Source organism: Uliginosibacterium sp. 31-12 (assembly GCF_030548425.1).
Classification (GTDB): Bacteria; Pseudomonadota; Gammaproteobacteria; order Burkholderiales; family Rhodocyclaceae; genus Uliginosibacterium; species Uliginosibacterium aquaticum.
The window spans coordinates 110,224-165,485 of record NZ_JAUOOA010000008.1; the positions used below are offsets into that span (position 1 = coordinate 110,224).

At 64.1% G+C, this 55,262-nt stretch carries 52 protein-coding genes and 2 pseudogenes (2 of these 54 only partly in view); 30 read left to right on the forward strand and 24 right to left on the reverse strand.

The features are described from left to right. The 3 genes in view from ispE to Q3Y64_RS15220 are tightly spaced (at most 2 nt apart) and all read right to left on the reverse strand, a layout consistent with a single transcriptional unit that may run on beyond the window. Positions 1-264, reverse strand: the start of a protein-coding gene (gene ispE, locus Q3Y64_RS15210; protein ID WP_303563122.1) for a 4-(cytidine 5'-diphospho)-2-C-methyl-D-erythritol kinase. The gene continues 612 nt to the left of window position 1, outside the view; 264 of the gene's 876 nt are visible here — the first part of the coding sequence; the start codon lies at positions 262-264; its stop codon lies beyond the left edge, outside the window. Further along, positions 252-818 carry a lipoprotein insertase outer membrane protein LolB gene (gene lolB / locus Q3Y64_RS15215; protein WP_303563124.1) on the reverse strand — a complete coding sequence of 189 codons (567 nt, stop codon included), beginning with the start codon at positions 816-818 and terminating at the stop codon, positions 252-254. The genes ispE and lolB overlap by 13 nt, the downstream gene beginning before the upstream one ends. A gap of 2 nt (positions 819-820) precedes the next feature. Continuing rightward, on the reverse strand, positions 821-2,440 hold the full coding sequence (locus Q3Y64_RS15220; protein ID WP_303563126.1) for a tetratricopeptide repeat protein: 1,620 nt from the start codon (positions 2,438-2,440) through the stop codon (positions 821-823). Between the two features lie 104 nt (positions 2,441-2,544). On the opposite strand from Q3Y64_RS15220, the gene mutM reads away from it, so the two are divergent. Together mutM and Q3Y64_RS15230 are read left to right on the forward strand one after the other, a co-directional pair. After that, the gene (mutM, locus tag Q3Y64_RS15225) at positions 2,545-3,378 is read left to right on the forward strand and encodes a bifunctional DNA-formamidopyrimidine glycosylase/DNA-(apurinic or apyrimidinic site) lyase (RefSeq protein ID WP_303563128.1); all 834 of its coding nucleotides are present in this window, start codon (positions 2,545-2,547) and stop codon (positions 3,376-3,378) included. A 123-nt stretch (positions 3,379-3,501) separates the two neighbouring features. Beyond that, complete coding sequence (locus tag Q3Y64_RS15230) at positions 3,502-5,466, forward strand: dynamin family protein (RefSeq protein WP_101943320.1); 1,965 nt, start codon at positions 3,502-3,504, stop codon at positions 5,464-5,466. Positions 5,467-5,527: 61 nt separating this feature from the next. Here the strand turns inward: Q3Y64_RS15230 and Q3Y64_RS15235 are convergent. From Q3Y64_RS15235 to Q3Y64_RS15255, 5 genes and pseudogenes are all read right to left on the reverse strand, one after another. Continuing rightward, positions 5,528-5,827, reverse strand: a pseudogene (locus Q3Y64_RS15235) (YfhL family 4Fe-4S dicluster ferredoxin); the annotation flags it as partial. 15 nt (positions 5,828-5,842) lie between these two features. Then, the gene (gene coaD / locus Q3Y64_RS15240; protein ID WP_101943322.1) at positions 5,843-6,331 is read right to left on the reverse strand and encodes a pantetheine-phosphate adenylyltransferase; all 489 of its coding nucleotides are present in this window, start codon (positions 6,329-6,331) and stop codon (positions 5,843-5,845) included. Beyond that, the gene (gene rsmD / locus Q3Y64_RS15245) at positions 6,328-6,879 is read right to left on the reverse strand and encodes a 16S rRNA (guanine(966)-N(2))-methyltransferase RsmD (protein ID WP_303563132.1); all 552 of its coding nucleotides are present in this window, start codon (positions 6,877-6,879) and stop codon (positions 6,328-6,330) included. The genes coaD and rsmD overlap by 4 nt, the downstream gene beginning before the upstream one ends. 101 nt (positions 6,880-6,980) lie before the next feature. Beyond that, positions 6,981-8,294: a pitrilysin family protein gene (locus Q3Y64_RS15250; protein WP_303563133.1), complete on the reverse strand. Its 1,314-nt coding sequence runs from the start codon at positions 8,292-8,294 to the stop codon at positions 6,981-6,983. An 80-nt stretch (positions 8,295-8,374) separates the two neighbouring features. Further along, positions 8,375-9,739: a pitrilysin family protein gene (locus Q3Y64_RS15255; protein ID WP_303563135.1), complete on the reverse strand. Its 1,365-nt coding sequence runs from the start codon at positions 9,737-9,739 to the stop codon at positions 8,375-8,377. Positions 9,740-9,811: 72 nt separating this feature from the next. Here Q3Y64_RS15255 and ftsY point away from each other — a divergent pair, with 72 nt between their 5' ends. Continuing rightward, positions 9,812-10,804, forward strand: a complete 993-nt coding sequence (gene ftsY / locus Q3Y64_RS15260; protein WP_303563137.1) for a signal recognition particle-docking protein FtsY — start codon at positions 9,812-9,814, stop codon at positions 10,802-10,804. 28 nt (positions 10,805-10,832) lie between these two features. Next, positions 10,833-11,990 carry a dienelactone hydrolase family protein gene (locus Q3Y64_RS15265; RefSeq protein WP_303563139.1) on the forward strand — a complete coding sequence of 386 codons (1,158 nt, stop codon included), beginning with the start codon at positions 10,833-10,835 and terminating at the stop codon, positions 11,988-11,990. A 42-nt stretch (positions 11,991-12,032) separates the two neighbouring features. Here Q3Y64_RS15265 and Q3Y64_RS15270 read toward each other — a convergent pair whose 3' ends face one another. Further along, complete coding sequence (locus tag Q3Y64_RS15270; RefSeq protein ID WP_303563141.1) at positions 12,033-13,580, reverse strand: AAA family ATPase; 1,548 nt, start codon at positions 13,578-13,580, stop codon at positions 12,033-12,035. A 170-nt stretch (positions 13,581-13,750) separates the two neighbouring features. On the opposite strand from Q3Y64_RS15270, the gene Q3Y64_RS15275 reads away from it, so the two are divergent. From Q3Y64_RS15275 to Q3Y64_RS15295, 5 genes are all read left to right on the forward strand, one after another. Then, complete coding sequence (locus Q3Y64_RS15275; RefSeq protein ID WP_101943329.1) at positions 13,751-14,404, forward strand: cell division ATP-binding protein FtsE; 654 nt, start codon at positions 13,751-13,753, stop codon at positions 14,402-14,404. Beyond that, complete coding sequence (ftsX, locus tag Q3Y64_RS15280) at positions 14,401-15,309, forward strand: permease-like cell division protein FtsX (protein ID WP_101943330.1); 909 nt, start codon at positions 14,401-14,403, stop codon at positions 15,307-15,309. Before Q3Y64_RS15275 ends, ftsX begins: the two co-directional genes overlap by 4 nt. A 215-nt stretch (positions 15,310-15,524) precedes the next feature. After that, complete coding sequence (gene xylF, locus Q3Y64_RS15285; protein WP_101943331.1) at positions 15,525-16,541, forward strand: D-xylose ABC transporter substrate-binding protein; 1,017 nt, start codon at positions 15,525-15,527, stop codon at positions 16,539-16,541. 85 nt (positions 16,542-16,626) lie between these two features. After that, on the forward strand, positions 16,627-18,156 hold the full coding sequence (locus Q3Y64_RS15290; protein ID WP_101943332.1) for a xylose ABC transporter ATP-binding protein: 1,530 nt from the start codon (positions 16,627-16,629) through the stop codon (positions 18,154-18,156). Between the two features lie 80 nt (positions 18,157-18,236). After that, positions 18,237-19,382 (forward strand): sugar ABC transporter permease, encoded by a 1,146-nt coding sequence (locus Q3Y64_RS15295; protein ID WP_101943333.1) that lies wholly within the window; start codon positions 18,237-18,239, stop codon positions 19,380-19,382. A gap of 22 nt (positions 19,383-19,404) precedes the next feature. Here the strand turns inward: Q3Y64_RS15295 and Q3Y64_RS15300 are convergent, their stop codons facing one another. Next, positions 19,405-20,271 (reverse strand): metallophosphoesterase, encoded by an 867-nt coding sequence (locus Q3Y64_RS15300; RefSeq protein WP_303563148.1) that lies wholly within the window; start codon positions 20,269-20,271, stop codon positions 19,405-19,407. An 85-nt stretch (positions 20,272-20,356) separates the two neighbouring features. Here Q3Y64_RS15300 and Q3Y64_RS15305 point away from each other — a divergent pair, with 85 nt between their 5' ends. The 3 genes and pseudogenes from Q3Y64_RS15305 to recG form a co-directional block, all read left to right on the forward strand. Beyond that, positions 20,357-21,031, forward strand: a complete 675-nt coding sequence (locus Q3Y64_RS15305; RefSeq protein ID WP_101943335.1) for a MarC family protein — start codon at positions 20,357-20,359, stop codon at positions 21,029-21,031. Between the two features lie 52 nt (positions 21,032-21,083). Then, on the forward strand, positions 21,084-21,464 hold the full coding sequence (locus Q3Y64_RS15310) for a RidA family protein (protein WP_101943336.1): 381 nt from the start codon (positions 21,084-21,086) through the stop codon (positions 21,462-21,464). A 69-nt stretch (positions 21,465-21,533) separates the two neighbouring features. Further along, a pseudogene (recG, locus tag Q3Y64_RS15315) lies at positions 21,534-23,567 on the forward strand (ATP-dependent DNA helicase RecG); the annotation flags it as partial. A gap of 6 nt (positions 23,568-23,573) precedes the next feature. Here recG and Q3Y64_RS15320 read toward each other — a convergent pair. After that, on the reverse strand, positions 23,574-24,404 hold the full coding sequence (locus Q3Y64_RS15320; protein WP_101943338.1) for an HDOD domain-containing protein: 831 nt from the start codon (positions 24,402-24,404) through the stop codon (positions 23,574-23,576). A 119-nt stretch (positions 24,405-24,523) separates the two neighbouring features. Between Q3Y64_RS15320 and ubiA the strand changes: the two genes are divergently transcribed. The 4 genes from ubiA to Q3Y64_RS15340 are packed head-to-tail and all read left to right on the forward strand — an operon-like array spanning position 24,524 to position 27,775. Beyond that, positions 24,524-25,390: a 4-hydroxybenzoate octaprenyltransferase gene (gene ubiA, locus Q3Y64_RS15325; RefSeq protein ID WP_101943339.1), complete on the forward strand. Its 867-nt coding sequence runs from the start codon at positions 24,524-24,526 to the stop codon at positions 25,388-25,390. Next, the gene (locus Q3Y64_RS15330) at positions 25,390-25,845 is read left to right on the forward strand and encodes an MEKHLA domain-containing protein (RefSeq protein ID WP_303563150.1); all 456 of its coding nucleotides are present in this window, start codon (positions 25,390-25,392) and stop codon (positions 25,843-25,845) included. Before ubiA ends, Q3Y64_RS15330 begins: the two co-directional genes overlap by 1 nt. A gap of 2 nt (positions 25,846-25,847) precedes the next feature. Then, a complete protein-coding gene (ubiD, locus tag Q3Y64_RS15335) occupies positions 25,848-27,341 on the forward strand; it encodes a 4-hydroxy-3-polyprenylbenzoate decarboxylase (RefSeq protein ID WP_303563152.1) in 1,494 nt (497 codons plus the stop codon). Positions 27,342-27,352: 11 nt separating this feature from the next. Beyond that, on the forward strand, positions 27,353-27,775 hold the full coding sequence (locus tag Q3Y64_RS15340) for a hypothetical protein (protein WP_303563155.1): 423 nt from the start codon (positions 27,353-27,355) through the stop codon (positions 27,773-27,775). On the opposite strand, the gene Q3Y64_RS15345 is transcribed toward Q3Y64_RS15340, so the two are convergent. From Q3Y64_RS15345 to Q3Y64_RS15360, 4 genes are all read right to left on the reverse strand, one after another. Further along, positions 27,776-27,958, reverse strand: a complete 183-nt coding sequence (locus Q3Y64_RS15345; protein ID WP_101943342.1) for a DUF3079 domain-containing protein — start codon at positions 27,956-27,958, stop codon at positions 27,776-27,778. 85 nt (positions 27,959-28,043) lie between these two features. Further along, positions 28,044-29,048, reverse strand: coding sequence for a GTP-binding protein (locus tag Q3Y64_RS15350; protein ID WP_101943343.1), 1,005 nt, complete (start codon positions 29,046-29,048; stop codon positions 28,044-28,046). A 141-nt stretch (positions 29,049-29,189) separates the two neighbouring features. Beyond that, positions 29,190-29,384: a YbdD/YjiX family protein gene (locus Q3Y64_RS15355; protein ID WP_101943344.1), complete on the reverse strand. Its 195-nt coding sequence runs from the start codon at positions 29,382-29,384 to the stop codon at positions 29,190-29,192. A 104-nt stretch (positions 29,385-29,488) separates the two neighbouring features. Then, positions 29,489-31,549 (reverse strand): carbon starvation CstA family protein, encoded by a 2,061-nt coding sequence (locus Q3Y64_RS15360; protein WP_303563158.1) that lies wholly within the window; start codon positions 31,547-31,549, stop codon positions 29,489-29,491. Between the two features lie 276 nt (positions 31,550-31,825). On the opposite strand from Q3Y64_RS15360, the gene Q3Y64_RS15365 reads away from it, so the two are divergent. The 4 genes from Q3Y64_RS15365 to Q3Y64_RS15380 all read left to right on the forward strand — a co-directional run bounded on the left by Q3Y64_RS15365 (position 31,826) and on the right by Q3Y64_RS15380 (position 35,993). After that, positions 31,826-33,190 carry a cache domain-containing protein gene (locus Q3Y64_RS15365; RefSeq protein WP_303563160.1) on the forward strand — a complete coding sequence of 455 codons (1,365 nt, stop codon included), beginning with the start codon at positions 31,826-31,828 and terminating at the stop codon, positions 33,188-33,190. Positions 33,191-33,204: 14 nt separating this feature from the next. Continuing rightward, complete coding sequence (locus Q3Y64_RS15370) at positions 33,205-33,834, forward strand: response regulator transcription factor (RefSeq protein WP_303563162.1); 630 nt, start codon at positions 33,205-33,207, stop codon at positions 33,832-33,834. 128 nt (positions 33,835-33,962) lie between these two features. Then, the gene (locus Q3Y64_RS15375; RefSeq protein ID WP_303563164.1) at positions 33,963-34,976 is read left to right on the forward strand and encodes a hypothetical protein; all 1,014 of its coding nucleotides are present in this window, start codon (positions 33,963-33,965) and stop codon (positions 34,974-34,976) included. Positions 34,977-35,132: 156 nt separating this feature from the next. Next, the gene (locus tag Q3Y64_RS15380) at positions 35,133-35,993 is read left to right on the forward strand and encodes an NAD(P)-dependent oxidoreductase (RefSeq protein WP_303563166.1); all 861 of its coding nucleotides are present in this window, start codon (positions 35,133-35,135) and stop codon (positions 35,991-35,993) included. 76 nt (positions 35,994-36,069) lie between these two features. Here the strand turns inward: Q3Y64_RS15380 and bfr are convergent, their stop codons facing one another. Continuing rightward, entirely contained in the window at positions 36,070-36,549 is a 480-nt protein-coding gene (bfr, locus tag Q3Y64_RS15385) for a bacterioferritin (protein WP_101943350.1), read from the reverse strand. A gap of 174 nt (positions 36,550-36,723) precedes the next feature. Further along, positions 36,724-37,020, reverse strand: a complete 297-nt coding sequence (locus Q3Y64_RS15390; RefSeq protein ID WP_368506660.1) for a bacterioferritin-associated ferredoxin — start codon at positions 37,018-37,020, stop codon at positions 36,724-36,726. Between the two features lie 198 nt (positions 37,021-37,218). Between Q3Y64_RS15390 and Q3Y64_RS15395 the strand changes: the two genes are divergently transcribed. Further along, positions 37,219-38,358: a hypothetical protein gene (locus Q3Y64_RS15395; protein WP_303563169.1), complete on the forward strand. Its 1,140-nt coding sequence runs from the start codon at positions 37,219-37,221 to the stop codon at positions 38,356-38,358. Positions 38,359-38,389: 31 nt separating this feature from the next. Here Q3Y64_RS15395 and Q3Y64_RS15400 read toward each other — a convergent pair whose 3' ends face one another. From Q3Y64_RS15400 to add, 7 genes are all read right to left on the reverse strand, one after another. Then, complete coding sequence (locus Q3Y64_RS15400; RefSeq protein ID WP_303563171.1) at positions 38,390-39,793, reverse strand: ABC transporter ATP-binding protein; 1,404 nt, start codon at positions 39,791-39,793, stop codon at positions 38,390-38,392. Continuing rightward, positions 39,790-40,590, reverse strand: coding sequence for an ABC transporter permease (locus Q3Y64_RS15405; RefSeq protein WP_303563173.1), 801 nt, complete (start codon positions 40,588-40,590; stop codon positions 39,790-39,792). The genes Q3Y64_RS15400 and Q3Y64_RS15405 overlap by 4 nt, the downstream gene beginning before the upstream one ends. Then, positions 40,583-41,557: an ABC transporter permease gene (locus Q3Y64_RS15410; protein WP_101943354.1), complete on the reverse strand. Its 975-nt coding sequence runs from the start codon at positions 41,555-41,557 to the stop codon at positions 40,583-40,585. The genes Q3Y64_RS15405 and Q3Y64_RS15410 overlap by 8 nt, the downstream gene beginning before the upstream one ends. Further along, complete coding sequence (locus tag Q3Y64_RS15415) at positions 41,554-43,113, reverse strand: ABC transporter substrate-binding protein (RefSeq protein ID WP_303563174.1); 1,560 nt, start codon at positions 43,111-43,113, stop codon at positions 41,554-41,556. Before Q3Y64_RS15415 ends, Q3Y64_RS15410 begins: the two co-directional genes overlap by 4 nt. Positions 43,114-43,121: 8 nt before the next feature. Then, on the reverse strand, positions 43,122-45,257 hold the full coding sequence (locus tag Q3Y64_RS15420; protein WP_101943355.1) for a TonB-dependent siderophore receptor: 2,136 nt from the start codon (positions 45,255-45,257) through the stop codon (positions 43,122-43,124). Positions 45,258-45,340: 83 nt separating this feature from the next. Further along, positions 45,341-45,754, reverse strand: a complete 414-nt coding sequence (locus Q3Y64_RS15425) for a hypothetical protein (RefSeq protein ID WP_303563177.1) — start codon at positions 45,752-45,754, stop codon at positions 45,341-45,343. A gap of 343 nt (positions 45,755-46,097) precedes the next feature. Continuing rightward, complete coding sequence (gene add, locus Q3Y64_RS15430) at positions 46,098-47,144, reverse strand: adenosine deaminase (RefSeq protein WP_303563179.1); 1,047 nt, start codon at positions 47,142-47,144, stop codon at positions 46,098-46,100. Between the two features lie 187 nt (positions 47,145-47,331). On the opposite strand from add, the gene Q3Y64_RS15435 reads away from it, so the two are divergent. The 9 genes in view from Q3Y64_RS15435 to deoA are tightly spaced (at most 18 nt apart) and all read left to right on the forward strand, a layout consistent with a single transcriptional unit that may run on beyond the window. After that, positions 47,332-48,309 carry a BMP family protein gene (locus tag Q3Y64_RS15435; RefSeq protein ID WP_101943358.1) on the forward strand — a complete coding sequence of 326 codons (978 nt, stop codon included), beginning with the start codon at positions 47,332-47,334 and terminating at the stop codon, positions 48,307-48,309. Positions 48,310-48,327: 18 nt separating this feature from the next. Beyond that, a complete protein-coding gene (locus Q3Y64_RS15440; RefSeq protein ID WP_101943359.1) occupies positions 48,328-49,335 on the forward strand; it encodes a LacI family DNA-binding transcriptional regulator in 1,008 nt (335 codons plus the stop codon). Beyond that, positions 49,332-50,915 carry an ABC transporter ATP-binding protein gene (locus Q3Y64_RS15445; protein ID WP_303563182.1) on the forward strand — a complete coding sequence of 528 codons (1,584 nt, stop codon included), beginning with the start codon at positions 49,332-49,334 and terminating at the stop codon, positions 50,913-50,915. Before Q3Y64_RS15440 ends, Q3Y64_RS15445 begins: the two co-directional genes overlap by 4 nt. Beyond that, positions 50,912-52,066 carry an ABC transporter permease gene (locus Q3Y64_RS15450; RefSeq protein WP_170022623.1) on the forward strand — a complete coding sequence of 385 codons (1,155 nt, stop codon included), beginning with the start codon at positions 50,912-50,914 and terminating at the stop codon, positions 52,064-52,066. Before Q3Y64_RS15445 ends, Q3Y64_RS15450 begins: the two co-directional genes overlap by 4 nt. Next, positions 52,059-53,009, forward strand: coding sequence for an ABC transporter permease (locus tag Q3Y64_RS15455; RefSeq protein ID WP_101943362.1), 951 nt, complete (start codon positions 52,059-52,061; stop codon positions 53,007-53,009). Before Q3Y64_RS15450 ends, Q3Y64_RS15455 begins: the two co-directional genes overlap by 8 nt. A 2-nt stretch (positions 53,010-53,011) precedes the next feature. Next, entirely contained in the window at positions 53,012-53,440 is a 429-nt protein-coding gene (gene cdd / locus Q3Y64_RS15460; protein ID WP_101943363.1) for a cytidine deaminase, read from the forward strand. 1 nt (position 53,441) lies between these two features. Then, positions 53,442-54,233 (forward strand): purine-nucleoside phosphorylase, encoded by a 792-nt coding sequence (locus tag Q3Y64_RS15465; protein ID WP_303563189.1) that lies wholly within the window; start codon positions 53,442-53,444, stop codon positions 54,231-54,233. A gap of 17 nt (positions 54,234-54,250) precedes the next feature. Then, positions 54,251-55,030, forward strand: a complete 780-nt coding sequence (gene deoC, locus Q3Y64_RS15470; protein WP_303563191.1) for a deoxyribose-phosphate aldolase — start codon at positions 54,251-54,253, stop codon at positions 55,028-55,030. Positions 55,031-55,041: 11 nt separating this feature from the next. Next, positions 55,042-55,262: the start of a thymidine phosphorylase gene (gene deoA, locus Q3Y64_RS15475; protein WP_303563193.1), read on the forward strand. It continues 1,105 nt past the right edge of the window; only the first 221 of its 1,326 coding nucleotides appear in the window; it begins with the start codon at positions 55,042-55,044; its stop codon lies beyond the right edge, outside the window.

Consider the following 55,262-nt stretch of genomic DNA (forward strand, 5'->3'; position numbering starts at 1 on the left):
TCCCAGCCGACAGCCCGTGCGGGCTTGCAGCAGGCGTGCAGCACGGACGACGAGGTCCGCGTCCTCGGCTACGCCGGGAACCTCGCTCAGGCGCCGGATGGCGCCGTCCTCGCGGACGCGAAACCCCAGCGTGTCACCGTGATCGAGCATGCGGAATGCGGTCTGCAGCAGATGGTAACCATCGGCACGGCGGCCGGTGACATGCAGGAACAGATTGATCTTGGCAGGCGCCGGGCAGTACAGAAAGCCGTCTAGATGAACCATTCTTCGATCACGAGCTTGAGGCGCAGCCCCGGTTGTTCAACTTCCAGCGTGCGCGGCAGGGCGTTGGCCTGTTCGCTTTCATAGCCTGTGATGCGAACTGCCCAGCCCTGATCGAGGGCGTCGAGCAGGCGGCCTTGTGCATCGCGGCGGATTTCGCTGGCCTGGGCGCTGAGGCGGCCGAGTACCCATTGGCTGAGTGCGTCGAGGGGTACCGGGGTGTCGGTGAAGCGGGTCATCAGGCGATCTGCCGTACGGGCTTCGTAGAGTTCGCCGTCGGCACTGATCCAGCGTGCGCCTTTGGGGCTGCTCTGCAGCTCCGCCAGCATGTTACCCAGCGGCGAGGCAAAGCCGAGCGAGTCACTGTCGCGGTTGTGCTCCCACATGATGCGCACGTTGTTGGCGCTCTTCCCCTGGTCGATGGCGACTCGTCCGCTGAGGGCGAATTTCTGCACGCTGTCGCGTACCGGCCGGGGCGGAATCTCCTGCGGAGCGGGCGGAGTGCTGGCACAGGCTGTCAGCAACAGGGTGATGAGTGCAAGCAGAAAGCGCTTCATGGTCAGAGTCCCAGGCGTTTGCCGAGGCGGGTAAGGAGTTCGTTGGCCGGGTTGCGGGTTGTGTTTTCCTGCCAGAGCAGGCGCGCGTCGTCACGCTTGCCGGCAGACCACAACACTTCGATCAGATGACTGGCCACCTCTGGATCCGGAAAGAGTGCGTAAGCCTGACGCAGGAGAGGTTCGGCCAGATCGAAGCGCTTCTGGCGGAAGCGCAGCCAGCCCATGCTGTCGAGGATCGCTGCGTCCTGCGGGGCGAGCTGGAGGGCCTGGGTGAGCAGTTGCTCGGCTTCGTCAAGGTGTTGGTTCCGATCCGCGAAGGAGTAGCCCAGGGCGTTGAGGGCGTGGGCATGGTCCGGCTTGAGGTTCAGGATGCGCCGCAAGCGCTGCTCCATCAGCGCCGGTTTGCCAAGCTGTTCGGCGAGGAGGGCGGCGTCATACAGCACGTCGACATGATCGGGTTGGAGCTTCAGCTCTTCTTCCAATACGGCCAGTGCGCCGCGCTGATCTCCCTGTTCGCGCAGCAACTGGGCTTCCTGCAAGCCGATGGCGGCACGTTCTTCCGGCATGGCGCGGCGGGCGGCAGCCAGCCCGGCGCGGGCTTCTGGCAGTTGCTGGTTGCGAGCCAGCAGACGAGCTTTGTTGGCTTGAGCATTCACGTAGTGCGGGCCAGGGGCGACACCGTCGAAAGTCTGGATGGCTTTGGCGGTGTTGCCGCGTTCGGCTTCGATCTGGCCGAGGATCAGTTGCAGGCGGTCAGCTTCCCCCCAGTTCTGCTCGAGCAGCTTTTCGAGGAGACTTTCGGCGTTGGCCAGGTCATTGAATTCGAGGGCTACGCCGGCCAGTGCAAAGGCGACTTCGGGGCGTTCGGGCGGCGTCTGTATCAGGCGGAGATAGGTTTCACGTGCCTCGGCCTTTTGCTGGCCCTGAAGCATCAGGCGGATCTGAGCAATTCCTAGGTCGTGGGCGCGCGGATTGCGTTGCAGGTAGGTGGCCAATAGTGCGCTGACTTCCTCGCGCTGGGCGTCGCCCGCCAGATCGGCGAGCAGCAGTAGGGGGGGCTCCCAGTCCGGCTTGAGGCGATGCGCGCGTAGGGCTGCCGCGTAGCTGGCCGATGGGTCCTTGATGTCACGCTGGACAAGGGCTTCGCTGAAGTGTGCTTCGGCCATGCTCTGATAGGGCTGGAGCAGTTTCTGCACGGTGCGCAGGACGTAGGCCTTGTCACTATTGCGACCATAAAGACCGGGCAGCTGGAGGATCAGGCGCTCGCGCCCCGCCGGTTGTTCGGCCAGCAGTTTGCGCAGCGTTTCTTCTGCGTCGTCCGGATTCTGTTGCATGAGCAGCAGGAGGCGGGCGAGATCGATTTCATTGGCGCGCAGCTGGATGCGCGGGTCGCCCGAGCGGCGTGCCATGTCGTTGTAGCCGAAGGCGGCATCGTCGATCAGCCCGCGTGCCAGCGCGATTTCGCTCAGCAGCATCTGGGCCAGCAACTGGGCGCTGTTGAGCGGCACAGCGCTGTTTTTGCCCTGCGCTGGCTTGGTTTGGCGTGGTGCTTCGGCATGGAGGTTGCCGGCAAAGAGCAGGCCGAGGGCCAGCAGGCAGGGCTTCAGACGGGGAGAGGACATGAAGTATTCCGGCAATCAGGGGTGGCAGCGCCCGGCTCGGGCTTGAAGCCGATCTTAGCAGCAGTGTACTGTTTTGATCTTTGCCGCAGCCAGAAGGACAGCGCATGCCGGAGTTGCCGGAAGTTGAAGTAACCCGTCTGGGGATTGAGCCGCATCTGCTCGGGCAGGTCGTGAGTGGCGTGTCCATCCGCCAGCCGCGCTTGCGTTACCCGGTGCCGGACGATCTGGCCGGACGGCTGAGCGGGCTGCGGGTGGAGGCGGTGCGGCGGCGGGCCAAGTACCTGCTGATCGATTTTGCGGCCGGCAGCCTGCTGATCCATCTAGGGATGTCTGGCAGCTTGCGCATTCTTGCGGCGGATTCGCCAGCGGAAAAGCATGATCACTTTGACTTGGTGCTCGGCGCGACGATCCTGCGCCTGCGGGATCCGCGGCGTTTTGGCGCCGTGCTGTGGCTGCCGCATCCGGCCGAGGCGCATCCCTTGCTTGCCGGACTGGGCCTGGAGCCGCTAGGGGCCGGCTTTGACGGGGCGGCCTTGCAGAGCATGTGCGCTGGCCGCAAGACGCCGATCAAGCTGCTCATCATGGACGGTCATCTGCTGGTCGGGGTCGGCAATATTTATGCTTCCGAAAGCCTGTTCCGGGCGCGGATCCACCCGGCTACGCCGGCCGGACGCCTGTCGCGTGCGCGTTGCGATCGGCTGGCGCAGTGCATTCGCGATACCTTGCAGGACGCGCTGGCTGCTGGCGGCAGCACTTTGCGCGACTTCCTGCACAGCGATGGTTCGGCTGGTTATTTCCAGCAGCAATATTTTGCCTACGGGCGGGCGGGTGAGGCTTGTCGGGTGTGCGGCGGCAGGATCCACAAGCGTGTGATGGGGCAGCGTGCCACGTTCTTCTGCCCCCGCTGCCAGCGCCTGCCGTCGGGCGGGAAAGTCTGAGCGGGTCGCCGATAAATTGTCCAAACCCTTGATTAAAAGGGGGGTAAGGGCGCTATCCTACGCACAACTTGAGCGCCGCGATTCGTCCGCTGCGTACCGGATTTCAGACCTTGGAGCCTTGCAATGGCCCTGATTGACAGCTTTTCCGCCTATACCCGCTGGCGTGCCGATGTCGGCAACGCCGTGCAGCATCTGCGCTCCTGGCTGGCGCACAACGAGATCGGTGATGCCCAGACCGAGCTGCGCCTGAATTGCGTGCTGGATCGCCTGAAGGAAGACAAGCTCGTTGTGGCATTTGTCGCCGAGTTCTCGCGTGGCAAGTCCGAGCTGATCAATGCCATCTTCTTCTCGCACTATGGCAGCCGCATCCTGCCTTCCAGCGCTGGCCGCACCACCATGTGTCCGACCGAGCTGCAATGGGAGCCGGGGCAGACGCCAGGCGTACGTCTGTTGCCGATCGAGACGCGTAATCGCCAGGAAAGCGTGGCTGATCTGCGCCGCATCCCCTCGGAATGGGTGCTGGAGCCGATAGATCTGAACGATGCCGAGAGTCTGCAGCGTGCTTTTGCCCGCGTTGGCGAGACGCGCCTGGTGCCGCGTGACACCGCAGAGCAGCTGGGCTTTGCGGTGGACGACAGCGGCGTGGAAGGTACCCGGCCGAATGCGGAAGGCATGGTCGAGATTGCCTGCTGGCGTCACGCCATCGTGCAGTTCCCGCACCCCTTGCTGGAGCAGGGGCTGGTCATCGTCGACACCCCGGGGCTGAACGCCATCGGTTCGGAACCCGAGCTGACGCTTTCGCTGCTGCCCTCGGCGCATGCTGTGCTGTTCATCCTGGCGGCAGATACCGGCGTCACGCATAGCGACCTGCAGGTCTGGCAGAAGCATGTGAACGTTGGCCATACCCAGCGCCATGGCCGCATGGTGGTGCTCAACAAGATCGATGGTCTGTGGGATGGCCTGCGCTCCGAAGCCGAGATCGATGCCGAGATCGCCAAGCAACTGCGCACGGCTGCGGCCACTCTGGATGTGCCGGAGTCGCTGGTGTTCCCCGTGTCTGCCCAGAAGGCCTTGCTGGCCAAGGTGAGCCAGGATGGTGCGTTGCTCGAGCGCTCGCGTATTTCGGCGCTGGAAAGCGCGCTGTCGACCGAGCTGTTGCCGGCTCGGCAGGACATCATCCGTGAGAATGCCCTGCTCGAATGCGGCGAAATCATCCGCCGCGCGGGCGAGCTCTTGCATACGCGGCTGGTTGGCCTGCGTGAGCAGCTCAAGGAGATGGCGGATCTGCGCGGCAAGAATCAGAGCGTGATCGAGTACATGATGCGCAAGGTGCGCGCCGAGAAGGATGAATTCGATCAGGGCCTGCAGAAGTATCACGCGGTGCGCAGCGTGTTCACCAACCTGTCCAACAAGGTGTACTCGCACATCGGCATGGACGCGGTGCGTACCGAGACCCGCCGCACCCGTGAAGCCATGGGCACGGCTACTTTCTCGCGCGATCTGCGTCAGGCCATGCTGGAGTTCTTCGATGCACTGCGGGCCAAGCTGCGTGACTCCTCGGGCGAGATCAACGAGATCACCACCATGCTTGATGCGATGTACAAGCGCCTGGCCGTGGAGCATGGCCTCAAGCTCGCCTCGCCGAACACCTTCTCGACCCTGCGCTATGAGCGCGACATTGTGCGCCTGGAGCGTGCCTTCAACGAGGAGCTGAATACCCTGGCCTCAATGGTGACTCACACCAAGAGCACGCTGACCCAGCGTTTCTTCGAAACGGTTGCGCTGGAGGCTCGCAAGACCTTCGAAATGGCCAATCGCGATGTGGAGCAGTGGCTGCGCGTGGTGATGTCGCCGCTCGAAACCCAGGTGCGCGAGTATCAGCTGCAGTTGAAGCGGCGCCTGGAAAGCGTCAAGCGCGTGCATGAGGCGACCGGTACGCTTGAGGAACGCATCCGCGAACTGATGCAGGCCGAAGGTTCCTTGCTGCGTCAGATGAAGGAAATCGACGCGATGCGTTACGTGATCGAGAAGGCGCTGGGCGCCTCGATCGATTCGGTGCCGCGGCGCGAGGATGATCTGGCTGCCTGAGCGGGCCAATGCACAAAAAGAAACCGGGCCTTGGCCCGGTTTCTTTTTGTGCTGAGGAGGCTTACTTCTGGGTCAGCTTGATGAACTTGGCCATCAGTTGGTCCGGATTCTCGACCCGGTCCGGGTCGTGCGGGATGCAGTCGACCGGACAGACCTGCTGGCACTGCGGCTCATCGTAGTGGCCCACGCATTCGGTGCACTTGTCCGGATTGATCTCGTAGATTTCCTCGCCTTGCGAGATGGCGCCGTTGGGGCATTCAGGTTCGCAGACGTCGCAGTTGATGCAGTCGTCGGTGATGATCAGGGCCATTCGGGTCTTTCCTTTCGGTGTTGCAGTGGCTGCCCGGCGGACCGGGCTGGCTGGGTTATTCCGGGTTCAGCGGGCGGCGAGCTTGGCGCGGATGCGCGTGGTGACCGTGGGGTGCACGAACGTGCTGACGTCACCGCCAAGCAGGCCGATCTCTCGCACCATGGTTGCCGAGAGGAACATGTTTTCCTCGCCGGGGGTCAGGAATAGGGTTTCGACATCCGGATGCAGGCGGCGGTTCATGCCCGCCATCTGGAACTCGTATTCGAAGTCGGAGACAGCACGCAGGCCGCGCACGATTACGCCAGCGCGTTTCTCGCGCACAAAATCAATCAGCAGACCCGAAAAGCCCAACACTTCGATGTTGGGCAAGTCACCCAATACCTCCTGGGCGATTTCCACCCGCTCGGCCAGCGAGAAGAGCGGATTCTTGCCACTGCTGGCAGCGACGCCGAGGATGATGTGATCAAAGATACGGGCACTGCGGCGCAGCAGATCTTCGTGGCCGCGGGTGAGCGGATCGAAGGTGCCGGGGTAGACGGCGATGCGCGGATTCATGCGGATTCTCCTGCCGGGGGAAGGGCGAACAGTCGGTAGTGTACCTGACCCGCTTTGCCGGATTTGCGCAGTGCGAGGCCGGCGTAGGCGTCCACCGCCTCCTCGGCTTCAAGATAGACCCGTGCGCCGGGGGCGAGCACCTTGGCCAGGTGGGGCTCCAGGCGCTCCAGCCAGCCTTGGCGATAGGGCGGGTCGAGGAACACCAGATCGAAGCGCTCCGGTGTGCTCTGCAGGTATTTCAGCGCATCCCCCGTGACCAGCTTCAGGTTGCCGAACGCCAGCTTGGCCTGATTTTCACGCAGATGGCTGGCGACTTTCGGCGCGAGTTCCAGCAGCGTGACGCTGGCGGCTTCTCGCGAAGCCGCCTCGAAGCCCAGCGCTCCGCTACCAGCAAACAGGTCCAGGCAGTGGAGGCCGTCCAGCTCCTGCCCGAGCCAGTTGAAGAGGGTTTCACGCACGCGATCCGGCGTCGGCCGCAGGCCGATCGAGTCGGGCACTTCAATGAGGCGGGAGCGGTGCGTGCCGCCAATGATGCGAACCTTGCTCACGGGAGTTCGGGCGAATGGAAAGGCGCGCATTTTCGCATGGCTTGGGCTACACCGGCAGTCGGTGGCGATGTGCTACAGCCCCGCCGCCGGTTTGCAGGGGCTTATCTGCTTGGCGCGGGTTTGCCGCCCACGATCACGGTGACCAGATGTTCCGGTTTCACATGGCGCGCGAAAGCGGCGCGTACATCTTCCAGGGTGACGGCTTCGACGCGGGCGGCGTAGGTATCCAGCGCGTCGAGTGGGCGGCGGTAGAAGCCAAGGTCGGCGACCTGACCGAGCAGTTTGGCATTGCTGTCGAGGCGCAGCGCGAAACTGTTGATCAGGTTGGCTTTGGCGGCGGCCAGCTCCTCGGCTCTGGGGCCTTCGGCGAGAAATTTCGCCAGCGTGTCCTGCGCGACCTTGACGGCTTCTTCAGCCTGCTCTGCCTTGGTTTCGAGGCCGATGCGGAACAGGCCGTCGGCGGCCATCGGAGCGAAGTAGCTGTAGGCGCCGTAGGCGAGGCCGCGCGCGTCGCGGATTTCTTTCATCAGGCGGGCATTGAAGCCACCTCCGCCGAGCGTGTAGTTGCCCACGGTGAGGGCCATCAGGTCAGGATCGGCGCGCTTCAAGGCGGGCATGCCGATGGCGATGTGGGCTTGCACGGAGGGGTGCGGGATACGCTCGAGGCCGCCCTTGGGGAGACTGACGGCGGGGAGGGGCGGAGCTTCGTTGCCGGTCGGCAGCCCTGCGACCAAGGCGTTTGCGATGGCTTCGGCCTGGGCGCGGCTGAGATTGCCGACCAGCGAGATCTGGGCATTGCGGGTGACATAGAAGCGGCGGTGGAAGTCGATCAGGTCCTGGCGTGTCAGGCGCTTCAGATCCGCCTCGCTGAGGATCTTGCCGTAGGGGTGGTCGCCGTAGTTGAGCTGGCCGAAACGACGGGCGAGGACTGCGGCAGGCTGGGTCATGCCCTCTCTCAAGCCGGCAATGGCACGGGCGCGCTCGCGCTCCAGCACCGCAGGCGGAAAACTCGGTTCGGTGAGGATCTGGCGCAGCAGACCCAGTGCGGCCTCGCGCTCGCTGACGCTGCTGAGCACGCGCAGATGCAGGCTGGCACGGTCGGCATCGATGCCGCCGCCAAGTTGGGCACCGACATCGGCGAGGCGGTCGGCAATCGCGTTGTCATCCAGCGCACGCTTGCCCTGGCCAACGCCGGCGTCGAGCAGGCCCTGGGTCAGGGCGGCCGTGCCAGGCCGGGCGGGCGGATCAAAGGCCGAGCCGGCCGCGAAATCGATCTGCACGTCGAGCATGGGCAGGTTGTTGTTTTCGACGAAGAGCACCCGTGCCCCATTCGCTGTGTTCCAGCTTTCGATGGCGACGCCAGCGTGCGCAAAGCCGCTGAGCAGGGTGAGCAAGCTGGTGAGGATCAGTTTCATTGCAGGCATCCAGTTCTGTAGGGAGGGCTCGGGTCCGCCATCGGTGCTGATGCGCGGCTCAAGCCATCCCTAAGGGGGCGTCATTGCGGCGTGTGATTCGGCTTGGTGGGCAGGGGGATAAGCTCGGCAACGGTGAGCGTGTCGTCCCCCAGCAGCGTTTGTGCGGCGGCCTGAACTTCGGAGGGAGTGACGCTGCGCACGGCGTCGAGCAGGCGGTCTTCGTCACGCCAGGAAAAACCGCTCATTTCGAGGCCGGCGATCTGCATCGCCTGGCCCATGTTGGAATCCTGCGAAAAGACCTTGCCGGCGAGCAGTTGGGCCTTGATGCGGGTGAGTTCTGATTCCTTGACGCCCTCTTTGGCGATCCGGCTGATCTCGCCGCGCAATGCGGTTTCGAGCTGGGCCACGCTGACGCCCTTGCTGGGCACCCCTTCAAGGATGAACAGGCTCTGGCGGCCGCGCGAGATTGCATCGTAGCTGGCGCCGGCCGACACGGCCAGCTTGTGCTCGCGGACCAGACTGCGGTTGAGGCGTGCGCCGTCATAGCCATCCAGCACGGCGGCCAGCACCTGCAGGCTCAGTGCCGTGCGGGTGGTGGCCGCCTGCGTGTCGAGCGAAGTTAGGCTCGGCGCGCGCCAGGCCAGCATCAGGTAGGGCAGTTCGGCCGGGGCTTTCACTGCGATGCGGCGTGTGCCGCTCTGGGCAGGTTCGCTCAGTGCCTTGCGGGTAGGCAGGGGGCGTGCGGCGAGTGGGCCATAGATCTCCTGCGCCTGCTTGAAAACGGCCTCGTGATCCACGTCACCCACCACGATCAGCGTGGCGTTGTTCGGCCCATACCAGCGCGCATACCAGTCACGCACATCCTGTGCCGTCATGCTGTCCAGCTCCGGCATCCAGCCGATCACCGGGCGACCATAGGGGTGAGCCTGATACACCGCGGCCATCAGCGCCTCCTGGGCTTTCGAGCGCGGCTGGTCGTCGGTGCGCAGGCGGCGCTCCTCTTTGATGACTTCGATTTCCTTGGCGAAGAGTTCATCCTGAACGATCAGGTTGGCCATCCGGTCCGCCTCAAGCGCCATCATGGCGGCGAGGCGCTCTTTCGGGATGAGCTGGAAATAGGCTGTGTAGTCCTGCGAGGTGAAGGCGTTGTCGCGCCCACCGACGGCGGCTACGAGCTTGTTGAACTCGCCCGGGCCGTGTTGCCGGGTACCCTTGAACATCATGTGTTCCAGCGCGTGGGCCACGCCGGTAGTGCCGGTGATTTCGTCCATGGCGCCGACGCGGTACCAGACCATGTGGGTGACGGTCGGCGCGCGGCGGTCCTCCTTGACGATCACCTTCATGCCGTTGGCCAGCGTGGTTTCGAAGGGATTGGCGCTGGCCGCCAGACTGGTGGTCAGGACCAGGCCGAGCAGGGCAGGCTTGAGCAGGCGAAGCAGGGGCATCTGTTAGACTTCCTCATCGTTTTCATTGGCTGGCGCGCCCGCGCCGAGCCGGCATCGTAGACCAAAGATTCCATGTTCAGTTTCTTCAAGAAATCCGAAACCCCTGCAGAGACCGTGGCGACGCCTGCCGAAGCGCCCAAGGCTTCGTGGCTGTCGCGCCTGAAGGCAGGGCTCGCGCGCACCAGCTCTTCGCTTGGTAGCGTGTTCTCGCTGCGCAAGATCGACGAGGAACTCCTCGAAGATCTGGAAGCTACCCTGTTGATGGCTGATTGCGGCGTCGAGGCCACCCAGACCCTGCTGGCCGAGCTGCGTCGCCGTTGGAAACACGACAAGCTCGAAACCGGCGATCAGCTGCGTGCCGCGTTGGCCGAGCACCTAGTGAAGCTGCTGACGCCCTTGCAGCAGCCACTGGTGATCGACGGACAGCAGCCCTACATCATCATGCTCTCCGGCGTAAACGGGGCGGGCAAAACCACCTCCATCGGCAAGTTGGCACGCCACTTCCAGAGCCAGGGCAAGAGCGTGCTGCTGGCGGCGGGGGACACCTTCCGCGCCGCGGCACGTGAGCAGCTCGTCGAATGGGGCAATCGCAATAACGTCTCGGTGATCGCGCAGGACGGTGGCGATCCGGCCGCCGTGGCCTTTGATGCGATCAGCGCGGCCAAGGCGCGCGGGATCGATGTGGTAATGGTCGACACCGCCGGCCGCCTGCCCACCCAGCTGCACCTGATGGAAGAAATTGCCAAGGTGCGCCGGGTGATCCAGAAGGCCGAGCCGAGTGGCCCGCACGAGGTGCTGCTGGTGCTCGATGGCAATGTGGGCCAGAACGCGCTGGCCCAGCTCAAGGCTTTCGACAAGGCGGTGGGCATTACCGGGCTGATCATCACCAAGCTCGATGGCACCGCCAAAGGTGGCGTGATCGCAGCCATCGCCCGTACCCATCCCAAGCCCTTGCGCTTTATTGGCGTGGGCGAAGGCATCGAGGATTTGCAGCCCTTCATGGCAACGGAGTATGTTGACGCACTTTTGGCGACCGGTAACACGGGCGCTGCCGAGGCAGTCTGAGCATACTGACAATCATGAAGGAGACATCATGGGAGCATGCAGCAAGCTGGTGGCCGGGATCATGGCGATGAGCGCAATGGGAGCTGGCCTGGCGGCCAATCTGGAGTTCCAGAAGAGCGGCGTCACAAAGGACAACCTGCCGGTGATGACCGCGCAGATCAAGTCGCGCCTGAGCTTTCCGCTGGCATGGACGCCGCAGGTCACGGATCTCGCCGCCTGGCAGAAAGTCGGTCGCGCCAAACTGTGGGAAATGACCCTGCATGCACCGGACAAGACGCCTTTCGACATGCAGGTGCTCGACGAAGTGGATCGTGGTAGCTACGTGGCGCGCAAGGTGGTCTTCAATCTCACTGCCGACAGCCGCGTGATGGGCCTCCTGCTGGTGCCCAAGGGCAAGGGGCCGTTTCCAGCCGCGATCATGTATCACGACCACGGCTCCAAGTTCGACATTGGCAAGGAAAAGTGGATTGCCACCTGGAATGACGAGGCCCGTCTGGAGTCCTCCAAGGGCTGGTCCAAGCGTTTCTTCACCGATCGTTTCCCTGGTGACGAACTCGCCAAGCGTGGCTATGTGGTGTTTGCCCACGACGCGCTGGGCTGGGGCGACCGCGGCATGCTGACCTACGACATGCAGCAGGCGCTGGCCGCCAATTTCGCCAACATGGGCTCCTCGCTGGCCGGCCTGATGGCACAGGAAGATGCGCGTGGCGCCGAGTTTCTGGCCAGCCTGCCGGAGGTGAACAAAAAGCAGGTGGCGGCGGTCGGTTTCTCGATGGGCGCCTTCCGTGCCTGGCAGGCTGCTGCGCTGACCGATGCGGTCACGGCCACGGTGGCGGTCAACTGGATGGGCACGGCCGATGGCCTGATGGTGCCGGGCAACAACCAGCTGCGTGGCGGCTCGGCCTGGCAGATGACCCACCCGGGCCTGATGCGTTATCTCGATTACCCGGATGTGGCCAGCCTCGCCGCGCCCAAACCGATGCTGATCTATGCCGGCGAGAAGGACACGCTGTTCCCGCTCGATTCGGTGAATGCGGCCTTTGGCAAGATGAGCAAGGTGTGGGGCGCCTGGAAGGCGGCTGACAAGTTCGAATCCAAGGTCTGGGCTGGCGGTCATGTGTTCGAAGCCGAGCAGCAGGACTATGCCTATAACTGGCTCGATCGCCAGTTCGGAATCCGGCGCTGAGCAGTGTCCTGAATCTTGAAGGGCGCCCGCGGGCGCCCTTTTTCATGCCTGCACGGTGCGGGTCTGGGCCCAGCTGCGCAGCTCGCTCATGGACTCAGCCATTAACACCGAGAGGGGCCGGGTACGCGCCATCTCCGCCACGAGATGCGGCGTGGCCAATGTCTGGCGTGCGGCATGTGCCTCGAAGCTGGCGGCGATCACTGCCTGCTCGATCTCGGCGCCGGTGAAGCCTTCGCTGGCGCGTGCCAGCTGGTCGAGTTCAAAGCGTTCGGGCATGTGCTGGCGCCGGGTGAGGTGAATGCCCAGAATTTCGCGCCGTGTGGCCAGATCCGGCAGGTCGACAAAGAAGATCTCGTCGAAGCGCCCCTTGCGCATTAGTTCCGGTGGCAGGCTGCGGATTTCGTTGGCCGTGGCGGCAATGAAGACCCGTGAATCATGTTCGGCCATCCAGGTCAGCAGGCTGCCCAGCACGCGCCGGCCCACGCCGCCGTCACTGTCCGCCGAGCCTTGGGCGAGGGCCTTTTCGATCTCGTCGATCCACAGCACGCAGGGCGCGAGGGCCTCGGCGGCCGCCAAAGCCTTGCGCAGCTTGCGCTCGGTTTCGCCGTGGAATTTGTCGAACAGACTGCCCATATCCAGGCGGGCCAGCGGCACTTTCCAGGCACCGGCGATGGTGCGGGCGGCGAGACTCTTGCCGGCGCCCTGAACCCCCAACAGCAGGATGCCGCGCGGCCATGGCAGATCTGCCGCCTGACCCGCGAAGGCGGCCTGGCGCAGCGCCAGCCAGCGTTTGAGATTGGGCATGCCGCCGACCCGGGCGAGGTCCGTGACGGCGAACTCGATTTCCAGCGCAGAGTCTGCACACATTTCGCGTTTCACCTGCACGACCCGTGCCACGTCAGCATGGGTGATCGCCGCGTCATCGCGGATCGCCAGGCGCAGCAGGCGGCGTACGTCTTCTTCGCAGAGTCCCAGCAGATGCTGGACCAGCAGATCCGCTGCGGCCTGCTCGCCCTGCACCTTGCGCCCTTCGCGCGAGCGCGCGAACAGCTCGATTTCTTCGGCAAAGATGGCCTTGATCCGTGCGACATCCGGCAGGCTCAGGCTGTGGAACAGGGCGTGGCGGGCGATTTCGGGGGGCAGGCTGATGTCCGGCCCGATCAGCACCAGGGTGCGGGCACAGTCGGCATGAGTGAAGGCGATTTCGCGCAACAGGCGTTGCACGGCGGCTTGTTCAAGAAAGGGATGCACGTCACAGAGCAGGTAAAGGCCGGCCTTGCCCGCCTTGTCGATGTGATGCAGTGCCGCTTGCAGTTCCTGCGTGTTCTCGACGGCGCGTTGCTGTCCTTCCTGATCGTCGCGCTCAGGTTGCCAGCCCTCCACCGTCTGCCAGTTCTGACGGCGATCTCCGCCATACTGGAAATTGGCGTGACTCAAACCGTCGGCAATACTCCATTCGTAGAGTGCGCCGCCTGCTTCCGCTGAAATCTTGCGCAACAGCGCCCGCGCGCGGGGCTCTTCATGGGTTTCAATGCACAGGATCGGAAAGCGCGAGGCCAGCGCGTGGCGTAGGGCGTCAAGATCGTTCATGGCGTGCTTTTCGCGTGGGAGATGACGGGCGATTGTAATCGCAGCCTTCGTTTGCCTGCCGTGGCCAGCCTGGGCTGCGCAGGATCAGTGGCAATGCTGCCGGTTTGCACGGGCGCCTATGGGCCGCTTTGCGGGTAAACTTCTGGCTTTCCCTGCCGGCCTCATTTTCCATGATCCGTTTCGAACGAGTCACCAAACGCTACCCCGGCGGCCACGAGGCGCTGGCCGACGTGAGCTTCGAGATCCGCCACGGCGAGCTGGTGGTACTGGGCGGCCACTCGGGCGCCGGCAAGAGCACCCTGATCAAGCTGATCGCTTCGCTTGAGAAGCCCACGGCCGGCAAGGTGTGGGTCAGCGGGCAGGACGTGGGCAGCCTGCGTCCGAATCAGGTGCCGTACCTGCGTCGCAGCCTTGGCCTGGTGATGCAGGAGCATCGCCTCCTCACTGACCGCACGGTGTTTGACAACGTCATGCTGCCGCTGCTGGTGACCGGTTATCCGCCCAAGGATGCAGCCAAGCGCGTGAGCGTAGCGCTGGAGAAGGTCGGCATGGGCGAGTTCGAGCAGGCCATGCCGCTGACGCTTTCGGGCGGCGAGCAGCATCGCGTGGCGATTGCCCGCGCGATCGTCAATCGCCCTTCGGTGCTGATCGCTGACGAGCCGACCGCCCATCTCGACCCGGCCTATGCGCGCGAGATTGCGGCGCTGTTCCGCTCCTTCCATCAGGCCGGGGTCACCATCCTGCTCGCCACGCATGACGAGACCCTGTTCTCGCCTTACGGCTCACGCCGCATCGAACTCGACCATGGGAGGCTGGTGGCATGAGCATCGCCCTGTTTCCGCACCGCTTGGCCTTGCGCCAGGCGTTTGCTCGTCTCACCGCCAAGCCGCTGGCGACCTTCCTTTCCGCGCTGGTGGTGGCCATTGCCCTGTCCTTGCCGGCACTGGGCCTGGTGCTGATGGACAACCTTGGCGGTCTGGCGCGTGGCGTGTCCGGCAAACCCGAGATCAGCGCCTTCCTCAAACGCGAAGTGAGTGCCGAGCAGGCCCAGCGCGTGGAAAACCGCCTGCAGGCCGATAAGCGCATTGCCGCGCTGCGTTTCGTGCCGCGTGATCTGGCGCTCAAGCAGCTAGCCGCACGCGGCGGCTTTGCTGATGTGAGCGGCGCACTGGTCGAGAACCCTTTGCCGGACGCCTTCATCATCGAACCGACCGGTGAGAATCCCGCGGTGTTCGAAGCCATCCGCACGGCACTGGCCGCCATGCCCGAGGTGGCGCATGTGCAGCTCGACTCGGCCTGGGTTGAGCGGCTGCATGCCGCTGTTGAGCTCGGGCGCTGGTCCATGTTGCTGCTCGCCGGCTTGCTGGGTGCGGCGCTGGTGATCGTGACCTTCAACACCATTCGTCTGCAGATTCTCACCCAGCGCCACGAAATCACGGTGAGTCTACTGCTGGGCGCCACGCGCAACTTCGTGCGTCGCCCCTTCCTCTATTTCGGCCTGCTGCAAGGCCTGCTCGGCGGGTTGGTGGCCTGGGCCCTGGTCGAGGGTGTAATGGCGTTGATCGCCCCGCGCATCCAGGATCTCGCCCGCAGCTATAACATCGTGCTCGACTTGCATGGCCCGACGCCGCTGCAGGCTGCCGGCCTGCTGGCATTCGCCGCGCTGCTGGGCTGGTTGGGGGCAGGGCTGTCGGTTCGCCGCCACCTGCACGACGGGGCAGTCGATTGAATGAGGCAGAAGCGGGCTTGCTAGTCTGGCGCGGCAAACCTGTATTGCAAAAGTAGTGTGGTCGCACTAAGTTGGCTGCCTGCTGCATGCATGACCTGAAAACAAAAATATGTTCGTCTGATGTGCCGCTGGACCCTGCTGCCGGACATCCGGCTGCGGGCATCGAGAGAGGCTTCGGGACTCCCGGTCTCTCTGTGCAACCAAAGGAGACCCTGATGAGCCGTTTTACTACCCGTCGTACCGTTCTGGCCGTTCTGGCGGCTGTATCCACCCTTGCATCCCTGCCGGCCTTCGCTTCGAAGGACAAGCCGGTGATCGGCTTCTCGATTGACGATCTGCGCGTGGAGCGCTGGACGCGCGATCGTGACTATTTCGTTGAGGCGGCCAAGGGGCTGGGGGCCGAGGTCAATGTGCAGTCGGCCGATGCTAACGAGCAGCGCCAGATCTCGCAGATCGAGAATCTGATTGCCAAGAAGGTCGATGTAATCGTGATCGTGCCCTTCAACTCCAAGGTGCTTACCAACACCGTGAAGGAAGCCAAGAAAGCCGGCATCAAGGTCGTGTCCTACGACCGTCTGATCCTGAACGCTGATATCGATGCCTACATTTCCTTCGACAACGAGCGCGTCGGCGCGATGCAGGCGGAAGGCATCGTCAAGGCCGTCCCCAAGGGCTCTTACTACCTGCTGGGCGGCGCACCGACCGACAACAATGCCAAGCTCCTGCGTGCGGGCCAGATGTCGGTGCTCAAGCCTTACGTCGACAAGGGGGACATCAAGATTCTTGGCGACCAGTGGGTCAAGGACTGGAACCCTGAAGAGGCCCTGAAGATCATCGAGAACGTGCTGACCAAGAACGCCAACAAGGTGGATGCCATCATTGCCTCTAACGACGGTACTGCAGGCGGTGCGGTGCAGGCGCTGGCAGCCCAGAAGCTCGCCGGCAAGGTCGCAGTATCTGGTCAGGATGCTGAGTTGGCGGCGGTCAAGCGCGTGATTGCCGGTACCCAGGCCCTCACGGTTTACAAGCCGATCCGCGAAATCGCCGCAGGCGCAGCCAAGCTCGCCGTGCAACTGGTGAAGGGCGACAAGCCCGCCTTCAATGCCCAGCTCGACAATGGCGCGAAGAAGGTTGATTCGGTGCTGCTCTCGCCGACCACCATCACCAAGGCCAATGCCGACCTGCTGGTGGCTGACAAGTTCTTCACCAAGGAACAGTTGGGTCTGAAGTAAGAAGCGTCTGTCGCGTCAGCACTCCTGCCCGGTAGGGCGGAGTGCTGACGCGACGGCTTCTGTTCCAAGCCGGTCTGGAGGTTGCGTGGCTGAATACCTGTTGGAGATGCGTGGCATCGTCAAGGATTTCTCTGGCGTGAAGGCGCTGAATGGAATCGATCTGGCGGTGCGTGCCGGTGAGTGCGTAGGCCTGTGCGGCGAGAACGGCGCAGGCAAGTCCACCCTGATGAAGGTGCTCTCAGCGGTGTATCCGCATGGCAGCTGGACGGGCCAGATCCTGTGGAATGGCCGGGAGCTCAAGGCACGCGGCATTCGCGAAACCGAAGAGGCCGGCATCGTGATCATTCACCAGGAACTGATGCTGGTGCCGCATTTGTCGGTCACTGAAAACATCTTCCTTGGTAACGAAATCACCGGCTTTGCGGGCACGCTCGATTACGCCGCGATGCATCAGCGCGCGGCCGAGCTGATGCGTGACCTGAAGATGCCAGAGGTGAATGTGGCGCTGCCGGTGTCGCAGTACGGCGGTGGCCACCAGCAATTGATCGAGATCGCCAAGGCCTTGAACAAGAAGGCCCGCCTGCTGATTCTCGATGAGCCGACGTCCTCGCTGACTAAGGCCGAAACCGCGATCCTGCTCGACATCATTCTGGACCTGAAGAAGAAGGGTGTTGCGTGCGTGATGATCTCGCACAAGCTCGACGAGATCGCCGCCGTGTGCGACACGATCAGCGTGATCCGCGACGGCACCCATGTCGGCACTCGGCCGATGGGCGAGCTGTCGGTGGACCAGATCATCACCATGATGGTCGGGCGCGAGATCACCAACCTTTTCCCGCGTGAAGAGCATCCGATCGGTGAGGTGATCTTCGAGGCGCGCAATGTCACCTGTTTCGACGTCGACAATCCAGCGCGCAAGAAGGTGGATGACGTCTCTTTCCAGTTGCGCCGCGGCGAGGTGTTGGGTGTGGCCGGGCTGGTGGGTGCCGGGCGCACCGAACTGGCGATGGCGATCTTCGGCTGTTACCCGGGTAAGTCCGAAGCCACAGTGCTGCTCGATGGCAAGCCGGTGCACATCAATTCACCACAGACGGCCGTGAAGTCAGGCTTGTGCCTGGTGCCGGAGGACCGCAAACGTCACGGCATCGTGCCGTTGATGGGGGTGGGGCACAACATCACGCTGTCCGTGCCCGAGCAGTTCAGTCGCTTTGGCGTGATCGATCAGGCCGCCGAGATGCAGACCATCGAGAAGATGATCCGCCGCATGCGCATCAAGACGGCGACCCCCATGTTGCCGATCCAGGGCCTTTCCGGCGGGAATCAGCAAAAGGCCGTCTTCGCCAAGATGCTGCTGCCCTCGCCACGGGTGCTGATCCTGGACGAGCCGACGCGGGGTGTTGATGTCGGCGCCAAGTACGAGATCTACAAGCTGATGATGGAGCTGGTAAAAGAAGGCATGTCCATCATCATGATCAGCTCCGAGCTGCCGGAACTGCTGGGCATGAGCGATCGGGTGTTGGTGATCGGCGAGGGGCGCCTGCGGGGCGACTTCATCAACAGTGGCCTGAGCCAGGAAACCGTGATGGCCGCCGCCATCGGGCAGACAGAGACGTAGGTGCGACTTCAGTCGCATGTCACAAGCGGATGGCCGACTGAAGTCGGCCCTACAAGAAAAGAAATGGGCAGGGTATTGATATGACATTTTTCCGCAGTCTTCAGCAGGTTTTTTCGCGCTACAAGATCCTCGCCTTGCTGATCGCCATCGCGCTGATCTGGAGCTTCTTCACCTGGCAGAGTGAGGGCGCTTTCCTGACCGCGCGCAACCTTTCCAACCTGCTGCGCCAGATGGCGATCACTGCGATGCTCGCCTCCGGCATGGTGTTCGTGATCATCGCCGGTGAAATCGATCTTTCGGTGGGCTCGATGCTGGGCTTGCTCGGTGGTGTGGCGGCGGTGCTGGATGTGAGCTTCCATCTGCCCTTTGGCCTGAACCTTGCCATCGTGCTGACGCTGGGTCTCTTGCTGGGGCTTTTCAACGGCTACTGGGTGGCTTACCTGCGTGTGCCGTCCTTCATTGTGGGCCTGGCTGGCATGCTGGTGTTCCGCGGCATCCTGTTGGCGGTGACGGATGGCTCCACCATTGCGGTCGAATCCGAGACCTTCATTGGCTTCGGTCAGGCCTACCTGCCGATCAGCGTGGGCAATGTGCTGGCAGTCCTGCTGTTCGTGATGCTGGTGGTGCTGACCCTGCGCGCTCGCGCCAACCGTGTGCGCTACCAGCTGGCGGTGCCACCGTTGTGGCAGGAGCTTGGCAAGCTGGCGGCGATTGCCATCATCATCGCAGGCTTCGTCACGGTGCTGAACAGCTACGAGGGCATTCCGGTGCCGGTGCTGATCATGCTGATCATCCTGGGGGCTTTTTCCTTCATGGCGCGCAACACCGTGTTTGGCCGGCGTATCTACGCGGTGGGCTCCAATCTGGAGGCGACGCGCTTGTCCGGCGTGAATACACGGCTGGTGAAGATGGCCCTGTTTGGCCTGATGGGCCTGATGTGTGCGCTGGCCGGCCTGACTAACACCGCGCGGCTGGCCGCTGGTTCTCCCTCGGCCGGCAATATGGGCGAGCTCGATGCAATCGCCTCCTGCTTCATAGGCGGTACCTCGATGCGCGGCGGCTCCGGCACCATCCTTGGGGCGATTATCGGTGCGCTGATCATGGCGAGTCTGGACAACGGCATGTCCATGCTCAGCGTCGAGAGTTACTGGCAGATGATCGTGAAGGGCTCGATCCTGCTGCTGGCCGTATGGATAGACGTGGTGTCGGGTTCCAGCGAGCGCTGAGCCTGGCTGCAATAGGGCCAGCTCAGGGCTTGGCCCGGCAGTTATCCATGCCGGCGTCGAGTGGAGCTTGGTCGCCTACCGACATGAAGGCCCAGCGGTAGCTGGCAGGCTTGAGGCGCAACAGCAGCACGCCATGCTGTCCGTAGATGCGCGCCTCGCTGCCCGCCTGCTGGGTGCCCTCGGGATACAGACCCGCGCCGCCCGTACCCACCACGAAGTGACGGATCCCGCCGCGGCTGACGGGCCGGCCTTCGGTATCGAGGCGGGCGAAACGCTCGTAGTGATGATCGTGCCCGCTCAGCACCAGATCGGCGCCGGCTGCTTCGAGCAGCGGCAGGGCGGTCCGCATGCTGGCATCGTTGCCATGCGGGCCGGAGCTGAATACCGGGCGATGCCACAGGGCCAGCAGACAGCGACTCCGATTCGCGGCGAGATCCTGGCGCAGCCAGTTCAGCTGGGAGCGGGCTTCTTCGTCCTTGAGTTCGCTGTTGAGTGACACGATGTGCCAGCCACCCAGCTTGCGGCTGTAGTAGCCACGGCGTTGCGGCCCGGCAATCCTGCCGAAGTAGTCGAAGTAAGCGTCGGCCTTGCCGGTGCCGTAGTCGTGATTGCCAGGCGCGGGCAGGCTACGGCGGCGGAAGCGGCCCCAGGTCGGCTCGAAGCAATCGGCATACTCCTGGGCTGTGCCCAGCGGGTAAGTCAGATCGCCGGTCAGCGCTACCCAGGCTCCGGGAATGCGTGCTGCCAGTGCGGCTGTGCGGGCTGCGGCAGACTCCACTGCCGGTTTATTGTCGCATTGCGCAATGTCGCCGACCACGATCAGCGGTACTTCGGCGGCCACGCTGGTCAGAGGCAGCAGTAAGGTGATCAGCAGGCAGAGTGGGCGCATGAGGGCAGCGGGCAGGGCAGATGTGGCATGCTCGCACCCGGAGTGCTGCCGATCAAGCGCGGTGGCCCAGTTGAAGGGAAATTGAATGCAAGCCCTGATCGAATTTCTGCAGGCAACGCTGGTGGTTCCGCTGGCCTTGCTGCCTATCATCAATCCGCTCGGTGGTGCGGCGCTGTTCGCCAGCATCACGGGCGGTAGTGAGCGGTTGGCCAAGCCCATGGCGCGCCAGGTGGCGATCAACGTCTGGATCATCCTGATCGTGGCGATGCTGGTGGGTTCCTATGTGCTGGAGCTGTTCGGCATCTCTCTGCCCATCGTGCGGGTGGGCGGGGGGCTGTTGGTGGCCGTGACTGGCTGGCGCATGCTCAATGATGAGGGGAGCGATGCCGTGCGCGATGCGGTGGCGAACGAAACAGCCGAACTCTCATCGCAGGAGATTGCCAAGCGCAGCTTCTTTCCGATGAGCTTTCCGCTCACTTCCGGCCCGGGCTCCATCGCCACCTCCATCGCGCTGGGTACGCGCTTTCCGCATACGCCGACCAACTATGTGCTGGGCGTGATCGTGGCTGCGATTGGCGCCGCGCTTACCGCTGCAGTCGTGTTCTTCTGTTACCGCTATGCCGTGCGCCTGCAGAAAAAGCTGGGTGACATCGGTGTGATTGTGGTGGCACGCATGTCCGCCTTCATTCTGCTGTGCATTGGCATCGAGATGATGTGGGGCGGCTGGGTGGATCTGAACCGTGCCCTCCTTATCCACTGAAACTGTTTTGATCGGCTAGACTTTCCCGCTTCCCCCGTACCAGGAGTTCAGCATGTCCGCTCAGGTCATTTCCACTGCCGCAGCGCCTGCCGCCATAGGCCCCTACTCGCAGGCCGTGCGCGCCGGCAATACGGTCTATCTTTCGGGCCAGATCGGCCTCGATCCGGCCAGCGGCCAGCTGGCCGAAGGGTTTGAAGCCCAGGCCGTGCAGGTGTTTGCGAATCTCAAGGCGGTGATTGAAGCCTCCGGCGGCACGCTGGCGAATGCGGTGAAACTCACCATCTATCTGACCGATCTGGCCAACTTTGCGCGCGTCAATGAGTTGATGCAGCAGCATTTCGCAGCGCCTTATCCGGCGCGCGCCACGGTCGGTGTGAGTGCCCTGCCGCGCGGGGCGCTGGTCGAGATCGATGCGGTGCTGGTGCTCGACTGAAGCATCTTGAGCGACGCGCCCAAGCCCCGGAAAACGCGGGCGGCCCGGACTGACAGGCCGGCCGGTGAGGATGCACCCGCACGCAAGCCGGTCTCGGCTCTCACCGGCCGGCTGCACAAGCTCGGCATCTACAATGATGCCGACATGTTGCTGCATCTGCCGATGCGTTATGAGGACGAGACCCGAGTCGTCTCCATCCGCGAGGCCGCCCCTGGCCTGCCGGCTCAGATCGAGGCCGAGGTCGAGCATTCCGAGATCACCTTCAAGCCGCGGCGCCAGCTGGTTGCCAAATTGCGCGATGACAGCGGCGTGATCTATCTGCGCTTCCTGAACTTCTACCCGGCGATGCAGAAGCTGCTGGAGCCCGGGCGCCGCGTGCGCGCCTTTGGCGAGGTGCGCAGCGGTTTCTGGGGCGAGGAGATGATTCACCCGCGGGTTCTGGCGGTGACAGAAGGCGAGGCCTTGCCGCAATCGCTTACGCCGATCTACCCGGCCACCGCCGGCTTGGCCCAAGCCGCGCTACGCAAGCTGGTGCTGCGAGCTTTTGAGCGCTCCAGCCTGGTTGATTTTCTGCCTGAAGCCTTGCGCAAGAGCCTGCGCCTGGCTGGCTGGGAGCGCAGCCTGCGCTTCCTGCATCAGCCGCCGCCCGAAGCCAGCCAGGCCGCGCTGGAAGAGCGCAGCCATCCGGCCTGGCGGCGTGTGAAGTTCGACGAATTGCTGACCCAGCAGATCCAGTTGCGTCGTGCCTACATCGAGCGCCGCGCGCATGCTGCGGCGAGCCTGCCCGCGCAGGGGCGCCTGCCCGCCCAATTGATTGCCGCGCTGCCCTTTGCGCTAACGGGTGCGCAGGCGCGTGCGGTGGACGAAATCGCCCGCGATCTGGCTCAGGCGTATCCGATGCAGCGCCTGCTGCAGGGCGACGTGGGCAGTGGCAAGACCATTGTGGCTGCGCTGGCCATGCTGCAGGCGGCCGAGAATGGTCTGCAGGCGGCCCTGATGGCGCCGACCGAGATTCTCGCCGAACAGCATTACCGCAAGCTGGACCAGTGGCTCACGCCGCTCGGCATCGGCGTAGCCTGGCTCTCGGGCTCACAGAAAAAGAAGGAGCGCGCTGCGATGCTGGAGAAGATCGCCAGCGGCGAAGCGCTTCTGGCCGTGGGCACTCATGCGCTGATCGAGGATACGGTGGGGCTGGAGAAGCTGGGCCTGGCGGTGGTGGATGAGCAGCACCGCTTCGGCGTGCGTCAGCGCCTCGCGCTGCGCGAGAAAGTGGCCGGCCGCCTGCCGCACATGCTGATGATGAGCGCCACGCCAATCCCGCGCACGCTCGCCATGAGCTATATGGCGGATCTGGATGTGAGCGTACTCGATGAACTGCCGCCGGGCCGCACGCCGATCGTGACCAAGCTGGTGGCCGACTCGCGCCGCGAGGAAGTGATCGAGCGCGTGCGTGATGCCTGCCGCGAAGGGCGCCAGGCCTACTGGGTGTGCCCGCTCATCGAGGAGTCTGAAACGCTGCAGTTGCAGACCGCAGTCGAGACCTACGAGACCCTGGCTGCCGAGCTGGCTGAACTCAGGGTCGGGCTGGTGCATGGTCGCTTGAAGCCGGCTGAGAAGGCAGAGGTGATGGAGGCCTTCCTGCGCAACGAAACCCAGGTACTGGTGGCGACCACAGTGATCGAGGTCGGCGTGGATGTGCCCAACGCCAGCCTGATGGTGATCGAGCACGCCGAGCGTTTCGGTCTGGCGCAATTGCATCAGCTGCGCGGCCGAGTCGGGCGCGGTGCGGCGGCCTCCACCTGTGTGCTGGTGTATGCGCAGCCGCTGTCACAGAACGGCCGCGAACGCCTCAAGGCCATCTTCGAAACCACCGATGGCTTCGAGATCGCACGGCGCGACCTGCAGTTGCGCGGCCCGGGTGAATTCATCGGAGCACGCCAGAGCGGTGTGCCGCTGCTGCGTTACGCCGATCTGGAGGCTGACGTGGATCTGATCGAAGTGGCCAAGCAGGCCGCTGAAGAACTGCAGGCCCGCTATCCCGAAGCGGCAGATGCCTTGCTGCGCCGCTGGTACGGCGGGCGGGCGGAGCTCCTCAAGGCCTGATATTGCTCAGGAGTATTGCTCGGAGCCGGCGCCAGCCGCCTCGCGCATCTTCACCAGTTCGACCAGCCAGTCGACTTCTTCCAGCCCCAGGGTGCGCACGATGGCGTGGTTGACGCGCGAGAGGATCACTTCGTCCGGCAAATCCTGTTCGATACCGAAGGCCAGCGAGGCCGCTAGATGGACGACGCCCGCGTAGGGCGTTGCACCCTCGGCATCCGGCTTGATGTAATGCAGCAGCGCATCCTGAATCTCCAACGGGAAATGCCACTGCCTTGCCAGTTCGGCGCTGACTTCGGCATGGTTGAAAGACAGGTTCAGGCGCTCAAGCGCCGCCAGTTCGCCCACCGAGAGGTTGCGGCAATTTTTGGCCACCTGCTGCCCGATCTCCGGGAAGCTTAAATTGATCAGCAACTGTCCGATGCGGTGCATCAAGCCTGCCGCATAGGCATATTCTGGATTGATGCTGGCCAGCCTGGCGAGCGCCTTGGCAGTCTGCGCCGTGAGCTGCGAATGCTTCCAGAAGCGCGCCAGATCGATGCCTTCCACCCGGGCGATGGCGCCGGTGACGCCCGAGGCGATCACGATGGAGCGCAGCGAGTTCAGGCCAATCATGGCCACTGCGTCATCGATTCCGCCCACCGTCTTGCGTCCGCCGTAGTAGGGCGAGTTCGCCAGGCGCAGGACGCGCGCGGACAGCGACTGATCCTGCCGGACCTTGGCGATCAGGTCTGCGAGGTCTACATCGTCCCGGCCCAGCGAGGAGATCAGTTCCTGAACGATGGCGGGGATGGTCGGAAGCTGGGGCAGTTTCTGGAACAGGCGATCAACGGGGCGCATGGTGTCTCTCTGCTGGTGGTGGGCTTGTCGACCGGCTTACGGCTTGCCAGGAGTCGCCTTGAGTGCCCTTTGGGGGCGACGCGGGCTATCATCGGCCCATCTCACCCGGAACTGCCCTCATGACGCTACTGGAACGCCTGGATGCCTACGAAAAACTGATGCGTCTGGATAAGCCCATCGGCACCCTGCTGCTGCTGTGGCCCACCTTGTGGGGGCTGTGGTTTGCGGCCAGCGGTCTGCCCAATCTGTGGGTGCTGTGGATCTTCGTGATGGGCACGGTGCTGATGCGCTCGGCTGGCTGCGTCATCAACGATTGGGCTGACAGAGACTTCGACGGTCATGTCGGCCGCACCCGGGAGCGCCCGCTGGTGATCGGCCTGGTGTCCGGGCGCGAAGCCCTGTGGCTCGCCGCCGCGCTGGCACTGCTGGCCTTCGTCCTGATCCTGCCGCTCAACCGGCTGGTGATCTGGCTCTCTATCCCGGCGGTGTTGCTGGCCGCGAGCTATCCCTTCACCAAGCGCTTCTTCGCCATCCCTCAAGCATATCTGGGGGTGGCCTTCGGTTTCGGCATCCCGATGGCTTTTGCGGCGCAGACCGGCACGGTGCCGGCGCAGGCCTGGTGGCTGCTGGCGGCCAACGTGTTCTGGGCGATTGCCTACGATACGGAGTACGCCATGGTTGACCGTGAGGACGATCGAAAGATCGGCATTCGCACTTCAGCGCTCACCTTCGGCCGCTTCGACATTGCTGCGATTGCGATCTCCTATGCGGCCTTCCTCGGCTTGATGGCCTGGATCGGTTATGCCGACGGGCGTCGGGGCGCCTATTTCGTTGGCGTCGGCCTTGCCACGCTGATTGCGCTGCATCACCTGTTCCTGATCCGTGATCGTGAGCCCGCTGCCTGCTTCAAGGCTTTTCGCCATAACAACTGGCTCGGGCTGGTGGTGCTGGTAGGCCTGTTGGCCGATCATCATCTGCATCCCTGATGACCCAGAGCGAACTCGTGGCCCTGATCTGCGCCTCGCATCAGCGTCTGCTGGGCCTGCCGCTGGCCGATCCTGCATTGAGTGCTCTGGCCGCTGCGCGCTGGCTGGCTGAAGAGGCGCCGTTTTGCGTGCTGGCGCATGAGGCGGGAGTGGATCCGCGCTTCATCTTCGCCAATCGCGCGGCCTGCGAATGTTTCGAATATCCGCGCGAAGAACTCGTCGGGCTGCCCTCGCGCCTGTCGGCCGAAGCGCCGGATCGCGCCGAGCGCCAGGCTTTGCTCGATGCCGTGGCAAGCAAAGATTTTGCGACCGGCTACCGCGGGCTGCGCATCGCGAAGAGTGGGCGGCGCTTCTGGATCGAGGACGTGACGGTGTGGAACCTTGTCGATGAGGCGGGCGTCACACAGGGGCAAGCGGCTACTTACCGGCGCATCACGCCGCACGAAGGAAACTGAAGATGCAATACAAGGACCTGCGCGACTTCATCGCCCAGCTCGAAGCCATCGGTGAACTGAAGCGCATCCGTGTGCCGGTGGATACCTATCTGGAAATGACCGAAATCGCCGACCGCGTGCTGCGCGCGGGTGGCCCAGCATTGCTGTTTGAAAAACCGCATACACAGGGTGTGGCGCAGGCCATGCCGGTGCTGGCCAATCTTTTCGGGACGCCGCGGCGTGTTGCGCTCGGCATGGGGATTGGTGAAGAGGCTTCGACAGACTGGCAGAAGCCGCTGCGCGAAGTGGGCAAGTTGCTGGCCTTCCTGAAAGAGCCGGAACCGCCCAAGGGCTTGCGCGATGCCTGGGAAAAATGGCCGGTGCTCAAGCAGGTGATGAACATGGCGCCCAAGGTAGTGAGCCGCGCGCCCTGTCAGGAGATCGTGTGGGAAGGTGATGAGGTCGATCTGGCGAAATTACCCATTCAGCATTGCTGGCCGGGGGATGTGGCGCCGCTGATTACCTGGGGGCTGGTGGTGACGCGCGGCCCCCACAAGTCGCGCCAGAACCTCGGCATCTACCGCCAGCAGGTACTGGGCAGGAACCGCGTGATCATGCGCTGGCTGGCGCATCGCGGCGGTGCGCTGGATCTGCGTGAGTTCCAGCAAGCCAACCCCGGCAAACCCTTTCCGGTGAGCGTGGTGCTGGGCTGCGATCCGGCCACCATTCTTGGCGCGGTGACACCGGTGCCGGACTCCTTGTCTGAGTACCAGTTCGCCGGACTCTTGCGCGGTGCCAAGACCGAGCTGACCAAGTGTGTGGGCAACGACCTTCAGGTGCCTGCCTCGGCTGAGATCGTGCTCGAAGGCTTCATCTACCCGAATGACATGGCGCCGGAAGGTCCTTACGGCGACCATACCGGCTACTACAACGAAGTGGCCGAGTTTCCGGTGTTCACCATCGAGCGCATCAGCATGCGTCGAGAGCCGATCTACCACAGTACCTATACCGGCAAGCCGCCGGATGAGCCGGCGATGCTGGGCGTGGCGCTGAATGAAGTCTTCGTGCCGCTCTTGCAGAAGCAGTTTCCCGAGATCACCGATTTTTACCTGCCGCCTGAAGGCTGCTCTTACCGCATGGCGGTGGTGAGTATCAAGAAGGCCTACCCAGGCCATGCCAAACGGGTGATGTTTGGGATCTGGAGCTTCCTGCGCCAGTTCATGTACACCAAGTTCATCATCGTGGTGGATGAGGATGTGGACGTGCGCAGCTGGCAAGAAGTGATCTGGGCGATTACCACGCGCATGGATGCCACGCGCGATACCACGCTGGTCGACAACACCCCGATCGATTATCTGGACTTCGCCTCGCCGGTGGCCGGGCTGGGCAGCAAGATGGGGCTGGATGCGACCAACAAGTGGCCGGGCGAGACCCAGCGCGAGTGGGGGCGTACCATTCAAATGGATGCGGCCGTGAAGCAGCGCGTGGATGCTCTGTGGAACGAGTTGGGCCTTTGAAAGGGATATCGATGAGCGACAACAACACCCTGGATGTGATCGAAGGCGAAACCTTCACGCCAGCCGACCCGAAGCTGATCCAGCTGACCCACATGCTTTACGCATTGCATGCGGTGGGGCTGGTGATCGGCGCCTGGTCGCAGGCCGCAACCATGGTGGGGGCTTTCGTGTTTGGCTGGACCTCGATCATCGCCATCATCATCAATTACGTGAAGCGGGATGAGGCGAAAGGCACTTTCCTCGAAAGCCACTTCAGCTGGCAGGCCGACACGTTCTGGCGTTGCCTGATCGTGATGTTGATCGGCCTCGTGCTTTACATGCTGATCGTGGGCTTCTTCATCAACTGGCTGGTTTTCGGCCTGGTAGGCCTTTGGGCGGTGTATCGCATCATCAGGGGCTGGCTGGCGCTGCAGGCCGCCCGTCCGGTAGCTTGATCAGGAGGCTGCATCTGGAGCTTCGCGCTGCCAATCCAGCCAGTCGTCGCCGAACCATTCGATCGGGTGAGCCGTGCGCTCGGAGCCGTTGCCGCAGGCCATGTCGGTCGCGGCGCAGTATTTGTCGCAGCCCCAGCAGATGCGCTCGGGGTGTTTCGGATGGGTCGGGAATTTCTTGGCCATGCTGCACCGCCTTCTTTAGCGCGGCCTGAAAACTCGCCGCTGACTCAATGATCCTCCTTGAGCGCGCGGCGGGCCCTATTCTGGATCAAGTTCCGGCGCAGGCGGCAAAGCCCGCACGCAGAGTGTCCTGCGGCAAATCGCGGCCGATCAGCACGATGCGGCTCTTGCGTTCGGCGTCGGACTCCCAGGGACGGCCGTAGTCGAAGCCGGCAATGCGATGCACGCCCTGGAAGACCAGGCGCTTGTTTTCTCCCGCAATCGACAGGATGCCCTTGTAGCGCAAGAGATCGTGGGCGTGCTGCTCGACCAGCTGATCGACGAAGGCTGAGACGGCGGCCATGTCCACCGAGCCCGGTGCTTCGAGCAACACGGTTTCGATGGCGTCATCCCAGGAGCGGGCGGGCTTGCCGCCCAGCGCATTCAGCGGTCTGGCGGCCGTGTTGTGGCGGAACGGGTTGGCGGGGGGCAGGCCTTTTTCATTCAGGGCGAAGCCGCCGGTGGCGAGGAGTGCGGGCCAGTGCTGGTCCAGCTCGCGCACATCCAGTTGCGGGGCGCGGGCGTTGATGGCGGCGAGGCGTATGGGTAGAGCGTCCGGTGTCGCCAGATCAGTCTTGGTGAGGATGATCCAGTCGGCGTAGGCAACCTGGGCGGCGGCGACGCGCTCGCGGTCCAACTGCCCGGTGGCATGGCAGACGTCCACCAGAGTGATCACTGCATCAAGCTGGAAGCGGTGGCGGAGTTGCTCTTCCCAGAAAAAGGTCTGCACGACCGGACCAGGATCGGCGAGGCCGGTGGTTTCGATGAGCAGGCGATCGAAGGCGAGTTCGCCGGCGTCGCGCTTGCTGAGCAGATCGGCCAGGGCGATGGCCAGCTCACCACGCACGCTGCAGCAGATGCAGCCATTGGAAAGCTCCACGATGGCCGTGGCCTGAGGGGCGATCAGGGCACCGTCGATGCCTACCGCGCCGAACTCGTTTTCCACGATGGCAAAGCGCACGCCGGGATTGGCCGCCAGCAGGCGGTTGAGCAGGGTGGTCTTGCCTGCGCCAAGAAAGCCCGTGAGCAGGGTGACCGGAATGAGATCAGTCATGGTGGGAGTCCTGTAAGCGTGCTTTGGCGGAGGGCATGAAAACGCCCCTTCTGCCTGGAGCCCAAGCGGTGAAGAGGGTGACAGGGATCAATCTTGCGGCACTCGGGAGGGCTGTGGGAGCGAGGTCAGTGCCGCTTCCACCTAGCAGCACTTCCCGGCGCCACCGCCGTAGCGGGCCTCCTGGCGCTCGCGGAAGAACTCCTCATATGTCATCGGCGTGCGCTCCGGATGTTTCAGCCGGGTGTGCTGCACGTAGCTGTCGTAGTCGGGCAGGCCCACCATCATGCGGGCGGTGTGGCCGAGGTACTCACCCATCTTGGCTAGGTTCTGGAACATCCGTCGTCTCTCTGGTCACGGGTTTTTTCTGGCCTGCCGCCTCGGTGAAGCGGCAGGCCGGAAAAAGCCCGGCAGGCATTGCCTGCCGGACACTTTCGTGGTGCTCAGGCCCGCTCGGGCAGCGCCTGATAAGGCGTTTCCTGAGTGGTGACGCGGGCGTCGGCACGTGCCTTCATGCAGGCGCGGAAGCCGAAGATCATGACTGAAACCACCACGAACATGAACAGCCCGCACAGCGCCGCATCCAGGTAGTTGTTGAAGATGATCTGCTGCATCTGGGCCACGCTCTTGGCCGGGGCCAGCACTTCACCACGCTCGGCAGCCGCGGAGAAACGTGCGGCATTGGCGAGGAAGCCCACCTTCGGGCTGGCATCGAAAATCTTCTGCCAGCCGGCGGTGAGGGTGCACATCAGCAGCCACACGGTGGGCAGGATGGTGACCCAGGCGTAGCGCTCGCGCTTCATCTTGAACAGCACTACGGTGCACAGCGTTAGCGCCATGGCTGCGAGCATCTGGTTGCCGACGCCGAAGAGCGGCCACAGGGTGTTGATGCCGCCCAGCGGATCGACCACGCCCTGATACAGGAAGTAACCCCAGGTGGCGACGCAGAGGCCGGTGGCGATCAGGTTCGGCCCCAGCTTGTCGGTGCGCTTGAAGCCCGGGATGAAGGCACCCAGCAGATCCTGCAGCATGAAGCGGCCGGCACGCGTGCCTGCATCTACTGCGGTCAGGATGAAGAGGGCTTCAAACAGGATCGCGAAGTGATACCAGAAGGCCATCATGGCCTTGCCGCCCAATGCGCCGGAGATGATGTGGGCCATGCCCACGGCCAGGGTGGGAGCACCGCCGGCACGCGAGATGATGCTCTTCTCGCCCACGTCGGCAGCGGTCTGGATCAGCACGTCCGGCGTGATCACGAAGCCCCAGCTGGAGACCTTTGCCGCCACTTCGACGGCTTCCTTGCCGATCACGGCTGCCGGGCTGTTCATTGCGAAATACACGCCTGGATCGATCACTGAGGCGGCAACCAGTGCCATCACTGCTACGAAGGATTCCATCAGCATGCCGCCGTAGCCGATGAAAGCCGCGTGGCTTTCATTCTCAAGCAACTTCGGCGTGGTGCCGGAGGCGATCAGGGCATGAAAGCCGGAAACCGCGCCGCAGGCGATGGTGATGAACAGGAAGGGGAACATGTTGCCGGACCAGACCGGGCCGGTGCCGTCGATGAACTTGGTGACGTGCGGCATCTGCATCATCGGAGCCACCACCACGATACCGATGGCCAGACCAAGAATGGTGCCGATCTTCAGGAAGGTGGAGAGGTAGTCACGCGGAGCGAGCAGTAGCCACACCGGCAGCGAGGCGGCCACGAAGCCGTAGCCCACGAGCATCCAGGTCAGCTGGGTGCCGGTGAAGGTAAACATCGGGGCCCAGGTTTCGCTGGCCGCCACCTGGCCGCCAAGCAGTATTGAGCCGATCAGCAGGATGAAGCCCACCACCGAAATCTCGCCGATCTGGCCCGGGCGGATGTAGCGCATGTAGATGCCCATGAAAATCGCGATGGGAATCGTCGCGGCCACCGTGAAAGTGCCCCAGGGAGATTCGGCCAGCGCCTTCACCACGATCATCGAGAGCACCGCGAGGATGATGATCATGATCAGGAAGGCGCCGAACATCGCGATCACTCCGGGGATCGGGCCAAGTTCGCTCTTGACGAGATCGCCGAGGGAACGGCCGTCACGACGGGTCGAGACGAACAGCACCATGAAATCCTGCACCGCCCCGGCCAGCACCACACCGGCTACGAGCCACAGCAGGCCGGGCAGATAGCCCATCTGCGCGGCGAGCACGGGGCCCACCAGCGGGCCGGCGCCGGCAATCGCGGCGAAGTGGTGGCCGAAGAGCACGTTCTTGTTGGTCGGAACGTAGTCGAGGCCGTCGTTATGGCGTACCGCCGGGGTCATGCGGGTCGGGTCGATGCCGACGACCTTGTTGGCGATGTAGAGGCCGTAGAAGCGGTAGGCGGCCATGTAGATGCCGACGGCGGCCGTCACCACCCACAGGGCGCTGATGGTTTCGCCGCGCGACAAGGCGATGTAGGCCAGGCAGAAAGCGCCGATCAGCGCCAGCGCGGTCCACCCCAGCTTGGGCAATATGCGGTTCATTGTGTCTCCTCCATGTCATCGTGCCCGTGCAGGGCATGAATGCAAGGCTGTTGGTATGGGCCTAGCGCGTGAGGCTGAGCCTTGCGCGTTTCCGCCCGTCGGGCCCGGCGCTGCTTTGCCGGGCTGCGCTGAGTATGGTTGGCTGCGCAAGCAAAAAAATCCGCATGACTACGCAGGCCGGCTCCGTGCCGCCACATAGGGGAAAACGGCATTCGGAACCGAATGGCGGAAAGTCCGGCTGTTGCCTAAAGCCCTTCCGGATTAGGATTCGGCGCCATGAACCTGCGTCTGAAGGTCCTTCTGCTGGCGGTTGCACCGCTGCTCCTCGCCATCGCAGCGATCGCTTCTGTGGTGCGCATCGAGGCGCGTGCGCTGGCCGACGCCGAGACCCAGGCCGTGTTGCCGGTGCTGGAGTCGTCCCGGCGGACCGAGCTCAAGCATTACGTGGATCTGGCGCTGGGCGCGATCGAGCATCTGCATGGCATGGAGGATCAGGCTGTAGCCCGTAGTCAGGCGCTGACCATTCTGCGTCAGCTCGATTACGGAGAGGACGGCTACTTCTTCGTCTACGACCAGCAGGGGCGCAACCTGATGCACCCGCGCCAGCCGCAACTGGTGGGGCAGGATCTGTGGGAGTTGCGTGATAACAGCGGCACGCCCACCATCCAGCGCCTCGTGGTGCAGGCCAAGCAAGGCGGCGGTTATGTCGAGTTCATGTGGAACCGGCCTTCCACCGAGCGCACCGAGAGCAAGCTTGGCTATGTGCAGCTGGAGCCACACTGGGGGTGGGTGATCGGCACCGGGATTTATCTCGATGACATGGCCGAGGCGCGCCTGCGTATTGACAATGCTGCCAGCCGGGCCATCTCCGCCACCATGGTGATCATTACTGTCATTACCGGCACGGCGATCCTGATTGTGGCTGTCTGCGGTTTCGCGTTGAACCTCTCCACCCAGCGCAGTGCCGAGGCGCGCATGCGCGCGCTGGCGCATCAGGTCGTGCTGTCACAGGAAACCGAGCGAGCACGAGTGGCCCGCGAGCTTCACGATGGCGTGAGCCAGCTGCTGGTGTCGGTCAAGTTTCTCTTCGAGTCGGTACAGGAGCGCGTCGGCAGCCTCGGTGGCGAAGGCCGCGATGTGCTGATCGAACTGACCGGAAAGGGCGTGACCCGCCTGCACGACGTGCTGCGCGAAGTGCGCCGCATCTCACATGATCTGCGCCCCACCGCACTCGATGATCTGGGCCTCAAGGCGGCTCTGGCCCAGATGCTCAATGAATTTGGCCAACGTACCGGGCTCGCTGTGCAGCTCAAGGCAGAGGACAGCCCTTCGTTGCCCGGTCCGGTCGCCACGGCCCTGTTCCGCGTGGTGCAGGAAGCGCTCACCAACATTGAGCGCCACGCCCGCGCGTCCGAAGTGACCCTCACCTTGATGAGCCGGCCGCATGCCTTGCGTCTCACCATCGCCGATAATGGCCGCGGCTTTGATCTTGAAGCGCTGATCGCGCAGCCGCGCAGCGGGCTCGGCCTCACCAGCATGCGCGAGCGCATCGAAACCCTCGGCGGCATCTTCGTGATGCGTGCCAGCGAGGCCGGCACCAGTATCGAAATCGTGCTACCGGCCAGCGCACTCCGGAATTGAAGGAAGGACGGAATATGGAAGTACCCCGCGTCAAACTCATGCTCGTCGACGACCACCCGCTGGTGCGCGACGGGCTGCGCCTGCGCCTGGCCACCGTGCCCGGCTTCGAGATCATTGCCGAGGCCGACGATGGCATCGCTGCGCTGGCTGCGCTGGAGCGCCAGGAGCCCGATGTGGTGCTGATGGACATTGCCATGCCCGGCGCCAACGGCATCGAGCTGGTGAAGAAGCTGCACGAGCGCTATCCACAGGTGCAGGTGATCATGCTCACCATGCACGATCAGCCGCAATACGTTGTCGAGGCCTTCCGCCAGGGCGCCCGCGGCTATGTGCTGAAAGACAGCCCGGCGCAGGAAATCGTCGCTGCCATCCACGCCGTGATGGCCGGTAAGCGCTACTACTCCGCCGGCGTGGCCGACGCCCTGGCCGCCGGCGCCACCCCCGCACCACTCCTCACACAGCGCGAGCAGGAGGTACTGACTCTGATTGCCGAAGGCCGCTCCAGCAAGGAAATCGCCTCCAGCCTGAACCTCTCGGTGCGGACCGTGGAGACCCACCGCCTCAACATCAAGCGCAAGTGTGAGCTAGAAGGCTCCTCGGCACTGGTCAAGTTCGCGGTGGAGCGGAAGTGGACCGGGCTTTGAGGGGGCGCGGCTGTAGGCGCAATGACCGCGAATGCTTTTCGTGGGAAACGGGCGACGCCTGCAGAATGATGGCTTAGCCGTGCCCACCGGTGTGTTGGGAAAACCCCGGCTCATCTTTCAGACCGTGCTTGTACCCAACCCTTTACGCCTCCTACCTGATGATCGTTCCTGACTACTGGGCGGAAGCCCGCCAGCAGCATCGCGCGGCTGGCAAGCAAATCACCATCCGTCGCTGGGGCTGGTCAAGCAGCAGTGAAGACGATGCGCGTGCAATGGCCGAAGCTCGTGCGGCAGAGGCCTTGCAGCGTCTTCTGGGTGGAGAGAAGCTGACGCGCCGCGAGCCCAAGGCGGCCTACAACGGAGCCTTCGGCGTTCCCATTCGCGAAGAGGTGTTGTCTCGCCACGGCGAAGAGGTCGTTACCCGAAATTCATATGGCGCGCACTGCCTCAACACCCCGCGTGCGCTATTTGCCGATGTGGATTTCGCGAGCACCCCGCGGGCCGGACTGCGTTTCGCTGTGTTCGGATTGCTGGCGCTGCTGGCAGTAGTGATCGGCGGATTCCATTTGCGGAGCTGGGGCGTCGCGGGAGGCTTGTTGTTATTGGCCCTGCTATTGACCGGGCCGCTTGCCGGAGGCATGGATCGCCTGAACCTGTTGCGCAAGGGCGGGCATGAACGCATCGCCCGGCAGCGCCTGATGGATTTCCTGGCCAGGCATCCGGCCTGGAACGTACGCCTCTATCGTACGCCGGGCGGCTTCCGGCTACTGGCCACACATCAGGCCTTCGAGGCATCCGCACCCGAGGTGCAGCAGTTCTTTGCGGCGATCGGGGCGGACCCGGTCTATGTGCGTATGTGCAGCAACCAGCAATGCTTTCGTGCCCGGCTGACGGCCAAGCCCTGGCGGATCGGTATCAGCGATCATATGCGGCCCCGCCCCGGGATCTGGCCGGTGCCCCCGGATCGGCTGGGCGTCCGGCAGCAATGGGTGGCGGCTTACGAGCGGGCGGCAGCCTCGCATTCAGCCTGCCATTTCGTCGAGTCACTGGGCTCCGGCAAGGTGGATCCGGAAATCAGCGTGGTGGTGGCCTTGCATGACCGCGAGGCGCGGGCGCACGAGTTTGCGCTCGCCGTTGCCTGAGAAGCCCGAGCTCGGCGGCGGGGCTGCCGGCCCTCTCATATAGCAAACATCAGCCCGCTGCCATTGGCAGCGCCGGTTTGCTGACGCACCATTACGGCCTGTCTGCCGGAGGCTCGCTCCGGCGAGCGTGAGTGCTGAATTCATAGGAGTGTTGTTGTGGCAAGAATCGGTTTTCTGGGGCTGGGCATCATGGGGCGGGCGATGGCCGCCAATCTGCTCAAGGCGGGTTTTGAAGTAACAGTGTGGAACCGCTCGGCAGCCAAGTGCGCGCCGCTGGTGGCGCAGGGGGCGGCTCAAGCGGCTACGCCGCGCGAAGTGGTGGAAGCCTGTGATTTCACCATCGCCATCCTGGCCGACCCGGCCGCGGCACGCGAAACCGTGTTCACGGCCGATGGCGTGCTGGCAGGTATGTCTGCTGGCAAGGGCTACATCGACATGTCCACCGTTGATGACGCCACCGCCCGTGAGATTGCTGCCGCGATTGCCAGCAAGGGTGGGCGTTTTCTCGAAGCGCCGGTGTCCGGCACCAAGAAGCCGGCGGAAGACGGTACGCTGGTGATCCTTGCCGCGGGTGATCAGAGTCTCTACGACGAAGCCGGGCCGGCTTTCGACAAGCTCGGCAAGAAACGCGTGTTTCTCGGTGACGTGGGGCAGGGCGCGCGCATGAAGCTGGTGGTCAACATGATCATGGGCTCGATGATGGTGGCCTTGAGCGAAGGCCTGGCGCTGGGGCTCAAGGGCAATCTGGATGGCGCCAAGATCCTCGAGGTGATCGAGGCGGGCGCGATGGCCTGCCCGATGTTCAAGGGCAAGGGGCCGATGCTGCTGAACGATGACGCCAGCACCAGCTTCCCGCTCAAGCACATGCAGAAGGATCTGCGCCTCGCGCTGGCCCTCAGCGAGGAGCTGGGCCAGTCCCTGCAGGCGGCCTCTGCTGCCAACGAGGTGTTCAAGCGCGCCAACATCGCCGGGCATGGTGACGACGACATTGCTGCGGTGTATCGCGTGGTGCGCTGAGCCGCTTGTAGCAGGCTGCAAAAAGGCCCGGTCAGCCATAAGCTGCCGGGCCTTGTTACATCAGAGATCAGGCGGATCAGGAGCCTTCGGGTTCGAGCTGGCTTTGCAGGTAGTTCTGCAGCCCCACCTTTTCGATCACTTCGAGCTGGGTTTCGAGGTAGTCGATGTGTTCCTCGGTCGCTTCGAGGATCTCCATCACGATGTCGCGCGAAACGAAGTCGCGCACGGACTCACAGTAGGCTACGGCTTCCTTGAGGTCGGCGTGGGCCGTGACTTCGAGCTTGAGATCGCCGGCCAGGCACTCCGGCACATTCTCGCCGATCAGCAGCTTGTTGAGATTCTGCAGGTTGGGCAGACCGTCGAGCATCAGGATGCGCTCGATCAGCATGTCCGCGTGATGCATTTCCTCGATGGACTCCTTGTACTCGTGCTTGCCGAGTTTCTCGAAGCCCCAGTGCTTGTAGATGCGGGCGTGAAGGAAATACTGGTTGATGGCGCTCAGTTCGTGGGTGAGCTGGCGGTTGAGCAACTGAATGACTTTCTTGTCACCTTCCATGCTGTGACTCCTCTCAAGGGCTGGGGGCGTACCGCGTGGAGAGGGGCTTCTCCGCCGCAGGCATGAGTCCATTGTGCACAAGACAAACGCCATGCATCAAGGTCAATTTAATGAATGACCCTGATAGGCATGGCGCGGAAGGTGCGCGAGGAAGGAGTGTGGAGCACAAAGCCTTCAGGCGGTTGCGAACTCCCTCTGGCCGAGCCCATCTCCGGCGACATGCAACAGGGGGATTGTTCTGTGCGGTGCTGCACTCGCCTCTTTCAGGCAGGCGTGGGCACACTGGGCGCATCGGCCGCAACTGCTGGCCACGCCGAGCGACTCGCGCAGGTCGCGCACCGTGCGTGCGCCATCGGCCGCAGCGCGTGCGATATCGCGATCAGTGACAGCATGGCAGACGCAAACATACATGGCGGTACCCGGGGTGCGTGGTGGGGTGATGAATTGAAAGATAATGCGATCCGTTCTCATTTGCAAGCCTATCTTTGCTGGATTGGCTGTCACCGCCGTCGCAGGGCAATTCGTCTGTTCCGTGTCTGCTGCAGCAAAACCCGGCGCTGCCTGGTCCAGCCAGGTGTTCGAGTCCTGCCGTGCCGCCAGGCGGAGGCGCTTATCGCTTGAATGCCGGCGTGCTAGGGTCGCGGGCATGTCCTGACTCCCGGTTTTCTCATGAGCACATCCGATTCAAGCTGGCGCCAGATTGCCCTGTGTGCCTGGGGCAGCCAGTATCTCGCCGGCGGCAATGAGCTGGACGACTGGTTCCGCCACGGCGTGTTCTGGGAAGCGCCCCAGCTGTTCCGGTCCTTGCCTGGACGGACACTGATCGCCGCCGATTTCTGCGCCTGGCTGTTCTGGCTCAGATCACGTGGGGCCATGCGTCTTACCCTGCATGCGACGGAGTCCGGGCAGGTTCCCGCGGGCGAGGGCTTCTACTGGGGGGAGCGCCTGATCTGCGTGCATTTTGCGGAGGGCTGTGAGCGCTGGCTGACGGGGGAAGAAATACCGGGCTGTACGGACGCCAACGACGCCGCGCTCGAAGCCGCACGGGAGGCGAGTGGCGAGTGGAGCTGGGTGCCTGACCCAGGGGCGTATGCCGGCGAGATCGAAACCTGGTGGTGCCTCGGCATGGGCGAGGCGATTTCGGTGCCGGAGACCGACTGGAGCGCCAGCGCCGCGCGCCTTCAGGCCGAACTCTTTCCGGAGGATGGCTTGCGCGGCCGGTGGCGTCTGCCAGACCAGACAGAGCTTCGCGCAGGCAACAAGGGAGACGCGGAGTGGTCCAGCTTGCCGACCTTGCCGCACTCCCGAAGCCTGACCCTGCCGCATCGCCTGCTCGATTATCTGCATGGCGAGCAGGCGCGCTTTTCAAACGACACGCACCCCAAGAATGAAGGCAATCTTTATGTGTGCGCCAGTGCCGAGGAGGCCGCGAGGATTGATCACTGGGGTGAGCGGCTCGATGCCTGGATCGATACCTTGCAACGCGCCGCAGCCAACGAGCGTCGTTGGCGTGAAGGGGGGAAAGGCGGCTCGATGCTGATGCCTGCGCTGCCTGATGCCACCGTATCGGCCGCGCAGCAGGACGCGGCCAGCGTCCCGGTTACCGAGACGAACCCGCCCTCTGCGCCGCGCGTGATCGAGCAGCCTGCGGCCCAGGCGCGCGCCATCACCCCGCTGTTGATCGATGGCATCGTACTGGCTGTGCTCTGCGTGCTCATTGTCGCCCTGGCAAAGGTGCTCAGCCGCTACGAATGGATCAGTCTGCTGATTGCCTTGCCCTGGATGCTTTACGTGCGGCGCCGCCAATAGGCGTTCCCCGGGCGAGCCGGCCTCCCCATGGTCAGTGCGCAGCAAACACCTGCTGGCGCTGGCCGAAGACCCGCGCAATGTCTTCGTCATGGGTGACCAGCATCAGCGCTGCGCCGCTTTCATCCATGGCGTCGCCCAGCAACTCAAGCGCCTGACGCTGGGTGAGCGGATCGAGGCGGGAAGTGGGTTCGTCCGCAAACAGCAGGGCGGGCCGGGCGCATAGCACGCGCGCCAGGGCGATCCGTTGCAGTTCGCCGCCAGAGACTTGACTGGGGCGGCGCGTCAGCAGACTGGCGTCGATCTTCAGGCTATCCAGTCGGGCTTGCAGCGCAGACCAGGCCTCGCCGTGCAGCCGGCAGGCATCGCGCAGGCTACTGCCCAGGCTTTGTCGCCCTGGAAAGGAGGCCACGGGGTCCTGATAAAGCTTCTGCAAGGCGGTGGTCGCGAGGCCGGGCGCCCGGATCACGCTGCCGGCATCGGGCCGCAACAAACCCAGCAGCACATTGCCAAGCGTGCTCTTGCCGGTGCCGCTGGGGCCTTGCACGACGAAGCGCTCGCCTGCGTGCAGATCGAGGTCCAGCGCATGAAAGAGTGTTTTACCGTTGAAGGCCTTGCTGAGTCCGCGTCCCTGCACGATGAGCGGCCCGCTGGCGGGCGCCTGGCGTGCTGGCCAGTGCGCGGGGTCAGCCGCAATCAGCTCACGGGTGTAGGCCTCGCTCGGCGCGCGCAGGATGTCAGCGGTCTCGCCGGCCTCGATCAGTTCGCCGGCACGCAGAACCAGCATGCGCCCGCCCAGGGCCTCGGCCACGCGCAGATCGTGGGTGATCAGCAGCACCGCGCCGCCAGCTTCGCTCACCGCGCGCAAGCTTTCGGTGACATGGGTGCGCCAGTGTGCGTCGAGTCCCTTGGTGGGCTCGTCAGCAATCAGCAGGGAGGCGCCACCGGCCAGCGCCATGCTGGTCACGGCGCGTTGGGCCATGCCGCCGGAGAGTTGCCAGGAGTATTGGGCAGAGGCCGCGCCGAGGCCGGCCTCCTGCAATCGGGCAGTGGCGTGCTCGGCCGCTGCGTGAGCGGGCAGCCCCCGCACCAGGCGGAAGACTTCTTCAAGCTGCGATCCGACGCGACGCACCGGATTCAACGCCAGGCTGGGTTCCTGGGGCAGAAGACCGATATCGCGGCCCCACAGCGCGCGACGCGCTTGGGTGTCGCGGGCGGCACTGCGCTGCCCCTGGATGCAGACTTCGCCGCCGGCGACCAGGCCCGCCGGCAGATTGCCCATCAGCGCGTCGGCCAACAGGGACTTGCCCGCGCCGCTTTCGCCCAGGATGGTCAGCACTTCGCCGGCCCGCAGCGTGAAGGAAAGCTCGCGCAACAGGCGTTGGCTGCCGGCGTGCACCGAGATGCCGGAGGCTTCGAGGATGAGGACCGTATTCATGTCAGTTCCTTGTCACCTGCCAGCAGCATCATGCCCAGCACCAACAGGATCAGCAGCGTAACCGGCGCTGCGATCAGCCAGGGGGCTTCACTGTAGAAAGGGAAAAATTCGATCATCATGACGCCCAGTTCCGGCGTCGGCGGTTGCAGGCCGACCCCGATGAAGCCCAGCGCGGCCAGAGCCAGCACGGCTTGCGCAGTACTCAGCGGTAACAAGGTGGCCAGCAGCGGCGTGAGCGCAGGCAGCACATGCCGACGCAGGATGTAGCGCTTGCCAAAGCCCAGGAGGCGCGAGGCTTGAACCGCATCGCCATGCAGGACCGGCCGGCTGGCGGCGCGCGTGACCCTGAAATATTCCATCCACAGTGACAGGGCCAAGCCGACGTACAGCGCCCAGTACTGGCCCGGCGCAATGGCTGCGAAGAGCAGCACCAGCAGCAGGCCGGGCACGGCCATGCAGGCGTCGGCCAACATCACCAGCCCGCGTTCGGTGCGACCGCCACACCAACTGGCAGTCACTCCAGCCAGCACACCGGGCAGCGCTGCACTCAGTGCCGCGAGCAGCGCCAGCCCGAGTGAAAGTTGGGCGGCGTGGGCGAGGCGCACCAGTACGCTGCGACCGAATACATCGGTTCCCAGCCAGTGGCTGGCGCTTGGGGGCAGCAGGGAGTCCCCGAGGGATTGCGTCGCCGGATCGATTCCGATCAGTGCCGGGCCCAGCAGGGCGAAGCAGGCGATCAGGATCAGCAATCCCAGGCCGCAATGCCGCGCGAGGCGGGCGGAGAAGGTCTCAGGCATCGGAGGCTCCGGGCTTGCGCTGGCGCGGATCGATGGCAAGCATCAGGGCGTCCAGCAACAGATTGAAGAGGATGAAGAGCAGGCCCATGCTCAGTGCCGCCCCCTGAATGACGGGAACATCACGGGCGAACACGGCATGCACCAGTGCGTGGCCCACACCGGGCCAGGCGAAAAGACTTTCGACAACCACTGTGCCTTCCACCAGCAGCACCAGATGAACGCCCAGATAGGCCAGCACCGGCAGGGCCGCCAGCGGCAGGGCGTGGTGCAGCAGCGCCTGAAAATCCGACAAGCCCTTGCTGCGGGCGAACTCGCAGGCTGGCGAGGCCAGCGCTTCACGCACCGCGCTGCGACTGATGCGTGCCAGCCCGGCGGCCAGACCGAGGGCCAGGGTCAGGGCAGGCAGCCAGAGGGTGCCGCCCTGATCGTCGTGGGCGGCGGGCAACATCCCCCAATGCACCGCGAGCAGCAGCATCAGCAGGATGCCCAGCAGGAAGGCCGGCGTGGCACGCAGGACAACCGCGAACAGCAACGCGATCCGGTCTGCGACACCGCCCGGCCGAAGTGCGGCCGCGATGCCCAGCGGCAGGCCGATCAGCAAGGCCAGCAGCAGGGTGGTGACCGCCAGATCGAGACTGGCGGCGAGATGGTGGGCCATCTCGTGCCACACGGCTTCACCGCTGACCAGCGAGTGACCCAGGTCCAGGCGCAGGAGCTGGCCCAGCCATTCCAGCCAGGCCTGCCACAGCGGGCGTTGCAGTTGCAGCTCTTGCGCGACGGCGCTGGCGGCGGCGCTGCCGACGAAATCGTAGCCGTAGCGGCTGGCGGCGATGCGCATCGCCATGTCGCCGGGCAGTGCCCGCACCATCAGGAAGCAGACGCTGCCGATGATCAGCAGGAGCGCCAGGATCTGGATCGCGCGCCGCAGCAGCAGGCCGCGCCAGGCGGAGGTTTGGGTCGGGCTCATGCTTTCCACCTCATGCCAGTGAGGCGGAAGCTGCGTTCCAGTGGATCCAGGCTCACACCTTCGAGGCGTTTGCTGATCGCGACGTTCTGGCGATACCAACACACCGGGATCAGGGGCAGCTCTTCATGCAGGGTCTGCAGCAGGCGTTTGCGCTGGGCGGCGAGTTGCGCCTTGTCGAGCCCACCGCGCACCAGGCGCTGCAGGGCGTCGACAGCGACCGGGCTGGACCAGTGTGTGGCGCCCCAGTCGCCGCCGTGGGGGCCGAAGTCCTGCGCCAGGGTGCCGGTCGGGTCTGGTACGGTGGCGTAGTTGCGCGCGGCAAGGCCCATCTGCAGGCTGCCGTCGCGATGGGCCAGCGGAATGTCGCCGGAATTGCCGATGCTCACGCTCACTGCGAAACCCGCCTGGCGCCATTGATCCTGCAGCGCGGCGGCAAGCACCGGCAGCTCCGGGCGATCCGGGAAGGTCTGCAGCTTGAGGCGCAGCAACTGGCCCTGGGCGTCGTGCCAGCCTTCGGCGCCGAGCGTCCAGCCGGCCTGCTGCATCAGTTGTCTGAGCGCCACCGGGTCGCGTTTGAGCGTCGGCAGGGACGGATCGTGCCAGGCGCCCAGCGAAGGGGGCATCAGCTGGCTGGCGGCTAGCTCCGGGTCGCGCAGCAGGGCACGCGCGATGCCGGGCCGATCGATGGCGAGACTCAGGGCCTGGCGCACGCGCAGATCCTTGAGTCCGGGGAGACCGGCATTCAGTTTGACAACCAGGGTGCGCGGCAGGGTTACCGAGGCGATGCTGAGCGATGTGCGCTGGCGCAAGCGGGTGATGCTGACGGGGTCCAGGTTGTACGCCAGATCGGCCTGGCCCGATTCGGCCATCAGGCTGCGGGTTTCGGCGCGCCCGGCGGCCATGTAACGCACCTGTGCAATGGCAGGGCGAGGGCCATCGTAGTGCTCGGAGAGGCGAGTCTCGACCTGATGCGGGGCTTCCAGCTTGCTGATCCGGTAGGGGCCGCTGCCGATGATCTCGCGCACAGTCCCCTTCGCTTCGAAACTGGCGGGCGCGAGGATCATCGTGCTGCTGTGCGCCAGCAGGCTGAGCAGCGGCATGTAGGGGCTCGCCAGGCGGATCCGGAGCTGTTTTTCGCCTGCCGCTTCGATACTGCGGATAGGCGCCATGCTCAGCACTCCCGGCGGAGTGCGTGCCAGGTTCAGGCTGCGCGCCACGGCCTGTGCCGTGACCGGGCTACCGTCATGGAAGCGTGCGCCGGGGCGCAGTTCGAAGTGCCATTCGAGGCCATCCGGCGAGACCTTCCAGCTCGCCGCGAGCGCCGCCTCCGGCGTGCCGTCGTCCCGCGCGTCAAGGAGGGTTTCCGTCACCTGAAGGCGGGTGAAGATATAGCCGCTGGCGGCAGGAGCAAGACCACTGATTTCCCATGAGGAAACGATCAGCAAGGGCTTCACGGCAGGCTGTGCGCGCAAGGGCGGACAGGCCAGCACCAGGGCGCCGAGGCCAGCGCCCTGGAGAAGACGGCGGCGAAGGCCGTCGGGTTCAGGCTGGGTCATGGTCATTCTCAGAAGCTGTACTGCGCGCCAAGGGTGAAGCTGCGGCCGCTGCCGGGCGACACCCACAGCGTGCTGTAGGAGCTGGTGTAGTAAGTGGTGTCGAAGAGGTTGTCGATATCCAGCGTGAGGCGCAGCGACTTTGTCGGGCGCCAATATGCATTCAGGCGCACTGTGGTGTAGGCCGGCAGATTGAAGGCGGGGCTACCGGCGTCTGCTTCGGCCTGGGTGCGGGCCTGGCCAAGACGCTCGCCGACGTAGGTCGCTCCTCCTCCGGCGCCATAGCGCTGACCATTGCTGAACGCGTTCTCGTACATCGCCATGGCACTGGCGACCACCGCAGGCACATTGAGCAGACTCTCGCCGATGGCCAGGGTGTTGTCGCGCAGTACTTCGACCTGGGTGTAGGACACGGCGCTGTTGACGCGCCAGCGGGGGGTGATCTGGCCGGAAAACTCCAGCTCGGCGCCACGGCTGCGGACTTCACCCGCGGCGACCGAGTAGCTGCTGTTCTGCGTATCCGTCGTCAGCACGTTCTGTTTGCGGATCTGGAACAGCGCGGCGTTGGCGGCCAGCTTCTTGTCCGCACTTTCCCACTTGCTGCCCAGTTCGAAAGAGCGCCCCTTCTCCGGCTCGAAAGCTTCACTGTTGCGATCAGAACCCGCATTGGGGCGGAAGGACTGGCCGCTGTTGGCGAACAGTGTCCATTGCTTCGAGGGCAGCCAGCTCAGCCCCAGACGTGGCGAGGTGGCGGAGGGGGATTGCTCCGTGGTGGTGGTGGTGCGACGGTTCTGCAGCGACTGGCTGTAGTTGTCCACGCGCAGGCCGGCCATCAGGCGCCAGGCTTGCGCCAGACTGATCGCGTCTTGCAGGTAGAAGGCGTTGTTGCGCTGGGTTTCGTAGGTGTCGGTGTTGGCACCCGGCGTGGGTTGAGCCTGCCCGTAGACCGGATCGTAAATGTTGATCGCATAGGGCGAGGCTGCGCTGGGATTGGCGCGCAACATCACCGTATCCATGGTGTAACGATAGGTTTCGTAGCCGAACAGGATTTCGTGCGGCGTGCTGGCGAGCTCAAGATTGCCTTGCAGCTCGGCCTGGAAGCCCAGATCCTGCGAGTCGTAATCGCGGTAGCGGCGCTGGCGGCGCAGACTGCCATCGCTTTGCAGGGCGGACGCCTCTGTCGAGTAACCCTCAAGGCTGGTCTCGCGCTCCGAGAGCACAAAGCGACTCAGCCAGGCATCGTTCCAGATGTGGGTCAGGATGGCCTGTGAGTTGGCGTTGCGCAGGGTGATCTTGCCATCCGAGGGCTCGCCAAGGAAGCGCTCGCGCGGGATCTGGCCGAGCTGCCCATTTACAGCGACCACACCGCGATCAAGCGGCGCTGCATGGCGCAGGTACTCGCCGACGAATTCAAGCTGGGTGTCGGCACCCATTTTCCAGGTGAAGGCGGGGGCTACAACCTGCCGGTCCGAATCCGTGTAGTCGCGGAAACCGTCACGGCTTTCGGCGGCCAGGTTCAGGCGATAGGCCAGGCTTTCGCTTAAGGGGCCGGTGCTGTCCAGCGCGGTACGCCAGTAGCCATGGCTGCCCGCGTAAGCCTCGATCGAGTTGGCGGCTTGCCACAAGGGGCGCTTGGATACGATGTTCAGCGTGCCACCCGGTTCGCTGCTGCCATACAACGCGGCGGCCGGGCCCTTGAGGAACTCGATACGCTCCACGCTGGCCAGATCTCGCGGCGCGTTGAAGCCACGGCTGGCCGTCATGCCGTTGAGCAGGGTAGCGATACCGGTGTTCTCGTTACCGGGTAGTCCGCGCACGGCGACGTTGTCCCACAGGCCGCCAAAACTGTTCTGGCGCGAAATTCCGCCCACAAAGTCAAAAACATCGTCCAGGCGCGTGGCACCCAGATCGTCGATGGCCTGCTTGGTGAAAACGCGGATCGATTGCGGCACTTCACGCACCGGCAAACTGGTCTTGGCGGCAGTGGCTTCTTCCGAAAGATAGCTACCGCTACTGCTGCGCCCCACCACGGTGATGGCCTCCAGCTCGGCAGGAGCTGGCGGGGTCTGGGCCTTTGCGGCCAGCGGCGAAAGAGTGGTCAGGACGGCGAGGCTCAGGTGCTTGATATTTAGCTTGGGGGTATTCATGGACAACTCCAGAAGGCAGACGTGTGCGTATCCCGGCCGGGCGCGGGGCGTTGGCCAGAGGGTGTGATACGGGGAGCCTGGGCTCAGGCAGCGTCTGGAGGGTCGCGGGGGAAGTGCAGCCAGCTGCGGGTGAGGGCTGGCGGAGCAGGCAGCTCATGCTTTGGCGCAAGGCTGAGGCTGAGTGGATGGTGTGCCTCTGGTGGCGCAAGCCTCGGCGCGATCAGGTGGGCAAATATCTGGCACTGGCTGCAGAGGCGGTGAGTCAGGCCTTCGTCGCTATCTGCTGGGGTGGTCTGCTCGAAGCTGGTCTGCGGAGGCTGCTCGAAGTGCTGTGCCCAATGCAGGCTCCAGATGAGCGAGGCGTTCAGCCAGAGGATCAGGAGCAATGCGCGCAGGATCAGCAATTGTCCGCGTGAGCGCAGACCGGCCCCCAGCGCATGGTTTTGGCGGGAGACGGGCCTGAGCTGCTTGAACGGAAAGAGGGTGGGGCGTCTCATGCGTGGCGCGACAGCTTCAGGCGCCGTGTCAATGGGAGGGTGCGGATTCCAACACAAGCCATTCTTATATGCAACTACGTTGCGTATGAAGATGTGCCTGCCGCAGACACCAAAGCCCATGCCAGGGCTTTGGTGCGCGCAGCGAGGAGGATGCAGGGCAGGCCACTGTTTCCGGAGTGGTCCGGGAGGCCGCTGGATTGTCAGCGAAGAGTTTCAGAACCACCGCAGAGCGCTTTGGGGTATCGCGGGGAGCGGGCTCCGTCATGCCCCAAACTTGCGCCTGTTTCACCGCTTTGGTGCTAGGCAATCGTTTGCGCAAACGATTGCCCACTGTTTCAGACCTTTAGGCGGTGGAGCGTACGAGCCATTGATCGAGTGCTTGCATGGCTTTCAGGCGCTGGGATTCTTCCAGGAACGAGGCCCTGATGGCGTGCCGGGTCAGGCGTACGGCTTCGGTGACGGAGAGCCCCAGGTGCTGCTCCAGACTGGAAAACTCTTCACTGAGCGTGACGCCTGACATCAGCCGGTTATCGGTGGAGCAGGATACCGACAAGCCTGCCGCCAGCATGCGGCGGATCGGGTGCTCGGAGAGCGATGCCACCGTGCCGGTATGCACGTTGCTGCTGGGGCAGACTTCGAAGTGCAGGTTCAGGGCGCGTGCCTCGGCGAGCCAGGCCGCGCCGGTGGCGTCATCCGGGGGCGCCATGATGTTTACGCCATGCCCGATGCGGCGGGCGCCGATCTGCGCGGCTTCCAGCACGCGGCTGCCAAGGTCCGCTTCGCCGGCGTGGCAGGTCAGGCCCAGCCCGGCCTCGCGGGCCACATGGTAGGCGGCTTGGTGGCTGCCCGGCGGGTAATTGAGCTCGGCACCGGCCAGGTCAAAGCCGACGACGCCTTGATCGCTGTAGCGCGCAGCCAGGCGGGCGGTGCGCAGTGAGGCTTCCGGCGTATCGGTGCGCATGGCGCAGAGGATCAGGCCGCTGGCCAGGCGGCTTTCCTTCAGGCCGCTCAGCAAGGCTTCGACGACCGCTTCCGGTGTGATACCAAAGGGCTCCAGCAGCAAGGGCGCCATGCGGAATTCGGCCAGCACGCAGCCATCTAGAAGCGCGTCCTCAGCCGCCTCGAAGGCAACGCGCCGGCAGGCGGCTGCGCTGGCCATGGCTTCAACGGTGAGGGCAAAGCCTTGCAGATAGCGCACCAGGCTGCCCGAGTTGGCGTTGCTCTGCATCCATTGCGCCAGTTCTGCGGCGCTGCCGGCAGGCACGGCAATCCCGCGCTCGGCGCACAGGTCCAGCAGGGTCTGGGCCCGCAGGCCGCCGTCCAGATGCTCATGCAGCAAAGCCTTGGGCATGGACGGCCAATTCACGGTGCCGGGGGTGGGGTGAGTCATTGTTGTTGTCCTTCCTGGATTGATCTGATCTTGGAGCAAGAATTGCTCGTCCTGCAACAGCAGGTTTCAGGCCAGCACGAGCGTCACATTTCTATAACCAAAGTTGGCATGGAGCCTGCTTATACTTTCTCAATGCAAACGTTTGCAGAGCGCGAATCAAATCCCTTTGATCACAGGAAGCCAACAGATGAGTAACGCACTGAAATTTGTTCATCGCATCGGGCTGATGAGTTTAGTGCTGGGTTGTAGTGTCGCAGCGGCCGAGCCAGGCATCGTCTATGAACTGGGCGGCAAGTTCGACAAATCTTTCAACGAGGCGGCCTATCGCGGCGTCGAGCGCTGGAGCAAGGAGACCGGGCAGCGCGTGGCTGAATTCGAGGTCTTTGCCGAGACCCAGCGCGAGCAGGCATTGCGCCGGATGGCTGAGCGCGGCACCAATCCGGTGATTGCGATCGGTTTTTCACAGCAGTCCGCCGTTGCCAAGGTTGCCAAGGATTTTCCCGGGAAGCGCTTCGTGATCATTGACGAAGTGGTGCCCTTGCCGAACGTCCAGTCGATCCTGTTCAAGGAAAACGAAGGCAGCTACCTCGTTGGCGCACTGGCGGCGCTCTCCAGCAAGAGCGGCAAGATCGGTTTCGTTGGCGGGATGGATGTGCCGCTGATCCGCAAGTTTCAGTGCGGTTACGAGCAGGGAGCGAAGTTCGTCAATCCGGGGGTGGAGGTGATGGCCAGCATGACCGGCACCACCGGGGCGGCCTGGAACGATCCGGCACGAGGCGGTGAGCTGGCCCGGGCGCAGTTCGCGCGTGGTGTCGATGTTGTGTTTGCCGCGGCCGGCGGCACCGGGACCGGTGTTTATCAGGCGGCCAAGGATGCCCGCAAGCTGGCCATCGGCGTCGACAGCAATCAGAACTACATGCAGCCGGGCACTATGCTGACCTCGATGATCAAGCGGGTCGATGAAGCGGTGTATCAGGCGCTGGTGACTACACGTACGGGGCTCTCCGTGATGGGCCTCAAGGAGGGCGGTGTGGATTACGCGCTCGACAAATACAACGCGGCACTGATCTCTTCAGAGATGACCAAGAAGGTCGAGACGATCAAGGCCGACATCATCTCCGGTCGTGTGAAGGTTCCCGACTATGTCAATGGCGTTTGCAAGTAAGCCGACAGGATACAAGGCATGAGTACGATCAAGGATGTCGCCGCGCGGGCCGGCGTGTCGTTCACCACGGTTTCCCATGTGCTCAACGGCACGCGGCGGGTGAGCGATGCAGCACGTGCCAGGGTGGAACAGGCAGTGGCCGAAATGGGCTATGCGCCCAGCGCCGTGGCGAGGGCACTGAAAACCAGTGAAACCTTCGTGTTCGGTGTGCTGGTGCCCAACATCACCAACCCCTTCTTTGCCGAGCTGACGCGCGGAATCGAAGAGCGCTGCCGGCAGACGGACTACTCGGTGTTCCTGTGCAATACGGACGATGAGTCCGAGCTGCAGACGCATTATCTGCAAACTCTGCTCGAGCGGCGCGTGGATGGGCTGCTGCTGGCCGCGGCGGCTGGTGAGCCGGAGCCGCTGGTCCGGCGTCTGGGTTTTGCGCGCGTGCCGACGGTGGTGGTGGAGCGGCGTATTCCGGGTCTGGAAGCGGATCTGGTGCGGGTCGATCATGACGCGGGGGCGCGCCTGGCCGCGTCCCACCTCGCGGCGCTGGGGCACCGGCGGATTGCCTGCCTGTCCGGCCCGTCGCGTTTCCAGGTCAGTCGCGAGCGCACGGCAGGCTGGGTTGCCGGCTTGCAGGAGGCGGGTATCGAAATCCGTGCCGACTGGATGCTGGAAGGGGATTTTTCCGCGGCGGCTGGCCATGCGCTGGCGCATGAGTTGCTCCGCCAGCGCGAGGTGACGGCCATCCTGGCCGGTAACGACATGATGGCCATCGGGGTGCTGCGTGCCGCGGCCGAACTGGGCGTGTCCGTACCCGGCGAGTTGTCCGTGATCGGTTTCGACGGCATCGATATGGGCAGCTATATGTTCCCGGCATTGACTTCGGTCGGTCATCCGATCCGTGAGCTGGGCGAGATGGCGGCATCGGTGCTGCTCGAGCGTCTGGGCAAGCGTGTGTTGCCGGTCCGTGAGGTAGTGATGGCGCCGCACCTGATCGAGCGTGCTTCCACCGGACCGGCGCCGAAAGGATGAACATGACTGAACAGGTGGAAGTGAAGCCTCTGGCCGTGCGGATGCACAACATCCACAAGCGTTTCGGCACGGTGCAGGCCAACGATGCGGTGAGCCTGAGCGTGCGGGCTGCGACGGTTCATGCGTTGGTGGGCGAGAACGGCGCGGGCAAGAGCACCCTGATGTCGGTGCTGTATGGTTTCTATCAGGCCGATGAAGGCGAGATCGAGATCGAGGGCCGTCCGGTCCGGATTCCCGATGCGCATGCCGCCATCGCGCTGGGGCTGGGCATGGTGCATCAGCACTTCATGCTGGTCGACCGGCTTAGCGCGCTCGACAACATCCTGCTCGGCGCGGAGCAGGGCTTCTTCCTGCGCCGGGCCCAGGCCATGGCGCGCGAGCGCCTGCTGGCGCTGATGCAGAGCAGCGGCCTGGTGGTCGATCTGGATGCGCGGGTGGGGGATCTGAGCGTTGGAGACCGGCAGCGTCTTGAAATCCTCAAGGCCCTGTACCGGGGCGCCCGCATCCTGATTCTGGACGAGCCAACCGCGGTGCTGACCCCTGCCGAGACCGAGCAGCTGTTTGCCGTGCTGGCCAAGCTGCGCGAGCAGGGCTGCACCGTAATCCTCATCACGCACAAGCTCAAGGAGGTGATGCGCCTGTGTGATCAGGTGACGGTGATGCGTGCCGGGCGTGTGGTGCATGAATGCGCCATTGCCGAGACGACGGTGGAGCAACTGGCGGAGGCCATGGTTGGGCGCAAGGTTTCGCTGGGGCGAAGCGAGCCCGTGGAAGAGGTAACAGGAGAGATCCGCCTCGTCGCAGAGGGTTTGCGCTTCACTGATGCCATGGGCTGTGTGCGGCTGAAAGAGGTGAGCCTGAGTCTGCGTGCCGGCGAAATCGTAGGCGTGGCCGGCGTCGCCGGCAATGGTCAGAGCGAATTGCTCGCCGTGCTCTCGGGCCTGGTAAGCCCCCAGGCGGGGCGTTTGAAATTGGGCGCGCAAACGTTTGGGGTTGTGCCCGGCGAGCGCTGGCTGGATCCGCGCATAGCACGTCAGCTGGGCCTGGCCCATGTGCCGGAAGATCGTCACGCACGGGCCATGGTGATGGACTTCCCGGCGTGGGAGTCTGCGGTGCTGGGCTATGAAGCGCTGCCTGCCTATAGCCACAAGGGCTGGATGCGGCGTGCCGCGATGGTGGCGGCAACGGCTGCGATGATGAGCCGCTTTGATGTGCGCCCGCCGCTACCGCAACTGGGCAGCTCGAAATTCTCCGGAGGCAATCAGCAGAAGCTGGTGCTGGCGCGAGAGATCGGCCAGAACCCGGTGCTGCTGCTGGTGGGGCAGCCGACACGCGGCGTCGATATCGGCGCCATCGAGTTCATTCACGCCCGCCTGCGTGAGCTGCGCGATGCCGGCTGCTCGGTGCTGGTGGTGTCGAGCGAGCTGGATGAAATCCTGGCGCTGGCGGATCGCGTGCTGGTCATGAATGCCGGACGCATTACGGGTGAGTTGCCGATCGAGGCGTGCGACGAGAAAACCCTGGGCATGCTGATGAGCGAAACCGACGTCGCCCTGGTGGCCGAGGAGGTTGAGGCATGATCAGCTTCTTCAAATCGGGGGCGACTCCACCGATGCCTCGCTGGGCAGAGCTGGTGCTGATGCCGCTGGTCAATCTCGCCATCGCGTTTGCGCTGGCAGGAGGCGTCGTGGCGCTGGTCGGGCAGGCGCCGGGGCTGGTGCTGGAAACCTTGCTGCAGGGCGCTTTTGGCAGTCTGCGCGGAGTGTCCTACACGCTGTATTACACGACCAGCTTCATCTTCACCGGACTGGCCGTGGCGCTGGCTTCGCATGGCGGGCTATTCAACATCGGCGCGGAGGGGCAGGCGAGCATCGGCGGTCTGGGCATTGGCCTGCTGGCGCTATGGCTCTCGAACAGCCTGCCCTGGTATCTGATGTGGCCCCTGCTGCTGATTGCCGGCATGGGCTTTGGGGCCCTGTGGGCCGCCGTGCCGGGCTATCTGCAGGCCTGGCGGGGCAGCCATGTGGTGATCACCACCATCATGTTCAACTTCATGGCCAGCGCCTTGCTGAGCTATCTGCTGGTGCATCAGCTCAAGGTCAATGACGGCATGGCCGTGGAGAGCGCCCCCTTCGGTGCATCGGCCCATCTTTCCGGGATTCATCAGGTGCTGGCGAGCCTGGGAGTGGAATGGCCGTCTTCCCCGCTGAATCTCAGCTTTGTGCTGGCGCTGGGGGCGGCCGTGGCGGTGTATCTCCTCTTGTGGCGCAGCCGTGCGGGTTTTCGCCTGCGTGCGTTTGGCTCCAGCGCCAGCGCCGCCGAATATGCCGGTATCAATCCGCGTCATCAGACTCTGTTGGCGATGGCCTGCTCGGGAGCGCTGGCCGGGATGGTCGGGATGAACGAGATCGCTGGCGTGAATGACAAGTTGCTGCTGGATTTCGTGGGTGGCGCAGGCTTCACCGGCATCGCGGTGGCGGTGATCGGGCGCAATCATCCGTTCGGGATCGTGATGGCCAGCCTGTTGTTTGGTGCGCTGTTTCAGGGGGGCGCGGAAGTGGCTTTTGAAGTCCAGGGCTTCACCCGTGACATGGTGGTGATGCTGCAGGGCCTGATCGTGTTGGTCTCCGGCGCAATGTCGCATGTGGTGGCCGGGCCGGTGGCGCGCCTTGTGCATGCGTGTTCCCGCCGTGAGGCATCTTTTACCGAAAAGGAGACGCAGCATGGATGAGCTCATGCTGGGCACCCTGCTGGCCTCAACCCTGAGGGTGGCGACCCCGCTGATCTTGTGCGCGCTGGCGGGCGTGCTGGCGGAGCGTTCCGGGGTGATCGACATCGGCCTGGAAGGCAAGATGCTGTGTGCGGCCTTCGCTGCCGGTGCCGCCGGTGCCGTCTGGGGGAGCAGTTTTGTGGCCCTGGCGGCCGCCATTGGCGTGGCGTTCGCCCTGTCCATGCTGCATGGCTATGCCTGCGTGATCCATCGCGGGGATCAGGTGGTATCGGGTATGGCGATCAACATCCTCGCGGCGGGGCTGACCGTGGTGCTGGGCATTGCGTGCTTCCACCAGGGCGGACAGACCCCCGCGTTGCCCGATGAAGTGCGCCTGCGTGCCTTGTGGCCGGAAGCGCCGGAGGTGCTGGGGGATCTGATCGGCAATGGTCTGGCCGGCTACAACGTGCTGGTCTATCTGGCGCTGGCACTGGTGCCCGGGGTCTGGCTGCTGCTGCAGCACACCCGCTTCGGGCTGCGCTTGCGTGCTGTTGGCGAGAACCCTCACATGGTGGATGCCGCCGGCGTATCGGTGCATGGCCTGCGCTTCTCGGCACTGGCGCTCAACGGGTTGCTGTGCGGCCTGGCAGGCAGCTATCTGGTGCTGGCCCAGAACGCCGCGTTCGCCCCGCATATGACTGCAGGGCGGGGCTATATGGCGCTGGCGGCGATGATCTTTGGCAAGTGGCGCCCCTTGCCCGCCCTCGCTGCCTGCCTGCTGTTCGGTTTTCTCGATGCACTGGCCATCCGCCTGCAGGGCGCGGTGCTGCCTGTCATCGGTGAGGTGCCGGTGCAGTTCATCCAGGCACTGCCTTATCTGATGACCGTGATCCTGCTCGCCGGGTTCATGGGCAGTTCCCAGGCCCCGGGGGCTTTGGGTCGTCCCTATCTCAAGGAGCGCTGAGCATGTCAGCCATTGTTTTACCTGAATCGATTCGCACGGCCCTGTGGAAGACCGCGCTGGATGCACAGCTGCGGGCTTACGCGCCGTATTCGCACTTTCTCGTTGGCGCGGCGGTGCTGGATGAGCATGGCTGCATCCATGCCGGCTGCAATGTCGAGAACGCGGCTTACCCCGAGGGTGTATGCGCCGAAGCCGGGGCGCTCAGCACGATGGTGCTCGCAGGCAGCCGGGCGGTGAGAGCCGTGCTCGTCGTGGGTGAAGGCCCGGGGCTGGTGACGCCCTGTGGCGGCTGCCGCCAGAAGCTGCGTGAATTTGCCTTGCCCAACACCCCCATTCTCATTGCAGACAGGCAGATGGTGCGCGCCAGCTTCACGCTCGCCCAGCTGCTCCCAGAGAGCTTTGGTCCGGAACATCTTAAAAATGACAAATGACATGAACGCAGCAGAGAAACTGAAAGCGCTTTACCCCCAGCACAAGCCCCGCATTGCGGTCGTGCTGGGGTCGGGCTGGGGAGGGCTCACCGGACATGTCGTCGATCCGGTGCGGGTGCCTTACGCCGAGCTGCCCGGCTTTCCCGAGGCTACCGTGCAGGGCCATGGCGGCGAGCTGTGGCTGGGGCGGATCGGCCAGACCGAGGTGGCTGTCATGAGTGGGCGCAAACATGCCTACGAGGATGGCGTGGTCGACGGCATGCGCCTGCCGCTGGAAACGCTCAGGGACATTGGCTGCGAAGCGATCGTGCTGACCAACGCTGCGGGCAGCCTGAGGCCGGCCATGGAGCCTTGCAGCCTGATGTTGATCAATGACTACATCAATGCCACCCAGCGCTCGCCGCTGGTGGGGGAGATGGGCAGCGAGCGTTTCGTGGACATGAAGGATGCCTACGATCCCGCGCTGCGCCGGGTGGCGCATGAGGTGGCACGCGAGAGCGGCACCCGTCTGCACGAAGGCGTTTATCTGTGGAGCTTCGGCCCCCAGTTCGAAACACCAGCGGAAATCCGCATGTTCGAGCTCATGGGGGCGGATGCCGTGGGCATGAGCACGGTGCCGGAAACCATTCTTGCGCGGCGCATGGGGCTGCCGGTGCTGGCCTTCTCGCTGATTACCAATATGGCGGCGGGGCTCTCTGGCGAGAGTCTCAGCCACTCTCACACACTGTCCCAGGCCCGAGCTGCCGGCGACACCGCCAGCGGCCTGCTGGCACGCATCATTGCCAATCTCTGAACTGCGGAGTCTTACCGATGAATACCGAACAACTGCAGCAAGCCGCGCGGATCGCCTTGGCCAGTCTGGATCTGACCACACTCAACAATCACGATACCGAAGCGGACGTCGAACGGCTGTGCCGACGCGCTCAGGGCGCTTTTGGTCAGGTCGCGGCCGTGTGTGTATGGCCGCGCCTTGCGGGTTATGCGCGCAATCGTTTGCCTGACAGCATCCGGGTGGCCGCCGTTGCCAATTTTCCGGATGGCTACGCGGATGTTGAACGCGCTGTGCGGGATACCCGCGAGATTGTGGCTGCCGGTGCGCAGGAAGTGGATCTGGTGCTGCCCTGGCAGCATGTGCTGCGCGGCGATGATGCCGCTGCACTCAAGGTGATGCAGGCCACACGCGAGGCCTGCCCGGACCTGACCCTGAAGGTGATTCTGGAAACCGGCATGCTGCTGCAGCACGAAGCCATCGCCCGTGCCTCGCGCCTGGCGCTGAAGGCTGGTGCCGATTTCCTCAAGACCAGTACCGGCAAAACCACCATCAGCGCCACGCCCGAAGCTGCGCGCCTGATGCTCGAGGCGATCCGGCAGGATCCCGCGGCCGAAGGGCGTGTCGGCTTCAAGCCTTCCGGCGGAATCCGCACGGTGAGTGATGCGGCAACCTACATCGAACTGACCCGCAGCCTGCTGGGCGAGGCGGCACTTTCTGCAGAGCGTTTCCGGATCGGCGCCAGCAGCGTGCTGGACGATATCGAGCGGGTGCTCTCCGGCGAGGCCTCGCACAGCAGCGCCGCCCCTGGCGTCTACTGAAGGGGGCAGGCATGCTTGCACAGGAAGTCATACGGCATAAACGTGACGGTCTGGAACTGTCCTCCGCAGAGATCGATCACTTCGTCGATGGTCTCACCCATGGCGGTTGGAGCGATGCCCAGGCAGCCTCGATGGCCATGGCCATTTTTCTCAATGGCATGAGCCAGACTGAAAAGGTGAGCCTGACCCGGGCGATGATGAACTCCGGGGATGTCTTGAAGTGGGGCCAGAC

Bases quoted from the DNA above. Each gene is read 5' to 3' on its own strand.
- lolB (WP_303563124.1), bottom strand. From the start codon at position 818: ATGAAGCGCTTTCTGCTTGCACTCATCACCCTGTTGCTGACAGCCTGT.
- Q3Y64_RS15220 (WP_303563126.1), bottom strand. From the start codon at position 2,440: ATGTCCTCTCCCCGTCTGAAGCCCTGCCTGCTGGCCCTCGGCCTGCTC.
- mutM (WP_303563128.1), top strand. From the start codon at position 2,545: ATGCCGGAGTTGCCGGAAGTTGAAGTAACCCGTCTGGGGATTGAGCCG.
- Q3Y64_RS15230 (WP_101943320.1), top strand. From the start codon at position 3,502: ATGGCCCTGATTGACAGCTTTTCCGCCTATACCCGCTGGCGTGCCGAT.
- coaD (WP_101943322.1), bottom strand. From the start codon at position 6,331: ATGAATCCGCGCATCGCCGTCTACCCCGGCACCTTCGATCCGCTCACC.
- Q3Y64_RS15250 (WP_303563133.1), bottom strand. From the start codon at position 8,294: ATGAAACTGATCCTCACCAGCTTGCTCACCCTGCTCAGCGGCTTTGCG.
- Q3Y64_RS15255 (WP_303563135.1), bottom strand. From the start codon at position 9,739: ATGCCCCTGCTTCGCCTGCTCAAGCCTGCCCTGCTCGGCCTGGTCCTG.
- ftsY (WP_303563137.1), top strand. From the start codon at position 9,812: ATGTTCAGTTTCTTCAAGAAATCCGAAACCCCTGCAGAGACCGTGGCG.
- Q3Y64_RS15265 (WP_303563139.1), top strand. From the start codon at position 10,833: ATGGGAGCATGCAGCAAGCTGGTGGCCGGGATCATGGCGATGAGCGCA.
- Q3Y64_RS15270 (WP_303563141.1), bottom strand. From the start codon at position 13,580: ATGAACGATCTTGACGCCCTACGCCACGCGCTGGCCTCGCGCTTTCCG.
- Q3Y64_RS15275 (WP_101943329.1), top strand. From the start codon at position 13,751: ATGATCCGTTTCGAACGAGTCACCAAACGCTACCCCGGCGGCCACGAG.
- ftsX (WP_101943330.1), top strand. From the start codon at position 14,401: ATGAGCATCGCCCTGTTTCCGCACCGCTTGGCCTTGCGCCAGGCGTTT.
- xylF (WP_101943331.1), top strand. From the start codon at position 15,525: ATGAGCCGTTTTACTACCCGTCGTACCGTTCTGGCCGTTCTGGCGGCT.
- Q3Y64_RS15295 (WP_101943333.1), top strand. From the start codon at position 18,237: ATGACATTTTTCCGCAGTCTTCAGCAGGTTTTTTCGCGCTACAAGATC.
- Q3Y64_RS15300 (WP_303563148.1), bottom strand. From the start codon at position 20,271: ATGCGCCCACTCTGCCTGCTGATCACCTTACTGCTGCCTCTGACCAGC.
- Q3Y64_RS15305 (WP_101943335.1), top strand. From the start codon at position 20,357: ATGCAAGCCCTGATCGAATTTCTGCAGGCAACGCTGGTGGTTCCGCTG.
- Q3Y64_RS15310 (WP_101943336.1), top strand. From the start codon at position 21,084: ATGTCCGCTCAGGTCATTTCCACTGCCGCAGCGCCTGCCGCCATAGGC.
- Q3Y64_RS15320 (WP_101943338.1), bottom strand. From the start codon at position 24,404: ATGCGCCCCGTTGATCGCCTGTTCCAGAAACTGCCCCAGCTTCCGACC.
- ubiA (WP_101943339.1), top strand. From the start codon at position 24,524: ATGACGCTACTGGAACGCCTGGATGCCTACGAAAAACTGATGCGTCTG.
- Q3Y64_RS15330 (WP_303563150.1), top strand. From the start codon at position 25,390: ATGACCCAGAGCGAACTCGTGGCCCTGATCTGCGCCTCGCATCAGCGT.
- ubiD (WP_303563152.1), top strand. From the start codon at position 25,848: ATGCAATACAAGGACCTGCGCGACTTCATCGCCCAGCTCGAAGCCATC.
- Q3Y64_RS15340 (WP_303563155.1), top strand. From the start codon at position 27,353: ATGAGCGACAACAACACCCTGGATGTGATCGAAGGCGAAACCTTCACG.
- Q3Y64_RS15345 (WP_101943342.1), bottom strand. From the start codon at position 27,958: ATGGCCAAGAAATTCCCGACCCATCCGAAACACCCCGAGCGCATCTGC.
- Q3Y64_RS15350 (WP_101943343.1), bottom strand. From the start codon at position 29,048: ATGACTGATCTCATTCCGGTCACCCTGCTCACGGGCTTTCTTGGCGCA.
- Q3Y64_RS15355 (WP_101943344.1), bottom strand. From the start codon at position 29,384: ATGTTCCAGAACCTAGCCAAGATGGGTGAGTACCTCGGCCACACCGCC.
- Q3Y64_RS15360 (WP_303563158.1), bottom strand. From the start codon at position 31,549: ATGAACCGCATATTGCCCAAGCTGGGGTGGACCGCGCTGGCGCTGATC.
- Q3Y64_RS15365 (WP_303563160.1), top strand. From the start codon at position 31,826: ATGAACCTGCGTCTGAAGGTCCTTCTGCTGGCGGTTGCACCGCTGCTC.
- Q3Y64_RS15370 (WP_303563162.1), top strand. From the start codon at position 33,205: ATGGAAGTACCCCGCGTCAAACTCATGCTCGTCGACGACCACCCGCTG.
- bfr (WP_101943350.1), bottom strand. From the start codon at position 36,549: ATGGAAGGTGACAAGAAAGTCATTCAGTTGCTCAACCGCCAGCTCACC.
- Q3Y64_RS15390 (WP_368506660.1), bottom strand. From the start codon at position 37,020: ATGAGAACGGATCGCATTATCTTTCAATTCATCACCCCACCACGCACC.
- Q3Y64_RS15395 (WP_303563169.1), top strand. From the start codon at position 37,219: ATGAGCACATCCGATTCAAGCTGGCGCCAGATTGCCCTGTGTGCCTGG.
- Q3Y64_RS15400 (WP_303563171.1), bottom strand. From the start codon at position 39,793: ATGAATACGGTCCTCATCCTCGAAGCCTCCGGCATCTCGGTGCACGCC.
- Q3Y64_RS15405 (WP_303563173.1), bottom strand. From the start codon at position 40,590: ATGCCTGAGACCTTCTCCGCCCGCCTCGCGCGGCATTGCGGCCTGGGA.
- Q3Y64_RS15410 (WP_101943354.1), bottom strand. From the start codon at position 41,557: ATGAGCCCGACCCAAACCTCCGCCTGGCGCGGCCTGCTGCTGCGGCGC.
- Q3Y64_RS15415 (WP_303563174.1), bottom strand. From the start codon at position 43,113: ATGACCCAGCCTGAACCCGACGGCCTTCGCCGCCGTCTTCTCCAGGGC.
- Q3Y64_RS15420 (WP_101943355.1), bottom strand. From the start codon at position 45,257: ATGAATACCCCCAAGCTAAATATCAAGCACCTGAGCCTCGCCGTCCTG.
- Q3Y64_RS15425 (WP_303563177.1), bottom strand. From the start codon at position 45,754: ATGAGACGCCCCACCCTCTTTCCGTTCAAGCAGCTCAGGCCCGTCTCC.
- add (WP_303563179.1), bottom strand. From the start codon at position 47,144: ATGACTCACCCCACCCCCGGCACCGTGAATTGGCCGTCCATGCCCAAG.
- Q3Y64_RS15435 (WP_101943358.1), top strand. From the start codon at position 47,332: ATGAGTAACGCACTGAAATTTGTTCATCGCATCGGGCTGATGAGTTTA.
- Q3Y64_RS15440 (WP_101943359.1), top strand. From the start codon at position 48,328: ATGAGTACGATCAAGGATGTCGCCGCGCGGGCCGGCGTGTCGTTCACC.
- Q3Y64_RS15445 (WP_303563182.1), top strand. From the start codon at position 49,332: ATGAACATGACTGAACAGGTGGAAGTGAAGCCTCTGGCCGTGCGGATG.
- Q3Y64_RS15450 (WP_170022623.1), top strand. From the start codon at position 50,912: ATGATCAGCTTCTTCAAATCGGGGGCGACTCCACCGATGCCTCGCTGG.
- Q3Y64_RS15455 (WP_101943362.1), top strand. From the start codon at position 52,059: ATGGATGAGCTCATGCTGGGCACCCTGCTGGCCTCAACCCTGAGGGTG.
- cdd (WP_101943363.1), top strand. From the start codon at position 53,012: ATGTCAGCCATTGTTTTACCTGAATCGATTCGCACGGCCCTGTGGAAG.
- Q3Y64_RS15465 (WP_303563189.1), top strand. From the start codon at position 53,442: ATGAACGCAGCAGAGAAACTGAAAGCGCTTTACCCCCAGCACAAGCCC.
- deoC (WP_303563191.1), top strand. From the start codon at position 54,251: ATGAATACCGAACAACTGCAGCAAGCCGCGCGGATCGCCTTGGCCAGT.